Origin of the sequence: Winogradskyella pelagia (assembly GCF_017581965.1) — a bacterium.
Taxonomy (GTDB): domain Bacteria; phylum Bacteroidota; class Bacteroidia; order Flavobacteriales; family Flavobacteriaceae; genus Winogradskyella; species Winogradskyella pelagia.
Genome location: NZ_JAGEVF010000004.1, coordinates 230687 through 288357, shown reverse-complemented (window position 1 = coordinate 288357; position 57671 = coordinate 230687). Strand labels below are relative to the sequence as shown.

At 34.1% G+C, this 57671-nt stretch carries 53 protein-coding genes and 2 tRNA genes (2 of these 55 running past the window's edge); 30 read left to right on the top strand and 25 right to left on the bottom strand.

Going from position 1 to position 57671, the window contains the following annotated elements; genetic code table 11:
* The 4 genes in view from J4050_RS07340 to J4050_RS07325 are tightly spaced (at most 23 nt apart) and all read right to left on the bottom strand, a layout consistent with a single transcriptional unit that may run on beyond the window.
* Positions 1-17, bottom strand: partial view of an arsenate reductase/protein-tyrosine-phosphatase family protein gene (locus tag J4050_RS07340; RefSeq protein ID WP_208153817.1) — the beginning only. The gene continues 598 nt to the left of window position 1, outside the view; the window shows 17 of its 615 coding nt (coding positions 1-17); it begins with the start codon at positions 15-17; its stop codon lies beyond the left edge, outside the window.
* Between the two features lie 12 nt (positions 18-29).
* A complete protein-coding gene (arsB, locus tag J4050_RS07335; protein WP_208153815.1) occupies positions 30-1079 on the bottom strand; it encodes an ACR3 family arsenite efflux transporter in 1050 nt (349 codons plus the stop codon).
* Between the two features lie 23 nt (positions 1080-1102).
* Entirely contained in the window at positions 1103-1573 is a 471-nt protein-coding gene (locus tag J4050_RS07330) for a DUF6428 family protein (RefSeq protein ID WP_208153813.1), read from the bottom strand.
* Positions 1574-1591: 18 nt separating this feature from the next.
* Positions 1592-1921 carry an ArsR/SmtB family transcription factor gene (locus tag J4050_RS07325; RefSeq protein ID WP_208153811.1) on the bottom strand — a complete coding sequence of 110 codons (330 nt, stop codon included), beginning with the start codon at positions 1919-1921 and terminating at the stop codon, positions 1592-1594.
* A 160-nt stretch (positions 1922-2081) separates the two neighbouring features.
* Here J4050_RS07325 and J4050_RS07320 point away from each other — a divergent pair, with 160 nt between their 5' ends.
* Positions 2082-2927, top strand: a complete 846-nt coding sequence (locus tag J4050_RS07320) for a DUF2911 domain-containing protein (protein WP_208153809.1) — start codon at positions 2082-2084, stop codon at positions 2925-2927.
* A gap of 74 nt (positions 2928-3001) precedes the next feature.
* Here the strand turns inward: J4050_RS07320 and J4050_RS07315 are convergent, their stop codons facing one another.
* The 10 genes from J4050_RS07315 to J4050_RS07270 form a co-directional block, all read right to left on the bottom strand.
* Positions 3002-4807, bottom strand: coding sequence for a sodium:solute symporter family protein (locus J4050_RS07315; protein ID WP_208153808.1), 1806 nt, complete (start codon positions 4805-4807; stop codon positions 3002-3004).
* Between the two features lie 146 nt (positions 4808-4953).
* Entirely contained in the window at positions 4954-7461 is a 2508-nt protein-coding gene (locus tag J4050_RS07310; protein WP_208153806.1) for a PIG-L family deacetylase, read from the bottom strand.
* Positions 7462-7657: 196 nt separating this feature from the next.
* Complete coding sequence (gene corA, locus J4050_RS07305; protein WP_208153804.1) at positions 7658-8728, bottom strand: magnesium/cobalt transporter CorA; 1071 nt, start codon at positions 8726-8728, stop codon at positions 7658-7660.
* 14 nt (positions 8729-8742) lie between these two features.
* Positions 8743-9273: a mechanosensitive ion channel domain-containing protein gene (locus J4050_RS07300; protein WP_208153802.1), complete on the bottom strand. Its 531-nt coding sequence runs from the start codon at positions 9271-9273 to the stop codon at positions 8743-8745.
* 52 nt (positions 9274-9325) lie between these two features.
* Positions 9326-10273: a septum formation inhibitor Maf gene (locus tag J4050_RS07295; protein WP_208153800.1), complete on the bottom strand. Its 948-nt coding sequence runs from the start codon at positions 10271-10273 to the stop codon at positions 9326-9328.
* 27 nt (positions 10274-10300) lie between these two features.
* The gene (locus tag J4050_RS07290) at positions 10301-10894 is read right to left on the bottom strand and encodes a Maf family nucleotide pyrophosphatase (RefSeq protein WP_208153798.1); all 594 of its coding nucleotides are present in this window, start codon (positions 10892-10894) and stop codon (positions 10301-10303) included.
* A 5-nt stretch (positions 10895-10899) separates the two neighbouring features.
* A complete protein-coding gene (locus J4050_RS07285) occupies positions 10900-11826 on the bottom strand; it encodes a geranylgeranylglycerol-phosphate geranylgeranyltransferase (protein WP_208153796.1) in 927 nt (308 codons plus the stop codon).
* A 9-nt stretch (positions 11827-11835) separates the two neighbouring features.
* Positions 11836-12150 carry a hypothetical protein gene (locus tag J4050_RS07280; RefSeq protein ID WP_208153795.1) on the bottom strand — a complete coding sequence of 105 codons (315 nt, stop codon included), beginning with the start codon at positions 12148-12150 and terminating at the stop codon, positions 11836-11838.
* A gap of 8 nt (positions 12151-12158) precedes the next feature.
* Positions 12159-12692: a KdsC family phosphatase gene (locus J4050_RS07275; protein ID WP_208153793.1), complete on the bottom strand. Its 534-nt coding sequence runs from the start codon at positions 12690-12692 to the stop codon at positions 12159-12161.
* 8 nt (positions 12693-12700) lie between these two features.
* Positions 12701-13471: a Rossmann-like and DUF2520 domain-containing protein gene (locus J4050_RS07270; RefSeq protein ID WP_208153791.1), complete on the bottom strand. Its 771-nt coding sequence runs from the start codon at positions 13469-13471 to the stop codon at positions 12701-12703.
* Positions 13472-13589: 118 nt separating this feature from the next.
* Here J4050_RS07270 and mscL point away from each other — a divergent pair, with 118 nt between their 5' ends.
* The 7 genes from mscL to J4050_RS07235 all read left to right on the top strand — a co-directional run bounded on the left by mscL (position 13590) and on the right by J4050_RS07235 (position 21379).
* Entirely contained in the window at positions 13590-14039 is a 450-nt protein-coding gene (mscL, locus tag J4050_RS07265; RefSeq protein ID WP_208153789.1) for a large conductance mechanosensitive channel protein MscL, read from the top strand.
* Positions 14040-14141: 102 nt separating this feature from the next.
* Entirely contained in the window at positions 14142-17336 is a 3195-nt protein-coding gene (locus J4050_RS07260; RefSeq protein ID WP_208153787.1) for a cytochrome c biogenesis protein CcsA, read from the top strand.
* A gap of 787 nt (positions 17337-18123) precedes the next feature.
* Positions 18124-18600 (top strand): lipocalin-like domain-containing protein, encoded by a 477-nt coding sequence (locus tag J4050_RS07255; RefSeq protein WP_208153785.1) that lies wholly within the window; start codon positions 18124-18126, stop codon positions 18598-18600.
* A 71-nt stretch (positions 18601-18671) separates the two neighbouring features.
* Positions 18672-19055, top strand: a complete 384-nt coding sequence (locus J4050_RS07250; protein WP_208153783.1) for an alkyl hydroperoxide reductase — start codon at positions 18672-18674, stop codon at positions 19053-19055.
* Positions 19052-19423: a DoxX family protein gene (locus J4050_RS07245; protein WP_208153781.1), complete on the top strand. Its 372-nt coding sequence runs from the start codon at positions 19052-19054 to the stop codon at positions 19421-19423. The genes J4050_RS07250 and J4050_RS07245 overlap by 4 nt, the downstream gene beginning before the upstream one ends.
* A 1-nt stretch (position 19424) precedes the next feature.
* The gene (locus J4050_RS07240) at positions 19425-19841 is read left to right on the top strand and encodes a hypothetical protein (RefSeq protein WP_208153780.1); all 417 of its coding nucleotides are present in this window, start codon (positions 19425-19427) and stop codon (positions 19839-19841) included.
* Positions 19842-19972: 131 nt separating this feature from the next.
* The gene (locus tag J4050_RS07235; protein ID WP_208153778.1) at positions 19973-21379 is read left to right on the top strand and encodes an MATE family efflux transporter; all 1407 of its coding nucleotides are present in this window, start codon (positions 19973-19975) and stop codon (positions 21377-21379) included.
* 53 nt (positions 21380-21432) lie between these two features.
* Here J4050_RS07235 and J4050_RS07230 read toward each other — a convergent pair whose 3' ends face one another.
* Complete coding sequence (locus tag J4050_RS07230) at positions 21433-22179, bottom strand: bacteriorhodopsin-like (RefSeq protein WP_208153776.1); 747 nt, start codon at positions 22177-22179, stop codon at positions 21433-21435.
* Positions 22180-22286: 107 nt separating this feature from the next.
* On the opposite strand from J4050_RS07230, the gene J4050_RS07225 reads away from it, so the two are divergent.
* Entirely contained in the window at positions 22287-23159 is an 873-nt protein-coding gene (locus J4050_RS07225; RefSeq protein WP_208153774.1) for a Brp/Blh family beta-carotene 15,15'-dioxygenase, read from the top strand.
* A gap of 45 nt (positions 23160-23204) precedes the next feature.
* Positions 23205-24353 (top strand): trans-sulfuration enzyme family protein, encoded by a 1149-nt coding sequence (locus J4050_RS07220; RefSeq protein ID WP_208153772.1) that lies wholly within the window; start codon positions 23205-23207, stop codon positions 24351-24353.
* A 59-nt stretch (positions 24354-24412) separates the two neighbouring features.
* On the opposite strand, the gene pckA is transcribed toward J4050_RS07220, so the two are convergent.
* Entirely contained in the window at positions 24413-26023 is a 1611-nt protein-coding gene (gene pckA / locus J4050_RS07215; protein ID WP_243878574.1) for a phosphoenolpyruvate carboxykinase (ATP), read from the bottom strand.
* Positions 26024-26078: 55 nt separating this feature from the next.
* Positions 26079-27917: an SLC13 family permease gene (locus J4050_RS07210; RefSeq protein WP_208153769.1), complete on the bottom strand. Its 1839-nt coding sequence runs from the start codon at positions 27915-27917 to the stop codon at positions 26079-26081.
* 220 nt (positions 27918-28137) lie between these two features.
* Between J4050_RS07210 and bshB1 the strand changes: the two genes are divergently transcribed.
* Together bshB1 and J4050_RS07200 are read left to right on the top strand one after the other, a co-directional pair.
* Complete coding sequence (bshB1, locus tag J4050_RS07205; protein WP_208153767.1) at positions 28138-28860, top strand: bacillithiol biosynthesis deacetylase BshB1; 723 nt, start codon at positions 28138-28140, stop codon at positions 28858-28860.
* A gap of 60 nt (positions 28861-28920) precedes the next feature.
* Positions 28921-28996: transfer RNA gene (locus J4050_RS07200), tRNA-His, on the top strand.
* A gap of 106 nt (positions 28997-29102) precedes the next feature.
* Here J4050_RS07200 and J4050_RS07195 read toward each other — a convergent pair.
* From J4050_RS07195 to J4050_RS07180, 4 genes are all read right to left on the bottom strand, one after another.
* Positions 29103-30677, bottom strand: a complete 1575-nt coding sequence (locus J4050_RS07195; protein ID WP_208153765.1) for a M28 family peptidase — start codon at positions 30675-30677, stop codon at positions 29103-29105.
* A gap of 117 nt (positions 30678-30794) precedes the next feature.
* Complete coding sequence (locus tag J4050_RS07190) at positions 30795-31826, bottom strand: M28 family metallopeptidase (RefSeq protein ID WP_208153763.1); 1032 nt, start codon at positions 31824-31826, stop codon at positions 30795-30797.
* A 67-nt stretch (positions 31827-31893) separates the two neighbouring features.
* Positions 31894-32229 carry an FUSC family protein gene (locus J4050_RS07185; RefSeq protein WP_208153761.1) on the bottom strand — a complete coding sequence of 112 codons (336 nt, stop codon included), beginning with the start codon at positions 32227-32229 and terminating at the stop codon, positions 31894-31896.
* Positions 32230-32234: 5 nt separating this feature from the next.
* Positions 32235-33014, bottom strand: coding sequence for a DUF3108 domain-containing protein (locus J4050_RS07180; protein WP_208153759.1), 780 nt, complete (start codon positions 33012-33014; stop codon positions 32235-32237).
* A gap of 178 nt (positions 33015-33192) precedes the next feature.
* On the opposite strand from J4050_RS07180, the gene J4050_RS07175 reads away from it, so the two are divergent.
* The 11 genes from J4050_RS07175 (at position 33193) to J4050_RS07125 (ending at position 45742) form a co-directional block, all read left to right on the top strand.
* Positions 33193-33280: transfer RNA gene (locus J4050_RS07175), tRNA-Ser, on the top strand.
* 235 nt (positions 33281-33515) lie between these two features.
* Positions 33516-34766 (top strand): site-specific integrase, encoded by a 1251-nt coding sequence (locus J4050_RS07170; RefSeq protein ID WP_208153757.1) that lies wholly within the window; start codon positions 33516-33518, stop codon positions 34764-34766.
* Positions 34767-34940: 174 nt separating this feature from the next.
* Positions 34941-35204: a helix-turn-helix domain-containing protein gene (locus tag J4050_RS07165; RefSeq protein WP_115839029.1), complete on the top strand. Its 264-nt coding sequence runs from the start codon at positions 34941-34943 to the stop codon at positions 35202-35204.
* Positions 35205-35765: 561 nt separating this feature from the next.
* A complete protein-coding gene (locus J4050_RS07160) occupies positions 35766-36839 on the top strand; it encodes a hypothetical protein (protein ID WP_208153755.1) in 1074 nt (357 codons plus the stop codon).
* 133 nt (positions 36840-36972) lie between these two features.
* Entirely contained in the window at positions 36973-37161 is a 189-nt protein-coding gene (locus J4050_RS07155) for a helix-turn-helix domain-containing protein (protein WP_208153753.1), read from the top strand.
* Positions 37162-37176: 15 nt separating this feature from the next.
* The gene (locus J4050_RS07150; protein ID WP_208153751.1) at positions 37177-38724 is read left to right on the top strand and encodes a type I restriction-modification system subunit M; all 1548 of its coding nucleotides are present in this window, start codon (positions 37177-37179) and stop codon (positions 38722-38724) included.
* A complete protein-coding gene (locus tag J4050_RS07145) occupies positions 38721-39926 on the top strand; it encodes a restriction endonuclease subunit S (protein WP_208153749.1) in 1206 nt (401 codons plus the stop codon). The genes J4050_RS07150 and J4050_RS07145 overlap by 4 nt, the downstream gene beginning before the upstream one ends.
* A 4-nt stretch (positions 39927-39930) precedes the next feature.
* Positions 39931-41136, top strand: coding sequence for an AAA family ATPase (locus J4050_RS07140; RefSeq protein ID WP_208153747.1), 1206 nt, complete (start codon positions 39931-39933; stop codon positions 41134-41136).
* On the top strand, positions 41123-44230 hold the full coding sequence (locus tag J4050_RS07135) for a type I restriction endonuclease subunit R (protein WP_208153745.1): 3108 nt from the start codon (positions 41123-41125) through the stop codon (positions 44228-44230). The genes J4050_RS07140 and J4050_RS07135 overlap by 14 nt, the downstream gene beginning before the upstream one ends.
* Positions 44231-44244: 14 nt before the next feature.
* Entirely contained in the window at positions 44245-45150 is a 906-nt protein-coding gene (locus J4050_RS07130) for a DUF5655 domain-containing protein (protein ID WP_208153743.1), read from the top strand.
* Between the two features lie 13 nt (positions 45151-45163).
* On the top strand, positions 45164-45742 hold the full coding sequence (locus tag J4050_RS07125; protein WP_208153741.1) for a hypothetical protein: 579 nt from the start codon (positions 45164-45166) through the stop codon (positions 45740-45742).
* Positions 45743-46582: 840 nt separating this feature from the next.
* On the opposite strand, the gene J4050_RS07120 is transcribed toward J4050_RS07125, so the two are convergent.
* Complete coding sequence (locus J4050_RS07120; protein ID WP_208153739.1) at positions 46583-47332, bottom strand: hypothetical protein; 750 nt, start codon at positions 47330-47332, stop codon at positions 46583-46585.
* 209 nt (positions 47333-47541) lie between these two features.
* On the opposite strand from J4050_RS07120, the gene J4050_RS07115 reads away from it, so the two are divergent.
* The 7 genes from J4050_RS07115 to J4050_RS07085 all read left to right on the top strand — a co-directional run bounded on the left by J4050_RS07115 (position 47542) and on the right by J4050_RS07085 (position 54382).
* Positions 47542-47730, top strand: coding sequence for a hypothetical protein (locus tag J4050_RS07115; RefSeq protein ID WP_035325018.1), 189 nt, complete (start codon positions 47542-47544; stop codon positions 47728-47730).
* A 375-nt stretch (positions 47731-48105) separates the two neighbouring features.
* Positions 48106-48987, top strand: coding sequence for a UbiA prenyltransferase family protein (locus J4050_RS07110; protein WP_208153736.1), 882 nt, complete (start codon positions 48106-48108; stop codon positions 48985-48987).
* 12 nt (positions 48988-48999) lie between these two features.
* Entirely contained in the window at positions 49000-50154 is a 1155-nt protein-coding gene (locus J4050_RS07105) for a hypothetical protein (RefSeq protein ID WP_208153734.1), read from the top strand.
* Position 50155: 1 nt separating this feature from the next.
* The gene (locus tag J4050_RS07100) at positions 50156-50800 is read left to right on the top strand and encodes an HAD-IB family hydrolase (protein WP_208153732.1); all 645 of its coding nucleotides are present in this window, start codon (positions 50156-50158) and stop codon (positions 50798-50800) included.
* Between the two features lie 56 nt (positions 50801-50856).
* The gene (locus tag J4050_RS07095) at positions 50857-51486 is read left to right on the top strand and encodes an NAD(P)H-dependent oxidoreductase (RefSeq protein WP_208153730.1); all 630 of its coding nucleotides are present in this window, start codon (positions 50857-50859) and stop codon (positions 51484-51486) included.
* A 53-nt stretch (positions 51487-51539) separates the two neighbouring features.
* Positions 51540-52733, top strand: a complete 1194-nt coding sequence (locus J4050_RS07090; protein WP_208153727.1) for a DegT/DnrJ/EryC1/StrS family aminotransferase — start codon at positions 51540-51542, stop codon at positions 52731-52733.
* An 89-nt stretch (positions 52734-52822) separates the two neighbouring features.
* Complete coding sequence (locus J4050_RS07085) at positions 52823-54382, top strand: glycoside hydrolase family 16 protein (protein ID WP_243878573.1); 1560 nt, start codon at positions 52823-52825, stop codon at positions 54380-54382.
* On the opposite strand, the gene ribB is transcribed toward J4050_RS07085, so the two are convergent.
* The 3 genes in view from ribB to lolA1 are tightly spaced (at most 29 nt apart) and all read right to left on the bottom strand, a layout consistent with a single transcriptional unit that may run on beyond the window.
* Positions 54383-55531, bottom strand: coding sequence for a 3,4-dihydroxy-2-butanone-4-phosphate synthase (ribB, locus tag J4050_RS07080; protein WP_208153725.1), 1149 nt, complete (start codon positions 55529-55531; stop codon positions 54383-54385).
* Positions 55532-55560: 29 nt separating this feature from the next.
* Positions 55561-57540 carry an LptF/LptG family permease gene (locus J4050_RS07075; RefSeq protein WP_208153723.1) on the bottom strand — a complete coding sequence of 660 codons (1980 nt, stop codon included), beginning with the start codon at positions 57538-57540 and terminating at the stop codon, positions 55561-55563.
* Positions 57541-57557: 17 nt separating this feature from the next.
* A protein-coding gene (lolA1, locus tag J4050_RS07070; RefSeq protein ID WP_208153721.1) for an outer membrane lipoprotein periplasmic chaperone LolA1 crosses the window boundary here: on the bottom strand, positions 57558-57671 show its end. It continues 528 nt past the right edge of the window; only the last 114 of its 642 coding nucleotides appear in the window; its start codon lies off the right edge, out of view; it ends in the stop codon at positions 57558-57560.

Below are 57671 nucleotides of genomic sequence, written 5' to 3'. Positions count from 1 at the left end.
TTTAGGGATTGGTACATGTATTTAAGTTTTTAAGGGTTTGCCGAAACTGATTTTTTAAAATATTTATCCCTTAGCCAAAATGATACCCTAACCAATAAAATTAGTGCAGGTACTTCTACTAAGGGCCCTATGACTCCAGCAAAGGCTTGTCCAGAGTTAAGTCCAAAAACAGCTATTGCCACCGCTATGGCGAGTTCAAAGTTATTACCGGCAGCAGTAAAGGCAACAGCCGCAGTTTTATCATATGAACCGCCTGATGCTTTGGTAAAGAAAAATCCGATTATGAACATTACCGTAAAATAGATTAGTAATGGTATAGCAATAATAACCACATCTAATGGGATTTCTACAATAAGTTCACCTTTAAGCGAGAACATAACAATTATGGTAAATAATAAGGCAATTAATGTTAAAGGCGAGATTGCCGGTATGAAGGTTTTGGAATACCAAGACTCACCTTTAAGCTTCACAAGGATTAATCTACTTGCTATTCCTAGTAGGAATGGAATACCCAAATATATGGCTACGCTTTCGGCAATAGTAGCGATGGAAATATCAACTATTGCACCTTCAAATCCAAAATAGGGTGGTAGTATAGTTATGAAAATCCATGCATAGAAACTATAGGCAAAAACTTGAAAAATACTATTTAGTGCTACAAGACCAGCACCGTATTCGCTACTGCCTTCGGCCAGATCATTCCAAACCAATACCATGGCAATGCAGCGCGCCAGACCAATTAAAATCAGACCTACCATATATTCGGGATAGTCCTGAAGAAATAGGATTGCCAGTACAAACATTAAAATAGGACCGATGACCCAATTCAATATTAAGGAGATGCTAAGGATTTTTGTGTTTTTAAATACTTTTGGGAGTAGGGCATAATCTACCTTTGCCAATGGCGGATACATCATTACAATAAGTCCTATGGCAATGGGGATATTAGTGGTTCCTGAACTAAGGGAATCAATTATCTTTGGTAGGCCAGGGGCCAAATAGCCTAAGGCAACACCAAGAGCCATGGCAAGAAAAATCCAAAGTGTGAGATAGCGATCTAAAAAACTAAGCTTCTTCATATTTTAGGTGAACAGTATAAGTTTTAGCAACAACCGGAAGCGGGATTACAGGCTTCCTCCTTATTTTTAAGTTCAGATAAATTACTTTTCAGCTTCTCTTGTGGAATGCCACAATTATCCTTAGCCAAACAATCAGTTTGTTTAGAAGTTAACAGGAAGTCTTTGCCGTCAAAATCCAAGCCGTATTTACCAATGGTATCGCCTTGATATTCTACTTCAATTTCTAAATCGCCAATATTTAATTTATCCTGAGCTAATTCAACAATTCCGAGTAATTTGTTAGGATGTAATCTGTGGTCATAGTCATTAGCTTCCCAAAGCTGAAAATTGACTTTCTTTTCTTGACGAAGCACACCACCGCAATCAATAAAGTGTTTAGAAACTTTACCGACTTCGGTAACGTGAAAATGGCTCGGTACTAGATTTCCATTAGGGAGTTTAAATGCAATAGTGTTAAGCTTATTAAGTTTAGATTTTAATTCTGATAATAACATAGTCGTTTATTTTTGGATTTAACAACAGTTAGTTGGGTTTGGATGGTTATTTAAAAAGGCGCTCATTACAGACTTAATACGCTTCCAATTATCGGTATCGATGCAATAGCATACACTAGTACCCTCGATGGTTCCCTTGATAATACCGATAGATTTAAGTTCTCTTAAATGCTGGGAAATAGTGGCCTGCGCCAGACCAATCTCATTAACCAGGTCGCCACAAATACAAGTGTCCGACTTGAACAATTGATGCAAAATGGCCACACGTGCTGGATGCGCAAAGGCTTTGGCTAGAGTGGCTATTTCGTTTTGGGCATCCGTAAAGATTTCACTTTTTGTCAATCCCATAGTGCTAATTAATTTGTTTATTGCAATATTACGATAAATAAAATTTATAAACATACTTTTTATGCAATAATTTTGTCCCAACGGCTTTTAAGTATTAATTAACATATCTGATATTGTACAAGTTGTACCTTTAAAAATTGAAACACTAAACCTGAAAAAAATGAAACGATTATTACTTTTTACTTTCGCGTTGACCCTTTTATTTTCTGTCAATGCTCAAATTGAAACACCTCAACCAAGTCCTTTTTCAAAAACTGAGCAAAAAGTAGGCCTTACTGATGTTACTTTAGAGTACTCAAGACCTGGAATGAAGGGTAGAACAATTTTTGGAAATCTTGTACCTTACGGTAAAGTATGGCGCACAGGTGCTAACAAAAACACCACAATTACGTTCAGTACTGATGTAATGATTGGCGATCAGACTTTAAAAGCGGGTTCTTATGCCGTTTTTGTGATACCAACCGAAGGAAGTTGGGATGTAATGTTCTATTCAGATACTGAAAATTGGGGTGCACCACAGCAATGGGATGAGTCTAAGGTAGCTGCAAAGGCTACTGTAACAACCCAAGAATTGCCAATGGATATTGAAACGTGGACAATCATGTTTGGTAACTTAACGAGCGGTTCAGTAGAGCTTGGAATGATGTGGGAGAACACGTATGCAGGAGTAACTATAAATGTCCCTACAGATCAAATGGTGACTACATCTATAGAAAAGACTATGGCAGGTCCATCTGCAGGAGATTATTATAATGCCGCTGTATATTATTCAACTGAAGGAAAGGATTTAAAAAAGGCCGAAGAATGGATGAACAAAGCCATGTCAATGATTGAGAAGCCTGGCTATTGGCAATTAAGACAGCAATCTCTTATTTACGCTAAAATGGGCAAAAAAAAGAAAGCAATCGCCATAGCTAAAGAATCTTTGGCTGGAGCTAAGGAAGCTGGTAATGCGGATTATATAAAAATGAATACGGAGTCCTTAAAAGAATGGGGCGCAATGTAAGCCGTGAAGTTAGCATTCTACTTCGTTTATAGACGATAGAAATAAAAAAACGCAACTTAAAAAGTTGCGTTTTTTTAGCTTTGTACTGTTTTATTAAAGAAACTCTGAAAGATATTGGCGATTGTGATGACCAAAATACAGCCAAATAAATTCAACCATAAATACGGCATCCAATCAAACCACCATCCAATAACGACAATAACTTGTGTGATCAAAGCCGCATTAAAAACGGCATTGCCTTTAATATGCTTAAAGAAAAATGCTAATAAGAAAATACCTAAGACATTTCCATAAAAAATAGACCCAATAATGTTTACCAGTTGAATAAGATTTTCAGCTAAATTTGCAAAACACGCAATAATAATAGCTATAATTCCCCAAACTAAAGTGAACCATTTGGTTACCTTGACCATATGGCTTTCATCCTTTTCTTCTATTTTATTGCGCCCATATAAATCCATAGAGGTTATAGTGGCTAATGCGTTAATTTCTGATGCTGTAGAGGACATGGCAGCTGATAAAATAACGGCTAGGAGTAAACCTACTAAACCTGTTGGTAAATAATCTAGGATAAAGGAGATGAACATATAATCTCTATCATTGGTTTGCGTATCCTTGGCGGCTTCATAGTACAAAGTCTTAAGCTCGCTCTCTGCAATTTTGTAATCTTCAGATTCTGGTTTGAGATTTTTTAATTTTAATTGCAGATTTTTATAACTCGTCTCGTATTCTGAGTCAATGGCACTTTTTATTAAAAACTTTGACCTTAGCCGGTTTTCCTTTTCAATACTATCCATTTCTTGTAGCCGAGAAACAAGGCTGCTATTTTTGCCTTCGGCTAAAAGTAAACTAGCCGCTTTTTTTTGAGTAAATAAAATATCTTGTTCTCTTTGCAGTTCTTTGTAATCTTCTGCATATTCAGATGCGAGGACAGTTTCGGTTGAGGCATTAATAAAATTTAACGGTGCGCTATTAAATTGATAAAAAACAAACACCATAATTCCAACTAAAAGAATAAAGAATTGCATGGGTACCTTTAAAAGGCCATTAAATAATAATCCCATTTGCATCTCTTTTATAGATTTGCCAGATAAATATCGTTGAACTTGGCTTTGGTCTGTGCCGAAATAGGAGAGGGCTAAAAAGGTGCCGCCAATTAAACCAGACCAAATGGTGTATCGATTTTCTAAATCAAAAGAGAAGTCTAATATTTCCATTCGCCCTGTAGCTCCGGCAATATCAATGGCATCAATAAAAGATACTTTATCAGGAATTAAATCAATTACAATAAATAGAGCAGCAAGCATACCTGCAAAAATTACAAACATCTGCTGTTTCTGTGTTACTGTTACCGCCTTGGTTCCACCAGAAACAGTATAAATTATAACCAATGTCCCTATAATAATGTTGAGGGTTACAATATTCCATCCCAAAACAACAGAAAGAATAATGGCGGGAGCAAATATGGTAATGCCTGCAGCTAAGCCACGTTGAATCAAAAAGAGTATAGCAGTTAAGGTTCTCGTTTTAAGATCAAAGCGGTTTTCTAAGAATTCATAGGCTGTATAAACCTTTAACCTATGATAAATTGGAATAAATACCAAACATATAATTACCATGGCAATTGGTAAGCCAAAGTAAAACTGAACAAAGCCCATACCATCTGAATAGGCTTGACCTGTTGTAGATAAGAACGTGATAGCACTAGCTTGGGTTGCCATTACGGATAAGCCAATAGTCCACCACTTAGTGGTGTTGCCACCTTTAATGTAATCTTGTGCGCTTTTCTGGTTTCTGGTTTTCCAAGTTCCGTAGCCAACAATAAACAAAAGTGTCAGCGCCAGGACAGTCCAGTCAATCCAATTTAACGTTTGTGGCATATTAGGCAAACGAGGCAGTTATAAAGTAAAAGAGAACGATGTATACGGCGTTTGCTATTAATACCAGTGTATACATTTTGTTCCATTTTTCCTTAGGTTCTTTGTTGTTGTGCATATTAATCATGGTGTTGGTTAGTTTTTTTAATTTATGGTTGACTTTCGTTCCCTCCAGAAAGAAGATTGGCAAAAAGTCTAAAAGCACCAGACACACCTGCAGGGAATTCCCTGAAAAAGCTTAGTCCAGTATATATATAGTTTCCTTTGCCATATTGAGCGACCAAAAGACTTCCTTCCTTTGAAGTCTCCCCTTTATCGTTCATTGCCAAAAGCGGTGTAAATTCTTTACTCCAAGAATTAGGAAAATACAAGCCACGTTCCTGTACCCAGCCCTTAAAATCCTCTTGTGTTATTTTATTGGGAAAATTTAAAAGCGGATGCTCTGGGTTGAGAATAGTTACCTCGGCATTTTCATCTGTTACACGATCTCTGGAAACGTTTAATTCATAAGGTGCCAGTTCATCTGTTTTTATTCCTCTATTTGTATTATACTGAATGATTAGGTTCCCGCCATTTTTCACGTAGTCCAGTAAAAACCGTTGTTTAAATTTTAGTTCATCTTTGATGTTATAAGCTCTAATACCTATAACGATAGCGTCAAATTGCGCTAATTTTTGTGGTGCAATATCTTTTGGGTCTATAATAGTCACCGCATAACCTATTTGTCTCAAGCTTTCTGGCACTAAATCTCCAGCACCTTCTATGTATCCAATGTTGTTGCCGCGTTTTTCTATATCAAGCTTAACAATTTTACTAACACTAGGCATTAAAACCGTTTGAAAAGGAATGTGATCATAATCAATTTCAATGCGCTCGTCCGTATAATATTTCCCGTCAGCTTCAACAATTGGTGTGATTAGGCCTTCGCTTTGATTGTTTGGTGGAATTAAGGTAAAAATGACTTTTTGAACATCATCTTTATTAGCAATATTAATGGGATGAATTTCAGGGTGTACTTGCCAATCATTTGGATGAGCTAATTTTACAATCCCTTTAAGGTTGTTTTTACCAGCTTTTACAGTAACTGTGACATCCTTGGGTTTCGAGTCGTTGAAAATGATTACTTTATTTTCAATTTTAGATGAAGCAGCAGGAACAATTTCAAACGGTCTATATAATTCACCTTTGTCGGGTCTAGAATATCTGTGTACAATTGGTTTTATAAATGTGATGGGCGTTCCCTCAATGAGTAAATTAAATTCTACAAACAGGTTACGAGGTGTTTCGGGTAAGCCTATAAGCTCTTGCTTACCCACATGATACATGCCTAGCGTGCTCTTTTTGTTTAACCAATAAGGTGCTGTGTAAGATATAGATTCCGGGATTACAAAATCGTCTTGAAAATTGAATTTTTGATTATTTGTAAGAGTGATGTTCTTGGCGATTCCCTCTTTTGCTGTTGACCATTTATAGGATACCAATTGTATTTCGGCCTCGCTTCGATTCAAGACCTCTATATTAAGATTCACCTGAGATGTTGGCGACGAAATCGGAGAATTAGCAGAAGCTTCTAAATATAGACCTAAGCAGGCCTCTATAACAGAGCGTATCTCTTTCGTTTTTATGGTTTTCCAGTGGTCGTCCTCAATGTTTTGTATGAGTTTATATGCCTCAATAAGTTTTGGTAAATGATTGGAAGGGTTATTGAAATCGAAATTCGATTCAATTTTTTCTAAAATTGCAGCAATAGCTTTACCGCCTTTAATCCTGTTCCATGTAATATCTATTCCTGCAAAAGGATTTTCATTATTCACTAGGGCATCACCTTTAAGGAATTCAATATATTCTTCTTGGCTTCCACGTTGCGAAAGTCTACCAAATCCTTGGCACAAGTGCTGACTGCTTGCTAATGATGCCACCTCGTTGTTAGACAAGCCTTTAGAAGGGTAATACACACCAATATCAAAACTGAGAAGGTTGGTTTTATCTGCTTCTTTAAATTTTTCTCTACTTCCGTAAAACCACCAAGAGGTGTTAAAAAATAATCGCTTTGGTTGCCAAGGGTCCGTTAGATTGAGCTGTGACGAAAATTGATTAGGGTCGTTAGCCAAATCAAATGCTTCCATACTTAACATAGCTGAGCTCGTATGATGACCGTGTGTACGGCCCGGTGTTCTATGGTCGAAGCGATTGATTATTATGTCTGGTTTAAATTCTCTAATAGCCCAAACAACGTCAGAGAGGACTTCTTGTCTATTCCAAATGGCTAAAGTTTCATCGGGATGTTTGGAATAACCAAAATCGTTAGCACGAGTAAATCTTTGTTCGCCACCGTCTATTCTGCGAGCAGCTAATAATTCTTGTGTTCTAATGACACCTAGTAACTCCCTTAGTTCTGGACCAATTAGATTTTGTCCGCCATCACCTCTTGTTAGAGACAGATAGGCTGTTCTGGCCTTTATATTATTAGACATGTAGGAGATTAACCTCGTATTTTCATCATCTGGGTGGGCAGCAACGTAGAGTACTGATGCTAAAACATTCAGTTTTTGAACTGCTTCAAATATTTCTGAAGAATTAAGTCTTTTGGGTTGTTGCGCCTGTAAGGATAATACACAGCTTAATAACAGGAGAATTCCTAGTTTTAATCGATGCATTGAGTTGTTAGTTTGTTATCTCTCAAAGATAGAAAAGATAGACAGCGTGCTGTGGAATTTTAAATTTATTTAACGTTGACTTATCAACCAATTGTTGACAACGTTGGATTAGGAAAAATACAATCTAATTTTCTTTAGAATGAACTCAGTCAAAGTACTGCCTTTCTTTAAATAACTTTTTTTAAGACGGAAAGCATTAGAGCCACTTTTTACGTTTGAAATAGAATAACATAGCTACAAACAGAATTATCATAAGTCCCCATAAAATGTAATAGCTGTACTTATAATGCAACTCTGGCATGTGTTCAAAATTCATTCCGTAGATTCCAGCTATAAAGGTCAATGGAATAAAAATAGTGGCAATTATGGTTAGAACTTTCATAACCTCGTTCATTCGATTACTAATAGTTGTCATATACATATCCATTAAACTCCATATCATTTCGCGATATATATCTATGTTATCCGACACTTGAATTAAATGGTCATAAATATCTCTATAGTAAGTAATTGTACGCTTATAGATCAGTTTATTTTCGTTTTTTTCTATACGATTTATAATTTCCCTTAACGGAAAAATAGCTCTTCTAATTCTAAGAATTTCACGCTTAAGTTGTTGGACTTCGACATTGATATTCTCTCTGGCATTTCCTGCAAACAGTTCAGTTTCTAAATCTTCTATTTTATTCCCTAATGTTTCAATAATGCTAAAATAGTTATCAACTATAGCGTCTATTAAGGCATATAATAAATAATCTGATTTAAGACCTCTAATACGTCCTTTACATAATCGAAGACGTTCCCTAATCGTGCCAAACACATCTCCTTCGGATTCTTGGAAGGTGAGCACATAATTCTTGCCTAGAACAAAACTAACTTGTTCTACTATTAATTTTTCATTTGTATCGTAATAGAGCATTTTTAAAACTACAAATAGGTAGTCCTCGTATTCATCTATTTTTGGGCGTTGAGAAGTATTGACTATATCTTCAAGGACCAATGGATGTATGTTATACAGTCTGCCTATATCTTCAATTTTATCTGTATGTTTTAAACCGTCTATATTAATCCAGGTAACTGACTCTGTATCCTTGTAGTTTAAGGCATCATCTATATTTAATAATATGGACTCTTCTATTCTGTCTTTAGTGTAATCAAAACACTCGATATGAAAATCCTTATCAGATTTTTTACCTGTGTATATTAATGTTCCTGGTACTTGGCCAATGTGTTTTATATGTTCTGATAGGTTACGTTTCTTGGCCATGTTATTAGAATTAATTAGTCGGTTATATTGTCTAAGGCATCCTTTTGTACTAAAGTTACCGCCTTTTGTAAAATAAGATTATTGGGATAGGTTACCAAATCGCCATTATCTGCTCTAAGGTGAAGTTGAAATGCCCTAATATCTTCGATAACCGCAGCAATTGGAAAATCCTTATCATGAATCATAATTTTATCTCCTACTTTATAAGGAAAAGAGAAGAACATTATAACACCTGAAGTAAGATTGCTTAAAATTGACCAAATGGCAAAAAGTGCAATACCAATGACGGCAAAAACAGAAGAAAATACTAAAGTGATATCGCTAGTATCCGCACCAAGGATAAAAGCCTCGATAAGAAAAGCAATGCCAATTAGTGTTACGGTAATATATCGCCCAATAAGGACAGCCCTTGCCTCCGAAGTACCACTATTTTTGCCTATGCGCTTTACTGCTAATACAATGACCTTTCTTATCATAAATACTATAATGATAAGTATGGCAGTGTAAATTAATTCGGATTTATAGGTATTGAAGAAATTTATCATATCAAGACATTTATGCCTTAACAAATATACCTATATACCTAGAAAACTAAAACTATTTTAATTGAAGGGAATCTCTCAAAACAAGGTTCTTGTTTTTGTTTTTGGTCCAATAGGCAGACTTCATGGTTTTTAGTTTAGTAGCTTTTGTTGTTAATACTTCTGAATTGGCGCCATAACCACTTACCATAGTTTCTTCCCAACCCAATATCTCATATGGAAATTCACTTGAGAAGTTAATCTTTAAACTTCTATTTAAATTAGGGTAATTAACAGAATACAGCCCTTCACTTAATTGCGCATTGGCCTCATAAGATTTGATGCGCTTATGCTTTAATCTTGTAAATTCTAATGAAGGAATAATTTGTAGATTACCTGTTGGGAGGGAATTAGGATCTATTCGAAGTTTCGTCCATAGTTCGTTTTCAGTCCATGTTTTTTCAAGCTCATAACTTTTGTCTGCTTCTCCTTGAAAATAGGAATGAGACTTTATTTCGAAAGCCTTTCTGTTGTTGAGTTGCGCATAGACCTGCCCGCACCATTCTTGTATAGAGGTTGAAATTTTCAATGCGTGTCCAGTATTCACTACAGGATAAAACGTACTCTGCATTATGGAATATGGGTAAATGCCAGTATTGAAATTTTTGGTGGCGTTTAGTTTTAGAACAGGAATATTATCATCGCTGTAAGTATCTGCCTTGACTTGAGTGTCAGGTAAAAAATCTTCGGTCACAAATACAAGTACAGCATGTCCATTACGTATTTCACCATATCTGGCTTGTTCTAATTTATATGAGGATATTTCTGCTTCGCCATTGTACCAATACGCCTTAAAAGCTTTGGTCAATTTGGGTTTATAAGATGTTTTTTCGTTTAAATCTTTAGTGCTTGCATGTAATGACAATAAACTGTTTTGGCCTTCTTTACACGAAAAACTTGTCATAAGAAGAGCTAGTAATATGAGAAATAAAATGATTGGTTTTAAGGCATTATTCTTTTTCATCTATCAATTTTTGACAAAAATAATACCTTAAAAAGAGTTTGCAATGTTAATTAACGTTTCGTAAAATAGATGTGTAGGCAGTCCCACCACATTATTGTACGAGCCTTCTATTCGCGATATGCCAATTGCACCAATCCATTCTTGTATGCCATAGGCACCGGCTTTATCTAGTGGATTATAGGTGTTTATGTAAAACCAGATTTCCTCGTCTGTTAAGTCTCTAAAAATCACTTTGGTGGTGGTGTTTTTCACGATTTGAGATGTCGAGGTAGTGAAGCATATAGAAGTAATCACTTCATGAGTGTTATCACTTAAGCATTTTATCATTGTAAAGGCCTCTTCTTTATTTTTTGGCTTGCCAATGGCTTTAGTATTTTGCCAAACAATAGTATCTGAGGTAATTAATATATCTCTAGGTTTAAGACTCTCTATAAATGGTTCTGCTTTTAATTTTGAAAGATGATCAGTAATCTCCTCCCTTAGAAGATGTTTTGGATAGATTTCTTTGACGGGTTTTAATCTTATTTCAAATTCTAAATGAAGTTCTTTAAGAAAGTTTTGTCTTCTCGGTGAAGCCGATCCTAAGATAATATTAAATTGTTTTAAACGTTCACTTAGCATGTTTGCTATTTTAAAATTAAAGGGAATAATGCTATGGAGACCAAACCAGTAAGCATAACAAATTTAATGACAGAGCTTATATGCTTGTAATGTTTTTTATCTTGAGCCATAAACAATTTAATACTCACATAGATTAAAGGACCAATAACTAAAATCAAAAAATAGGAAACAACCTCTATTTGTTTAAATAAATAATTTGTTACATAGAAAGTAACGACAGCAATAGGAATTAGAGATAAGGCAAAAACAATCTTATTGGCTCTTTCCCTGCCTAATACAATAGGAACCGTTTGAGCACCAATTTTATAGTCGCCATCTACATCCTCGATGTCCTTAATGATTTCACGTACAAAATTTAGAATAAAGGCAAAAATAGAATAGTCTAGAATAATCTTAAAGAAGGTAATCTGAACATTTCGATTTGTTTGGTCAATTGCAGGCAATAGCTCAAAAATTCCAACTAGAATAATACTAAGAGATACCAGCAGGCACACTACAATGTTACCAACGAGCAATATGCGCTTTAGGTAAGATGCATACAAATAGAGTAGTATAGATACAGTTAAAAATATAGCAAAGAAACCAGATTTACCTATGCCGTTTGAGAGGTAAAACCCTAGACCAACTCCGATAATATTTAATACAGTGAAGAGGTTAAGGGCTTTCTTTTCAGAAATGTGTGTGTTTATGATGATATCATTTGGTCTATTGATTTTATCGGCTTCAACATCGTAGATATCGTTAATGATGTAGCCTGCAGCAGCTATACAAACGGTAGATATAACTAAAAGGTAAAACGCTAAGTCACTTAGAGAAGTCACTACGCCATGACTATCGTAAAACGGTAATAGTAATGCGTATTTAATTAATACTTGTACCAAAACAATGAGCCCGAGATTCTTCCAGCGAATGAGATTAAAAAAATGAATCATATAAAGTACTTAGCGGGAAATAATTTGATTAATAAGATAATAAGCTGTGTAAGCCACTCCAGCAAATACAATTACACTAATTATGGTAGTTCTAATAAAGAGTTTGCGTTCTTGTTTTCTTATTTTATCCTTAATCTTTTGCTTCTCGGATTTAGATAAATCCTTATGAAGGAATTCCATCTTGTAATGGAGGTGAGCTTCAAGGTCCAGTTTTTCCTTGTAAACAGAAAAAGGAACACTTGTTCTTTGATTAAAAGTTCTCTGATCGTTACCAAATCCTATATATCCAAAACCAGTACTATGTCTTCTACCTCGTCGCCCCATTTTGCTATTTAATCATATTTTGAGCTAAAGTCGCTGTTCCATTTGTTTTGAACTTTAAGCACCTGTTCAATTACATCTCTTACGGCACCTTTTCCACCGTTTTTGTGCGACACATATTTGCAAATATCTTTTATCTCTGGGGCCGCATCTTGCGGACAGCATGGCAATCCAACTATTTTCATTACAGGGTAATCAGGGATGTCGTCACCCATAAATAACACATTATTGGCGTCTATATTGTAAATATCCATGTATTCATCTAATTGTTCAGCTTTGTGATGTGTACCCAGATAAATATCCGTAATGCCCAAACCTTTAAGACGTTTACGCACGCCTTCGTTGGAGCCACCTGAAATGATACAAACATTAAAGCCGGCATCGACAGCGGTTTTTAAGGCATAACCGTCCTTAATATTCATTTTCCGTAATAGTTCGCCATTAGTGGTTACAGTAATTGTACCATCTGTAAGAACACCATCCACATCAAAAACAAATGTGGTTATTTCATTTAGATATTCTTTGTAGCTCCTATCGTTATCCATGTATTTTTTTACCTTTTATTTGTAACGCCATGTGTTTTTTGAATTGAGGCAGTAAGCATCTCATAAATAGCTTTGTGTTCTTCGTTTTCTAATTGCTTAAGATGGCGCTTAATGGTTTTTTTATCGTTTCGTTTCGCTGGTCCGGTTTGTGCCATGTAAGGCGATAACACTTCTACCTTCCTCGCGGTTTCTTGAATCAATGGCTTCAAGATATCAAAATTTATGCTTTTAGCGTCACTTATTTCATGAGCAATTCTATAAAGCTGGTTAGTAAAATTATTTACAAACACAGCAGACAAGTGTAAAGTTTGTCGTTGCTCTGTATTTATTTTATAGGTTTTGCAACCAAGAGCCGTACCAATGGCTTTAAAGATTTTTATATTAGCTTTCTCTAGAACTTCAATACAAATAGGAACTTTACTGAAATCTACATCTAAATTTTTAGAAAAACTCTGTAGCGGATAGAAAACAGCTCTTTGATTTTTTTGGTTTAAATCATGTATCGAGACACTTCCTGATGTATGTGCGACTAATCTGTTATTGAACGGAAGGCTTTTAGAGACTTCTGAAATAGCGTCGTCGCTAACCGCTAGGATATACAGGTCTGCTTCTACTAAATCTTTTATTTTGTCGGTTGTTGCTACCTCGTTTTTGTATGGGGCGAGAGAGGATAAAGTACGATTGTACCATTGTACAACTTCCAAGCTATCCGCAACTTTAATAGCTTTATAGATATGGGTGGCGATATTGCCAGCACCAAGTAAACACACTGTAATCATAACGTAAAAATAGTAAGATTTTTAAGGGAAAAACTAGTCTATTGCTTTTTTTAACGTATCGCTGCGTTGAGGCTTTTAACTTTTTTATTTTAGCCGTGTTAATAAAAATTTTAGAACAATGAAACTCATAAAAGAATTTAAAGAATTTGCGGTAAAAGGTAATATGATGGACATGGCCATTGGAATTATAATAGGGGCGGCATTTAACAAAGTGATTGACGTACTCGCAAAAGAGGTATTGCTACCACCACTATCACTTCTGTCCGATGGTGTTAATTTTGAGAACAAAAAACTAATTCTTCGAGAAGCGGTAGCAGACGCCTCAGGAAGTGTAATTATCTCCGAAGTGGCAATCGCTTACGGAACATTGATTAGTGTTTTCATTGATTTTGTGATTATAGGATTTACCGTCTTCATCATTGTTAAATTTATGAATCGCCTACGCACTAAAGCTCAAGATACTAGTGATAGTACGGTTGTCACTCCAAAGGATATTGAGTTACTTTCCGATTTGCGAAAATTAATGGAGGAGCAAAATAAAATACTGAAATCAAGTATTCCAAAATAAAAATAAAGGCTCATTCATTTTAACATCTTTTGAAGTTTAAAAAACTTTACCTAAATAAGCAAAAACCTTATCTTTGCACGAGCTTAAAATAAGCCCTCTGCTATGCAAAAGAAAATCGCAAATTTCCTTTTTTCAACCAAATTAACAGCTGTCCTTTTTATCCTCTTCGCTGTGGCTATGGCCGCGGGGACAATTTTGGACCGTAATATGGAAACATCACCTACACCGTATACACGTCAATTGATATACAATGCTTGGTGGTTTGAGACGATAATGGTCTTTTTTGTCATCAATTTTATAGGTAATATTGCGAGATATCGTCTTTGGCGTAAAGAAAAATGGGCAACACTTACGCTCCATTTATCGTGGATTTTAATTATTGTGGGTGCTGCAATCACGAGATATATAGGTTATGAGGGCGTAATGAGTATCAGGGAAGGAGCCACTGAAAGTCAATTCTTATCGCAGAAAACGTTTATAACAGCTTATGTTGTTGGTGATTTTAAGGTCAATGGCGTTTTACAGCGCTACAATTTTCAGCGTGAAGTCGATTTTTCTCCTCGATTGGAAAACGATTTTGACGAAACCATTGAGTACGATAATATCCCTGTAAATTTTAAACTTCAAAAATTTATTAAAGGCGCTGAAAAAGATATTGTACCCAACGAAGCGGGAGCGTCCTATCTCAAAATAGTTGAAGCTGGCGATGGAAGGCCACATAACCATTTTTTAAAGGAAGGTGAAATATCCAATTTACACAATGTTCTTATTTCTTTAAATAAGTTTCAAGAAGGAGCCGTAAATATTACAAACAACGAAAAGGGTTTGTTCATTCAGTCTCCATTTGAAGGCGAGTTTATGACCATGGCTACCGGAGCAACAGGCAAACTTATAAAAGATAGTATACAGCCTTTAAAATTAAGATCTAGATATATAATTGGAAACATGCAATTGGTGTTTCCAAAACCGGTTGTCAAAGGTGTTTTTGATATAGTTAAGAAACCTGTTATTCTCAAAAGCGATGAAGACGGTATAGTATTGAATATTACAGCTAATGGCGAAACTAAGGAAGTGGGTCTTTTAGGAGGCAAAGGCTCTTATAACGGTTTTGAGCGCGTTGAAGTGGGTGGCCTGAAGATAGATTTACAATATGGATCGAGGGTGGAAGAATTACCATTTAAAGTTAAGCTCAATGATTTTATTGCAGAAAAATACCCAGGTACCGAAAACGCTTATTCGTCTTATGAAAGTAAAGTAACGGTTCTAGACTCTGAAGAAGGGGATTTTGATTATCATATTTACATGAATCATATTTTGGATCATCGTGGCTATCGCTTTTTTCAGGCTAGTTTTGATCCAGACGAAAAAGGAACTGTTCTGTCTGTTAACCACGATAAATGGGGAACTTTGATAACCTACGCAGGGTATATTTTACTCTACTTTGGCTTAATGGCTATTTTATTTGCTAAACACACGCGATTTGACGAACTCCGTAAAATGCTCAATAAATTAAAGAAGAAAAAAGCCAAATTAGCCACAATGCTGTTGCTTTTTTTGAGTTTTTCGGCGGTTGGGCAAGAGCATTCAGCCAATGATGGACACAATCATACACCTCAAAAGCCTTTAAGGGAACAGATAGATTCTGTTTTGAGTGCAAATATTACACCGAAAGAGCATGCTGAGAAGTTTGCAGGTTTGGTAATTCAGGATTATAGTGGCCGTATGATGCCTATGCACACCTATGCATCTGAGATGTTAAGAAAAATCAGTAAAAGTGATGTGTATGGCGATTTTAATGCCACACAAATATTTATGTCCATTCAAGAATCTCCGATGCTTTGGTATAATGTTCCTATTATTTATTTAAAGCCAAGGAAAGCAGACTCTATAAGAAATATTATTGGTGTAGGTTACGACCAAAAGTATGTAAGTCTTCTAGACTTTTTTACACCTCAAGGGCGCAACAAATTAGGGCCTTACATAGAGGAAGCTTTCAAAGCTCAGGTACCAAATGGTTTTCAAAAAGAAGTGAAAGAAACCTATGGTCGACTGAATCTACTATCTGATGCTATAGAAGGCCGTTCCGTCAAAATATTTCCTGTCCCAGAGGATGAAAATAATAAGTGGATTTCTTCTTTCGAATATAGAAATGAGAGCTACAAGGATGTCATAAAAGATTCGCTTTACGCTAATTTTATTGATAAGGGCTTTAGTTTTTATTTGATGACTTTAGACAATGCAAAACGGACAGGAGATTTTACCAACGCCAACAGATTACTAGAAGACTTCAAGCGCACTCAACAGAAAATGGGAGCGGAGGTAATGCTGTCTGATGAAAAAGTAAAAACTGAAATCTTATATAATAAATACGATATTTTTAAACGTCTCTTTAGCTGGTATATGTATGCTGGGGCCTTATTATTTATATTATTAATAGTACAAATTTTTAAATCCCAAAATAAGGCTATAAACATTAGTGTTAAGGTTTTCAAGGGTATTGTAATTGCTCTATTTGTAGTACATACTGGCGGTCTTATAGTACGATGGTATTTATCTGGGCATGCGCCTTGGAGCGATGCTTATGAATCTATGATTTATGTCGCATGGGCAACCATGTTATTTGGGTTGCTATTTGGTAGAAAAAGTGACCTCACTCTAGCATCTACTGCCTTTGTAACCTCTATTATTCTAATGGTGGCACACTGGAACTGGATGGACCCGTCAATTGCTAATTTAGAACCTGTACTTCAAGGGTATTGGTTAATGATTCATGTTGCAGTAATTGTGGCAAGTTATGGTCCTTTTGCTCTAGGTTGGGTGCTTGGATTCGTAGCATTATTATTAATAATTTTTACGACGTCCAAAAATAAAGAGAAAATGAAGCTCAACTTAAAAGAGTTGACCATTATAAATGAAATGGCATTAACAGTTGGATTGGTAATGTTAACTATTGGTAATTTCCTTGGAGGCATGTGGGCAAATGAAAGTTGGGGTCGTTATTGGGGCTGGGATCCAAAAGAAACTTGGGCTTTAATTAGTATTATGATTTATGCCTTTGTTGTGCATATGCGTTTAATACCTGGTATGCGAAGTAAATGGTTATTTAATTTTATGGCTATACTCGCTTTCTGTAGTATTTTAATGACCTATTTCGGAGTTAATTTCTATTTATCCGGCTTACACGCCTATGCTAGCGGAGATCAAATTATAAGTTTTCAATTCATAGCGATTTATCTTATAGTTATTTTTATAATAGCCTTTATAGCCTTTAGAAAGTACAGATTATACCACAAATAATTGATTTCAATATGGCTGAACTTAAGTATTTTTATTAAATTGAACCCATAACTTACCGTTGAAAATGGAATACTTCAAAAAATTAGGTACTTCAAATTTACTAATGTTGCTTTTGTGCGCTGTAATAATACTTGTCGCAGAATACTTATTTTTAACCGGAGATTGGAAACATGGCATATTTGTTGGCCTGTGGGCGCCAACACTTTTAGGCGTTATGATCTACCTAAAACTTGTTGAAAATGACGGCAAATGATATCGTTCTTTGGTTTTCGGTAGTTGTTATTTTTTTAGTGGCGCTCTGGGCTATACTAATGATTAGAGCCTACAATAAGGCTACTAGAAATGATTAAAAACCCTTTTCTTATTTATACTCTTTTGCTACGTTAGAGCCTTATTGGCAAAAATTTCTATAGACTAGGTTGAATCTGAAATTAGCCAATTATCAGCCAAATAGGATTTTTCTGATTATTCGGCTGCTTAATGAATAGCGATTAATGTCTTTTGTTTTAAACCAAAAAAAAAGATAAATCAAGGTAATATTCACCTTCTATTGCCAATTAATTCCGCGTAAATGTTTTAAGGGATTTTAGGCTTTAATGCCTAAACCTCATAAACTTATACCTAGTTAAGTTGAGGTCTTTATATCGTATTAGGCTTCCATTATGTAGGCTATGCAACCAGCTCTAAATTCAGCATTTATAATTCGTGCAGAGTGATTAATAACATTGTCTGTTTTTGTAAGATTTGTTAATCTTATATCAATAATTAATGCTTAAATTCCTGAACCATGAAAAAGATTGTATTTGTTTTATTAGCAATGATTTTGGTTGCATGTTCGTCTGATGATCCAGTGCAACAAATAGATTCTATTATTGGTGTGTGGCAACCTGATTCCATGGAAATTGTATTCGCTGATGGCAGAACAACCAATGAATCTATATCGCCATGCGAAAGCAATAACCGATTTACTTTTGGTATTGACGGTACTTTTTTTAGAACAAGTTTCCCTGAAGGCGATGATATAAATTGTGAGGAACTTGTGGGTGATCCCTATCAGAGCGGTACATGGGAGAGAATATCTGAAACACGCTATTTAATTAGACTTATATGTAGTATCCCCAATTGTGATGATATTGAAGAAGAATATCCAGAGGAGATTATATTCCCTGACAATAATACAATGAGAGTTAAAATTGTGGAGTTAGATGACAGAGCGCCTAATCCAATTGATTATTTATACCTATTTTATAAAAGGGTTGAATGATACATGACGTTTATTAAAAGGGGCTTAAAACTTAAGCCCCTTTTTTTTTACCAAAGCCTTATCTTTGCGTCATGGAACTGACTTTAAAATTAGCTGGAATTTACAATATAATTTGGGGTGCTTGGGTCGTATTATTACCAAATCATTTTTTTAATCTTGTTGGCATGGAGCCATTAAATCATCCAATGGTATGGCAAGGTATGGGAATGGTTATTGGTGTTTATGGTTTAGGCTATTGGTGGGCATCCTATAACCCTATCCGTCACTGGCCAATAGTAGCTGTTGGTTTTTTAGGAAAGTTATTTGGCCCATTGGGTTTTCTTTTTAATTATCTCAAAGGCGATGTTCCTTTTGAATTTATTTATACCTTAATAACCAACGATTTCATTTGGTGGATACCTTTCTTTCTAATACTAAAAAAAGTTCATACAGAGCATAAATGGCGATTGTCATGATCAAATTACTTAGAGTTATCTTAATTGGCTTCTACCTTTTCGCTGGAAGTTATCATTTTATTAATCCGGAATTCTACTATGATTTAATCCCAGATTATTTGCCATTTCCTGAGTTTATTAATTATACTAGCGGTGTTTTGGAAATTATTTTGGCCTTAGGTGTGATTTTTTCAAAAACACGGTTTCTTGCTGTTAAGGGAATCATTATACTACTTATCTTGTTCATACCATCGCACGTTTACTTTATTCACTTAGGATCTTGTATCGAAGATGGTCTTTGTGTACCACAATGGTTGGGCTGGATACGGTTATTAATCATCCATCCGTTGTTATTGCTTTGGGCTTGGGCTGTAAGAAAAACCAAGTAACATGACTTTAGATATTATAAGATTACTTGTAGATACTGGTTTCCTTATTCTTATTTGGGCAGTACAGTTAGTAATTTATCCAAGTTTTAAATTTTATACGAGTAAGAATTTAATGATTTGGCATAAAGAATACACTTTTAGAGTTACATTCATTGTGTTACCTTTAATGTTTAGCCAACTTGTGCTATCTGTGTATCAGTTTTGGCATTTGCAAAATTGGTATACTATTTCCAGTATGGCCATTGTGACCATGCTCTGGTTACTCACATTTCTTATTTTTGTCCCGTTGCACCAAAGTATCGACAAAGCCAAGCCAGTTAATAATGTCTGCCAAAAATTGGTTTCTAAAAATTGGATGAGAACAGTTCTGTGGTCTGCACTTTTCATTATTTCCGTGATTAATGTTATTTCCAATTAGAAAATAATGTGCATATTTGTGCCATTATGATTGCATAACTCACTTTCGAAATTAAAATTACCGCTAACTAAGGCAATAATTGTAATGTTATTAGTTGAAGGTGGTTGTGATAAATTTTAAAAATTTCTTCAATGCAATCAAAAATAAATTCAACAAAAAAATTAGTTTCTAACCTAAAACTTGCAATATCTGGCAAGCAACAAGACTTTACTTCTGGCAGTATTAAGAAGGCTGTTTTTATGCTTTCCATTCCTATGATTCTGGAGATGTTAATGGAATCAATTTTTGCCATTGTAGATATATTTTATGTATCTCAGGTTAGTGTCAATGCAGTGGCTACAATCGGATTAACAGAGTCAGTAATTACTTTGGTTTATGCGGTTGCCATAGGGCTTAGTATGGTTGCGACAGCTATAGTTTCAAGGCGTATCGGTGAAAAAGATAATCAAGGAGCCTCACAAGCTGCCATACAAGTTATTTTTCTAGGGGTTATTGTAGCATCAGTAATTAGTGTTATTGGAATTTTATTTCCAAAGGAAATTTTAAGTCTAATGGGAGGTGAGGTGGACCTAATCAATGAAGGTTACGGATACACCCAAGTTTTAATGGGAGGGAACGTAACAATTATGCTTTTGTTTTTAATCAATGCTATTTTTAGAGGTGCTGGAGATGCGTCTATAGCTATGTGGGCATTGGTAGTCTCTAATGGTCTTAATATAATTTTAGATCCCTTATTTATTTTTGGTATTGGACCAATACCTGAATTTGGTGTAATGGGTGCAGCAATAGCTACTACGATAGGAAGAGGAACAGCTGTAATTTTCCAATTATTGGTCCTCTTTTACGGCTGGAGTAGGATAAAAATAGGAGTTAAGGATATTGTTTTTAGAATAGGAGTAATGCTAAACCTCATTAAAGTATCTGTTGGAGGTATTAGCCAGTTTTTAATTGGTACCTCATCATGGGTTTTTTTAATGCGAATTATGAGTGAATTCGGTAGTGAGGTCTTAGCAGGATATACTATTGCAATACGAGTTATTATGTTTACGTTAATGCCTGCATGGGGAATGAGCAACGCAGCGGCAACACTCGTTGGCCAAAACCTTGGAGCAAAAAAACCCGAAAGAGCTGAAAAATCGGTATGGAAAACAGGAAGATACAGTGCTTATTTCATGGCCTTTGTGTCAATTTTATATTTGGTTTTTGCACCAATAATAGTAGCATGGTTTTCAATTGAAAGAGAGGTGATTAAAAATGGCGCGCTTTGTTTACGGATAATTGCTTCTGGTTATATATTCTATGCTTATGGAATGGTAATTATAAATGCATTTAATGGAGCAGGAGATACCAAAACGCCAACATATATAAATTTCTTTTGCTTTTGGTTATTTCAGTTGCCACTGGCGTATGTCTTAGCAATAATGTTGGAATTTGGCCCGCTTGGTGTTTTTATAGCTATTACATGTGCAGAAGTATTATTAAGTATTGCCGGAATACTTTTGTTCAGGAAAGGGAAGTGGAAATCAGTTGTAGTATAAAAAAAAGCCTCCCATAATAGGGAGGCTCTCTTTTTCATATCAATTTTGTTGAATTATGCTTCAACTTCTTTAGATGTAGAAGCTACAGCAGCACTATAAACCACTAAGCCAAATCCAATTTTATTCACGGCATCACCAATATTATAGATAATGTCCATGTTAAGTCCTAATTCACCAACAAACGAATACCATCCCTCTGTACCGGCCATATACCCTATAGGATAGATTGCCCATCCTACCAATACAAACCAACATAGTGTTTTGTGTGCTGTTAATACCGCTCCTCCAGCTTGTTCTGCCAATTTCTTGGCTTCTCCAAACCATATGATGTATACAATAACAAAGTAAGCTACACCAGAAATGAATCCCCATAGTGCAGGACCAGCTCCAGTTGTTGCAATAGCTTCTCCAACATATCCCGTAACAAGCATTACAACAGACCAAAAGATCATTTGCCACATAAGGGATTTTTTAGCGCCTGCTACTTTTAAGATGAGATAAAACTCAACACACATTAAAGGCACTGTTAACACCCAGTCTACATATCTAAAGAATGTAGGAGACTCAGCGTAAGTTGCCCAATAATCTCTCATGTACCAGTAGTGTACAGCAGCAATAAATGTAATAAGTCCTGATACCAGGATTGAAGTTCTCCATTTTCTGTCAAAACTATTCATTGACAAAAAGAAAAATGCAGAAGCGGCCATCATGGCCATACATCCTACAAAAAATGTAAAGCCAACGTAATCGTCAGTGGCAATTTTGCTCACCTCAGCAAACATGCTAGTTAGTAAATTCATAATTATTAGTTTTATTTGTTTAATCAAAATTAAGAAATGTTAAACAATAAATGTTTAAAATTTTCACAAAAAAATTAAACAAAACTGAATTTTTGTACTTTTATAAAATGAAATTCCCAATTTTCAATTTAGTACTGACTGTTTTTTTGTTGTGGTTGACCATTCAATTAGACTCTAGTTTTGAAATTTATTTAGCTTATTTTTTCATTTTAACGGTTGGTATTGTTCATGGTGCAAATGATATCTCGCTAATTAAATATATAAGTAAAGACTCAGATGCATCACAAATAAAGTATTTAAGTTTTTATATAGGCGTAATTATTTTAATGTCTGTGGCGTTTTTTCAACTTCCGTTTTTAGCACTATGTGTCTTTATTGTCTTTAGTTGTTATCACTTTGGTGAGCAGCATTTTTATAGTCAGCTCAAGGATGCGCATTTTAAAACAATACTTCTCTACATTTCTTATGGAGCTTTAATTTTTGGATTACTTTTTTATTTAAATATTGAGGCCACGACTTCAATTATCACTGAATTAACCGGGATTGAAATACCAAAAATGTACTTTGTGATTTTTTTAATAATCTCTTCAATCATGACAGTGCTCATGGTTGCATCCAACTATAAAAATTTTAAAGAAGGTGTAGAATTCTTTAATGAGATTTTCTTAATTGCTTTATTCATCGTCCTATTTAAATTGGCATCTTTACTATGGGCTTTTGCTATCTACTTTATTATTTGGCATTCTATACCTTCATTAAAAGACCAAACATTGGCCTTATATGGGCAATTAGACAAAACCAGTTTTTTAAAGTATTTTAAATCATCTGTTATAAATTGGGTCATATCTATAGTTGGTCTGGGTCTAATTTACTACCTGTCCACATTGATGGATATTAGGTTTATTACACTGTTTTTCGCCTTCTTAGCCGCAATTACTATTCCTCATGTGGTAGTGATGTATTTTCTCAATAAGAAATAATGATTTCCAAGGTGTTGTAAGTCCTATTTTCAATATTTTTATGGTATGAAAAAACTTGGACAAAATACCATTTGTACACATATAGGAGAAGTACAAGACGAACAATTTAAAGGGGCTGTATCTCCGATGTATCTGAGTTCATCTTACGAGTTCTTGGATGTTGACGTAAAACGTTATCCTAGATATTTTAATACACCAAACCAAGAGTATCTGTCAAAAAAAATCGCTGCTTTGGAACATGCTGAGTCCGCGATGATTTTTGGCTCGGGTATGGCAGCTATAAGTCATATGTTTTTGGCATTTTTGAATAAAGGAGACCATTTGGTGGTACAGAATACTTTGTATGGTGGTACGGTTAACTTTATTAAGGAAGAATTCCCTAAGTATGGTATAGAGTATACGTTTACCAATGGATATACTGCTTCTGATTTTGAAAAAGCCATTAAATCAAACACTAAGTTAATACATATAGAAAGCCCATCTAATCCTCTTTTAACTATTACTGATATTAAAGCCATTGCGGCACTAGGAAAAACAAAGGGTATTTTAACTTCTATTGATAATACATTTGCCTCTCCGATAAATCAAAATCCTTTAGATTTAGGAATAGATATGGTTATGCATTCTGCTACGAAATATTTTGGCGGTCATAGCGATATTTGTGCAGGTGCAGTAGCGAGTTCTAACGAGAATATTGAAAAAATTTGGAATGTCTCTAAGAATTTAGGTGGTAGCTTAAGTGACATGACTGTTTGGATGCTAGAACGTAGTATGAAAACTTTAGGTCTTAGAGTAAAGGCGCAAACTAAAAACGCCATGAAATTGGCCAAATGGTTGAGTAAGCACCCTGAAATTTCGAAAGTGTATTATCCAGGATTAAAATCTCATCCTGAATATAAATTGGCAAAGGCACAGATGAAGGGGTTTGGTGCTATGCTGTCTTTTGAATTGAACAGTAATTTAGATTCTTATGCGTTTCAAAAATCTTTAAAACTTATTAAGTCCTCAATGAGTCTAGCAGGTGTAGAAAGCACTTTTATTTCTCCTCATTTAACATCACATTCACTGTTGAGTCAAGAAGAGCGTGATAAGGTTGGAATTAGCAATCAGTTGATTAGGTTTTCTGTAGGAATTGAAGATGTTAAGGATTTAAAAACTGATATAACTGAGGCCATAGCTCAAATAAAAAAATAACTTTATTCTATATCATAAAAAAAGAGCCCAGAAATGGGCTCTTTTTAATCATGGAATTATTAAACATGGTCACCTAAATGATGATGCTCATCAATTAATGGGCCGCCTTCTATAATTTGATCAGAAGCTTCACTTGCAAATTTTTCGAAATTCAAGTGGAACGAGTGTGCTAATTGAATCGCTTTACTCACATATGCCCCTTTTTGTAACCACGTATTCATTGGATCTAATATTTCTGTTGGAACATTAGGAATATACTTAGGCATATTCAACCCAAAAATTGGATGTTGTTCATAATCGACATTTTCTAAGTCTCCATTAAGGATTGCAGTAATCATTGCTCTAGTATATTTGAGTTTAATACGAGAACCTACACCGTAGGGTCCGCCACTCCAACCTGTATTGAGCAACCAAACGTTAACGCCAGCTTCTTGCATTTTTTTACTTAACATCTCAGCGTACTTCGTTGGATGTAATGGCATAAATGGTTCACCAAAACATGCGGAGAAAGAAGGTACAGGTTCTGTTATTCCTGCTTCAGTACCGGCAACTTTCGCCGTATAGCCAGAAATAAAGTGATAAGCTGCTTGTCCCGGTGTTAATTTAGATACCGGAGGTAATACACCAAAGGCGTCACAGGTAAGGAAGAATATGTTTTTAGGATTATCTGCATATGATGGTTGTTGAATATTATCTATATGATAAATTGGGTAACTCACACGAGTATTTTGTGTAATGCTACTATCCATATAATCGACTTCACCATTGTCCTTAAAAACTACATTCTCAAGAATAGCACCTGGTTTAATAGCTCTATAAATATCTGGTTCTTTTTCTTCAGTTAAGTCAATAACTTTGGCGTAACAACCACCTTCAAAATTGAAAATTCTGTTTTCTGCTGTCCAACCATGTTCATCATCACCAATGAGTTTTCTATTGGGATCGGCTGACAACGTTGTTTTACCGGTTCCAGATAGGCCAAAGAAAATTGCGGTATCGCCATCTTCGCCAACGTTAGCAGAGCAGTGCATTGGTAATACATTTTTATCAACAGGTAAAATCATATTTAAAGCAGAAAAAATACCTTTTTTCATTTCACCAGTATAAGCAGAACCTCCTACAAGAGCTATCTTTTTAGTGAAATTGAGGATAGAAAAATTGCCTTGTCTTAAACCGTGTTTTGCTGGTTCAGGACATTCGTATCCTGGAGCACAGAGTACTAACCATTCTTCTTCAAAATTCTCTAATTCAGATGCGTCAGGTCTTAAGAACATGTTGTAGATAAACATGTTGGACCAAGGATATTCAGTTACCGTTCTTACATTCATTTTGTATGCAGGATCGGCACAGACGTAGCCATCACGCACATAGATTTCTTTTCCGCTGAGGTACTTTTCTATTTCACCTTGAAGAAAATCAAAATTTTCAGGTGATATGCCCTTATTGGTTTTTCCCCACCATACACGGTCTTTGGTATAATCATCTTTTACTAAGAAACGGTCTTGAGGTGAACGACCAGTAAATTTTCCAGTATTGATGGCCAATGTGCCGTTTGCAGTTTCTTTTCCCATTCCTTTTTCAACGGTATGGGCTTGTAATTCTTCAGGCGATAAGTTCCAATGCGCTTTGGTATCCTTTAGGCCGTACTTCGTAAGGTCTTTTGTTTTCATAATTTTTGATTTTAATAATGTTTCCATGAGTTAAATTTTTAAATTGGTGTATGTGTTAAAATGGCCATATCAAAGGCACTAATAGTAACGTAGTTATTAAGAATAATAGGAGCAAAGGAGCGCCCACTTTAAGATAATCTTTGAATTTATAGCCTCCTGCAGACATTACCATGGCATTGGTTGTAGTTCCTACAGGTGTTAAAAATGCCGTTGAGGCACTGATGGCCACCCCAATCATTAAAGGAGCAGCAGATATACTTAAACTTTTTGCAGCAATTATTACAATTGGTGCCATAAGTACCGCGGTAGCTGAGTTATTGATGACCTGACTAAAGGTAGTTGTCAGTAAAAAAACACCAGCTAATAAAGCCACCGGATGTAAATTTCCCAAAGAGCTTACTAGACCATTTGCAATGAGTTCGGCCGTACCTGTTTTTTGTAAAGCAAGGCCCATAGGAATCATTGCAGCAATCATTACAACACTTATCCAGCTTATGCCTTTATATGCTTTTGAAATTGGTACACATCCTGTAATTAGAATAATACCTGCAGAAATTAATGCGGCAATAGCTCCAGGTACGACGTCTAATACTAGTAGTAAAATCATTAATATTAATGACGCTAGGGCAATGTAGGATTTAAAAGTAAGATTGGTTACTGTTTTCGCCATACCCTCAGGGCTACCGATAATAACTAAATTCTCATAATGGTCTTTAAGTTGTTCTATATCACTCCAGATACCTCTAATTAAAAAAGCGTCGCCAGCCTTTACCGTAATTTCTCTCTCTGTAAGAGGTGAGTTGTTTCTGGAGGCAGCCATGAGTTGAACACCAAAACGTTTAAAGAATCTTCCAATTCGCACTTTCCTGCCAACAAGCGCAGATTTAGGCGTGACAATGATTTCGGTCATACCAACCTCTTGATTAATGAGATTATTTCTTAATTCATCTGCAATAGGTTCTAGGGGTAATAACCCTAGTCTAAAATGTATCATTAGGGCATTAATAGCTTCCGTATCTCCCTTAACGGTTATGATGTCGTGATACATAAATTCTGTATCATCATTTGGAAATTCTATAAAAGGTTCGTTTCGTTTTAGTCGGCTAGGATGTCTTCGTTTTATTCTTAAAATAGAGACATGATGGTCAGTTTCAAAATTCCAATCTCCAATTTTGGTATTGAGAAGCGGGGAGACCGAACGAACTCTTAATCTGTAATAATCATCATCTACCTTATAAGCTTCAATCCACTTATGTAAGGTGGTGCTAATGTCAACAGGTTTATTGTTTGTTTTGTTATTTGGTAGTAGTCTATATCCAATATATTTAAAGTATACCAATGTTATTATAAGAAGAGGTAGGCCAATTAAGGCAAATTCAAAAAATGAAAACCCTTCCAAACCACTTTCCAACATCGTATTATTTACTATAATATTTGGTGGCGTTCCTGTTAAAGTTAATAATCCACCTGTGTTAGAACCAAAGGCAACAGGCATTAATAATTTAGAAGGTAAGGTGCCAATACTCCATGCCGATGAAATCGTTACAGGCATTAAGGTAGCAACAGTACCTGTATTACTTACAACACCAGATAATAGGCCTGAGCCCAAAGTGGTTATAAGCAATAAACGTGTTGTGCTTTTACCTGCCAGTTCCATAAACTTTTCTCCAGCTCTAGCCGTCCAACCTGTTTGAGATAAACCTTCTCCGATAATAAACAATGCCGCAATCATAATCACTGTAGGATTACTGAACCCACTCAAGGTTTCATTTAAATCCAAAATGCCAAAAGCGAAAAGGCTTAACATGGATAGTAATGCAATTATATCTGGTGTGAATTTTCCCCAAATGAAGAGTAAAATAGTAATGGACAAAATAGTGAGCATTAAGCTCATAGAAGGTTTTGTTTTTAATTCGATATAAAATTACTTCGCATGCAGACCAATTATTATGACGAATGTCATGCTTTATAGTAATTATGGATTTTTATATTTTTTGCTGTTATCATAGGCTTTTAACTCATTTTTTTTAAACGAAAGCGTTTGCGTATTTAAAAGAATGTGGTATTCTATTAGCTTTTTAATATTTTTGACAATCTCAAATTTTCGATAATTGATGAAACTAGATATTTTAGCTATTGGAGCACACCCAGATGATGTTGAATTAGGTTGCGGGGCAACGCTTGCCAAGGAAATCTCTAACGGAAAGAAAGTTGGTGTAATCGATTTAACACGTGGAGAATTAGGAACTCGAGGAAATGCTGAAACACGAGACAAGGAATCCGCTTCTTCTGCAGAAATTTTAGGCGTAAATGTTAGAACTAATATGGAATTTGCCGATGGTTTTTTTGTTAACGATAAAGAGCATCAGTTAGAGCTTATAAAGATGATTCGTCTTTATAGACCAGAGGTTGTTATCTGTAATGCGATAGAAGATCGCCACATAGACCATGCTAAGGGAAGCAAGCTAGTCAGTGATTCATGTTTTTTAAGTGGTTTACTGAAAATTGACACCAAGCATGAGGATAAAGATGAATGGCAAGAACCCTGGCGTCCGAAAGCTGTGTATCATTATATTCAATGGAAAGATATAGAGCCAGATATTGTAGTTGATGTTACAGGTTTTATGGATAAGAAAATGGATGCAGTGCTAGCTTATAAAACACAATTCTACAATCCAAAAAGTACCGCACCAGAAACACCTATATCCAGTAAAAATTTCACGGATAGTATTCGCTATAGGGCAAGAAATCTTGGGCGTTTAATTGGTGTGGACTATGGCGAAGGTTTTACAGTTGAGCGTTATCCTGCAGTAAACTCATTGTTTGACTTGAAATAAGTAGGCAAAACTCTTTGTAAAAAATAGTAAATAAATTACATTTGCAATCCTAATTAAAATGGTGGTTGTAGCTCAGTTGGTTAGAGCGTCGGTTTGTGGTACCGAAAGTCGCCGGTTCGAGCCCGGTCTTCCACCCAAAAGTCAAAGCCTTTCAGTAATGAAAGGCTTTTTTTGTTGAAATAAAAAAGTCTTTCTAGAATAAGAAAGACTTTAATTTATTTTTAATCGTATAGCCTTAAGAGCTATTTTGTTGCTTTATCCACCACAATTCTTTCTGCTCTGTTAGCAAGTTCCCAAGCAGTATGAAAGACTAACTTAGCTCTATTGGTCATAAGGTCATATTCTATTTTATCTGGTGTGTCAGATGCTTTGTGGTAATCTGCATGCGTACCATTAAAATAAAAAATTACAGGAATATTATTTTTTGCAAAATTGTAATGATCAGAACGGTAATAGAAACGATTTGGGTCATTCTCATCATTATAAGTATAATCTAAGTCAACGTTGCAATATGTTGCATTGACTTCTTCTGAAATATTGTGTAAATCCGTACTCAATTTATCGCTTCCAATGAGATAAATATAATTTCTATCACCTTCTTTACGCTCAGGGTCTGTTCTTCCTATCATATCTATATTGAGATTAGCTACTGTATTTTCTAAAGGGAAAATAGGATCGTTATCTGTATAATGTCTAGAGCCAAGTAGACCTCTTTCTTCGCCAGTAACATGCAAAAATACTACAGAGCGCTTAGGACTAAAACCATTTTTCACAGCTTCTTGGAACGCTTCTGCTATTTCAACGATGGCAACGGTACCCGAACCATCATCATCAGCACCGTTATAAACCTCGCCATTTTCAATACCCACATGGTCAAGGTGTGCTGAGATTACTATAATTTCATCTGGTTTTTCACTACCTTTAATATAAGCTACGACATTCTCTGATGACACCTTTTCCGAAGCATTTACAATGTTAATCGTTGTTTGGGTCGTAATAATTTTGGGCTTATCCTCAGTGAGGACATTGGGAAAAATAGCTTTGGCGAGTTCTTCATTAACCATTATTCTTAATAAGTCTGGCGAGTTACTTTTTAAGGATATTCTACCTGGAACATTAGATTCAGCACGTCTTTGATAAAATGGCGCATAGCGGGAAAACATAGCCTCATCTAAGTAAATTAGACCTTTTGCACCATTTTCTATTGCAGCATCCCTTTTACTTGATAGTGATGCTCTACCACTAGACCATTTGGTTTCTTCAGTAGTACCTGAGGTCACATAATTTCCATCTGCATCTTTTGGTTCTCCCGATTTAGCAAGAACAATTTTTCCTTTAACATTAACGGATTTATAATCTGAATAGTTATCGGTATCTATACCATAACCAACATACACCAAATTCGTAAGGTTTAAGTTTTCACTTTGTGAAGCCGTTAAAACCACAAGATGCTCAAAACTTTTAAAAGTTTTACCGTTAACTGTAATAGTGGCATCTCCAACCTTTTGCCTTTCTAAGGGGACTTCTTGAAAGTAATCATCGCCACCCAACGGAGAAGCTATTCCCATTTCTAAATATTGTTTTTTTAAATACTCCACAGCTAGCTTTTGCCCTTTTTCGCCGGTATCTCTGCCCTCAAACTCATCTGAAGCATAGGTGTAAAGCATAGTTTTTAATTCTTCTTGTGTAATTGTTGCCGCATAATCTGAAGGATTAGCGTCCTCAATTTTCGGAGCTGTTGAGCTAGTGGAAGTGGAAGATGTACCACAACCAATAATAGTAAGTGATATGAGGCTTAAATAAAGTAGTCTTTTCATTGTATAGATTGTCTAAAATTTATGTATTCACAGAGACCTTATCGTGAAAGTGAGCTAAAAATACTAAATAAGAGGCTCTATAGTTATAAACCTAAATTCCTTTTAACAATATTTAACTTAAATAATCTCGGGATTGAGTTTGTTTGGTGAGTTTGCCAAGTACCAACTAATGGAGAAGATAAGTTTAGTTCTTTTGGCTAAAAGCGGATAATTTATTTTATCGGCAGTATCAGTCGGTTTTGTATAATCTTCGTGTTCTCCGTTAAAAAAGAAAATAACAGGAATACCCTTTGAAGCAAAATTATATTGGTCTGATCGATAAAAATATCGATTCATATCATTTTCTTCATTGTATTTATAATCTAGTTCTAAATTAGTAAATTGACTATTGGCCTCTTGAGCGATATAATGTAATTCAGTACTCGCCCTATCTGCACCGATGAGATAAATGTAATTTTCATTGTCCTTATGGCGCTCGTCAACTCTTCCAATCATATCAATATTTAACATAGAGACAGTATTCTCCAAAGGAAAAACTGGGTTGTCAGTGTAATAACGCGAGCCAAGAAGACCTATTTCTTCTCCGGTAACATGAAGAAAAACTATAGAGCGTTTAGGTCCACGACCTTTAAGGACAGCCTCTTTATACGCTTCTGCCATTTCTAGAACGGCCGAAGTACCTGAGCCATTGTCGTCTGCACCATTATAAATTTCACCATCTATTACCCCTTCATGATCCGAGTGTGCAGAAATATAAATGTACTCATCTGGAAATTCAGATCCTTTGATATAAGCAATGACGTTTTGTGAATCGTTAAAGCCTTCTGGTAAAGCACTTTGTGGAACGGTTTGGTAATAATTAGGGTGTGATATTGGAGCGCTGATATTTAGGGTCTGATAATATTCTTTTAAATAATTGCAAACATCATCATGGCCTTTCTCTCCTGTTTTACGGCCTTTGTATTTCTCAGAAGAGACCTCTTGCAGATGCGCCCTTAATTCCTCTTCGGTTATTGTGTTTAAAAAGCTATTGATTTCATCTTCTTCGTGGAAAGTGATATTTTCCTTAAGATTTTCAATCTTTTCACTGTGTCTTAGGTTAGAACAAGACCCGACAAGAATTAAAGCAGAGGCAAAAAGTACTTTCATTGCAATAAATGAATTTGATTAAAAATAAGATTTAGAGTAGAATTTTAAATGAATAATGAATGCAAAGTTATAAATCTTCGTCAATTTCTAAACCTTCCAAAATTTCTTTGGAGTCTTCTAAATTTTCATCCTCTCTTTGTTCTAATTGTTCTATGTCCCCAACTTCATTAGAGACAAATAGCCCTTTATAAAGAGTTAAGGCTAAGGCAATTATTACAAGAAGGAATATGTATTGAATTGATTTTGTTTTGGTTTGTTCTTTTTTATTGAGGTAAATAATGATTAAACCAGATATGAACCCTAAAACTATTGGAATTATAGCCAGATTAGAGAGTGGTGTAACAGCAAGGAGTACTGCTATTATTGCTGATATGAAACCTAAAATGATAAATAATTTTTTCATGTTTGTTAATATTTTAAGCCTTTTGCAGAATTAATTTTAAGTTCTCCATTACCAACAGGTATTTTAAAGGTGGCATAAACAGGTATCTTATTTTCATCTGCCGTAAGCCAAAGTAGGTTGTCATTTTTACCTTTAAGAATATCATTGTTCTGCAAAGAAATGGCCAATTTGTAACACTCTTTTCTTCCTATATTGGTTGAAATAGTTTCTTTAGCTATATACGTTAAGGTGACTACATTTTCTTCATTATCAAATAAAACTGTAAAGCTTTGTTGGTCGCCAGGTTTCGCTTTGTTTATATCTAGTGTTCTAATATGATAAAAGGTACTAACTAGGTCTTTTGTTTTAGGGCCTACTTTCAAATTTTTATTTTCATCCCAAGTTTTACCATCCTTGCGTTTTTTGCGTTTAAGGCTCTGCACGGTGCCATCTTTAGGCTTAAATTTATACTGCATAAATTTATAATAGCCACCTTCACTAATATCTCTTTTGTATAAATAGGGTGTTAAGGTTTTTGGATTAACATAGCTCTCATATAAATCTCTTATTTTAAAAAAATTATCCCATTTCTTGTAAGTCGTTGCAGTACATTTCAAACGTAACAATGTACTTTTTGATGTTTTAACTTCGCTAGTTTCCATAGTTACTTGTGCAATATCCGTAAGGATACCAGACATATTGTAGGTAGCCGTATATACTAATTTTTCATCTGGTGATATCGTACTGTTCTGACTTATAAGTACAAGACTATAGAATAGAGAAAGAGCAATGATAATTTTCTTCATAAATTATTGTTTAAGACCTACAACGTGTGAGATATCATATATAGTGCCGAAAATACAATGCTTTTCATAATCTTACCAAATTTTGTTGTCAGTTGTTGTTAAATTTTAAATCGGTTAAAAAACAATAAAAATTCTTTTGGCTACAACAAAAAGGAGTTTATATTTGCAACCGCTAATTGGAGAAATGGCAGAGTGGTCGAATGCACCAGTCTTGAAAACTGGCGAGGGTCACACCTCCGGGGGTTCGAATCCCTCTTTCTCCGCCAAGATTTATTCAAAATCGACGAAAGTCCTGTAAACTCAATGTTTATGGGACTTTTTATTTTACCCAAAACATCAAAATATGTATTAAAAACCATTCTGTTGGTGACCTATTAGGTGACCTTTTTTAAACCTTAATTAGGTCACCTAATTGTTTATAACTGTTTATAAATCAGTACAATATACCAATTAAAAGACCTCGGAATTTTGTAAATTAATGTATAATTAAAGGTCACCAGAATGAACAAAACATTTGGATTATTATTCTACTTAAAAAAGAGTAAAGTAGATGCACAGGGCAAATGCCCTATTTACCTACGTATTACCATAGATGGTAAGCGTACAGAGATTAGTACAAAACGTACCATTGAGATTGAGAAATGGAGCGTTGAAGCCAATAAAGCTATTGGAAGAACAGAAGATATACGAGAACTAAATGCCTATTTAGATTCACTAACTACCAAAGTATATCAAAGCCAAAGAGACTTAATACAAGATAACAAAGAGGTTACAACCGAAACCCTAAAAAACAAGTTTTTAGGCGTTGAGGAAAAACAAAGAACACTTATAACCATCTTTAAAAATCACAACAAGCAAGTTGAAAAATTAGTTGGTAGAGAGTTTTCAGCAGGAACTTTAGAACGCTATAAAACAGTATGTAAGCATCTTAAAGAGTTTATGCAACATCAGTACAAGGTAAGTGATATTCCTGTGAATAGAATAGACCACAAGTATATTACAGATTTTGAGTTCTATTTAAAAACCGTTAGAAACTGCGGACATAACAGCACAATTAAGTATATCAAGAATTTTAAAAAGATAGTGCGTATTGCAATAGCCAACGATTGGATTAAAAAAGACCCATTTCTAAATTATAAGGTGCGTTTAAAAGAAGTGGAACGTCAATTCCTTTCAGAAGAAGAAATACAAACAATGCTCGAAAAAGAATTGCATACTAATAGATTAGAGCAAGTAAGAGATATTTTTATATTCTGTTGCTTTACAGGTTTGGCATATAGCGACGTTAAGAAGCTATCAAAGGACAATTTGGTATTTGGTATTGATGGCGATAAATGGATAAAGACAAAGCGTACTAAAACCGATACACGCAGTAATATTCCACTACTTCCAACCGCTTTAGAGATTATAAAGAAATACGAGAACCATCCAGAGGCAGTTACTAAAGGGGTTTTACTTCCTGTATTAAGCAATCAAAAGTCTAATGCCTATTTAAAAGAGATAGCAGATTTGTGTGGTATCAATAAAAACCTAACCACCCATTTAGCTCGTCATACGTTTGCAACTACGGTAACATTGTCTAATGGTGTACCAATGGAATCAGTAAGCAAAATGTTAGGGCATAAATCACTTAAAACGACACAACACTATGCTAAAATATTGGATAGAAAAGTAAGTGATGATATGGCAATTTTAAAACAAAAGTTTGCTGATAAAAGTAATGTTGACGCTTCCAAGAGAATTGCTAATTAACATATATAAACAAAGAACATAAGTATATGCTTAAACCCTTGATTATTCAAGGGTTTTTCTGTTAAAAGATAGTGCATAAATGTTAATAAGTTTGTTTTATGTAAAGGTCAAAATATCGTAAATTAACACAATATAAATCAGGTGTTTACACCTTTTAATACGTTTTAATATAGAATGACATTTGAAGTAATTACAAAGGATGATTTAAAGACTCTAAAACAGGAAATCATTACAGAACTGAAGACAATTTTAGGAAGCCAAAACGAGCAAAAAAAGTGGTTAAAATCAGCAGACGTGCGTGAGCTATTAAATATTTCACCAGGTACGTTGCAGAATTTACGAATCAATGGTACACTACCCTTTACCAAAATGGGTAAAACAATGTACTATGAGTATGACGATGTAGTTAGAATTTTAACCCAAAACAAAAGCGCATAATAATTGCCCAAATATTGTCTTGAACAAACAAAGGTGTTTTTAATGGTTAGACCTTAACTCAAACGACATACGAACTTACAGCATGAGGCGAGATGCAACTGCTGGTTTGTAGTACAGTACTCGAAGTTAGTGAAAGTGGGCAATGATTGCCGATGCTAATACACCTCAATTTTCGCAGAAGCAAAATTACGAGAGAGCATCCGCCACAAGAACCGTCAACCCACGCCAAAAAATGCATGTATTTACTCATTATGAGTTTTGTCGATAGCTAACACCGATGCATAGCGGAAAAACGAGTGCTAAAACGAGCGGTTTTTGCGACCCTCTTGCTTATTTGTGTTATATTTTTAGTAGAAAAAGTGATATTTATCTACTATAATAAATATATGCATAGGTATAAGGGTTCTTATGGGCATAAGTGGGCATAAGTCATCTGTACTAATATTCAGATGTATCAATTAGCTAGTGGACGTTGGTATATAATATATGCAAATTGCGGTAGCGTATTTAGAAATCATAATGTGAATAAACAGTAATAATAAATTTAATTCAGTAGGTCAGATGCAAAAATTAAAAAAGAAGGATAAGCATCCTTTAGCCATTAATATATTAAAACTAAACCGATACAATTATGACTTCTTCAATTGTGAAGAGGTTGTTTTTTTTGAGTATATAGTAGTTAAAGGAATGGCTTTTAAAAAACAAAAAGAGTTCTTTCATAGTTCAGAAACTATCAGACAAGAAACAGGAATTAAAAAACACTCTTTAAATTCTATAATTAGAAGATTCAAAGACCTTGGTATTATATCAACAGAAATTAAAGGGATGCCAAGAGTAAAGTTTTTTACTGTTCACTACCCTAAAATAGTTGATTTAATACCTAAAATATATCAGTTGTCTAATAACGGTCAACTATCTTCTGATTTTAGTAAGCATTTGTCTGATTTCTTTATCCCTTTAGTTGACAACTACCTACAAAAGAATAATATAAAGAATAATAAAGAAGAAATAAATAAAAAAGAAAAATATAACAGCGAATCTGAAGGGGAAGATGTTCTCTCTTTTTTTAATGATTATTTAGCTTCTCTTAAATATCAAAAAAATATTTCACCAACGGCGCTGAAATTTAATGATATTGATTTATTCCGTGCTTTAAAAAATTATGAAATAGAATTTCTTTGTGAATATCTTGAAAAGTATTTTGAAGAAGAACACAGACCGTCTTTAAACAAATTCTTTGCATTCGATTCAATAGCAGTTAATAAACTAAAATACATTGAACAAAAAATTGTTGATGAGAATGATTATGTTGAACAAATGGTTGATGAATTACAAAGGATTTACAACAAAAGAATTGAAATGTATAATAAAGATGATGATTATTCAAGAGCAAAAAGTAAAACTAAATTGGTAGTCACAAAAAGAATAAAACAGCAATTAAAAACAGCATTAAAGTATAGAAATGAATTACAAATCACGCATTCATTTACAGCTTATGCAGATGACTTATTAAAAGGCAATTTATCAATAAGTAAAATCCTTCCTTATTTTTTATCGTCAAAAGATGGTGAATACGAAATTATCGATACATATTTAGAACACTTTAACCTTCAATATGGTTACAGTAAAAACTAACCCAGTAAAACCTAAACAAACCATTGGGTTATTTGGGTTTATTAATTCGTTTTAGTCTTATTATAAAAATATAACGTAATACGATGTGTTAATACAAAGTAAATACTATATTTAACATTCAAAATAATTCCCTATGAACCGGATTAAAGAAGTCCTCGAAGAACGAGGAGTTAAGCAAGTATGGCTTGCAGAGCAATTAGGTAAGAGTTTCAATACAGTTAATGGCTACGTGCAAAATCGTAAGCAACCAAGTTTGGAAGTACTTTATCAAATAGCGGAAATATTAAATATAAAGGTAAGTGACCTTTTAATTGAAAATTAACAACAGCATATAAAAATGACAAGCACAAGCCAAAGAGCCGAATTACAAGCTCAAATATGGAAAATAGCTAACGAAGTACGTGGCTCTGTAGATGGGTGGGACTTTAAACACTTTGTATTAGGTACACTTTTCTACCGTTTTATCAGCGAGAATTTTACCAATTATATTGAAGCTGGTGATGAGAGCGTAAATTATGCTAACCTACAAGATGATGTAATTACACCTGAAATAAAAGATGATGCCATAAAAACTAAAGGATATTTTATTTATCCAAGTCAATTGTTTGTTAACATTGCTAAAAATGCTAACGATAACGAAAACCTAAATACAGATTTAGCTGCTATATTTTCAGCAATAGAAAGTTCTGCTAATGGTTATCCTTCAGAACAAGATATAAAAGGGTTATTTGCAGATTTTGATACCACAAGTAATCGACTAGGAAATACCGTTGAAAATAAAAATAGTCGTCTTGCATCAGTTTTAAAAGGTGTTGAAGGTTTAAATTTTGGAAATTTTGAGGATAACCAAATTGATTTGTTTGGTGATGCCTATGAGTTTCTTATCTCTAATTATGCAGCAAATGCAGGTAAGTCCGGTGGTGAATTTTTCACACCTCAAAAGGTGTCTAAGCTCATTGCACAATTAGCAATGCACAAACAGGAAAAGGTAAATAAAATTTATGACCCTGCTGCGGGTTCAGGTTCTTTACTCTTACAAGCTAAAAAACACTTTGATAGTCATATTATTGAGGAAGGGTTCTATGGGCAAGAAATAAACCATACGACTTACAACTTAGCACGTATGAATATGTTTTTGCATAACATCAACTACGATAAGTTTCATATAGTATTAGGTAATACATTGATTAACCCTCAATTAGGCGACGATAAACCATTTGATGCTATTGTTTCTAATCCGCCTTATTCTGTAAAATGGAAAGGGAGTGATGACCCAACATTGATTAATGATGACCGTTTTGCACCGGCAGGTGTATTAGCACCAAAATCTAAAGCAGATTTTGCATTTGTACTGCACGCATTAAGCTACTTGTCTAGCAAAGGTAGAGCAGCTTTGGTTTGTTTCCCTGGTGTTTTTTATCGTGGTGGTGCAGAACAAAAAATAAGAAAATATCTGGTAGATAATAATTACGTAGAAACTATTATTGCTTTAGCACCAAACCTCTTCTTTGGAACTTCTATTTCTGTAGATATTTTAGTGCTTTCAAAAAACAAAACAGTTAATACAACTCAGTTTATAAATGTAAGCGGTGAAGATTTCTTTAAAAAAGAAGGAAATATAAACATCCTTAAAGATGAACACATTGTCCAAATAATGGAAATGTTTGATAGTAAAGAGGATGTTAAATATATAGCAAAATCAGTAGACAATATTAAAATTGCCGAAAACGATTACAACCTTTCTGTAAGTTCTTATGTGGAACCTAAAGACACGAGTAAGAAAATAAATATTAAGGAGCTTAATCAAAAAATAGCTACAACAGTTAAGAAGATAGACAAACTACGTGCTGACATTGACAACATTGTAAAAGAAATTGAAGCATGAGTAAGTTAGATAAGCTTTTAAAAGATGTTCATGTAGAGTGGAAAACTTTAGGAGATGATGATTTTGTAGAGATAGCAAATAGCGGGCGAAAACCAGTAAAGGCATCATTACGAATAACTGGAGAAATACCTTATTATGGAGCAAACAATATTCAAGATTATGTTGAAGGTTTTACGCATGATGGGAAATATATTCTAATTGCTGAAGATGGTTCAAAAAGTCTTGAGAGTTACTCAATTCAATATGCTGTTGGAAAATTTTGGGCTAATAATCATATTCATGTAATTAGAGGAAAAAATGAGATAACAACTAAGTTTTTATATTACTATTTACAAATAGTAAATTTTATACCGTTTTTATCTGGTGGAGGTAGAGCAAAATTAACAAAAGGTAAATTACTAAATATCCCAATTCCAATCCCATGTCCAGAAACCCCTGAAAAGTCACTCAAAATACAAAAAGAAATAGTTAGTGTTCTAGATGCTTTTACAGAACTTACAACAGAGCTTACAACAGAACTTTCAGCACGTAATGAACAATACACCTATTATCGCGAGAAATTGTTCACTTTTGATGAGAAAGAAGTGGAACATTTACCTATGGGAGATGAAAATGTAGGTGAGTTTATAAGAGGTAAACGATTTGTAAAAACCGATATGTTTTCAGAAGGTGTCCCATGTATACACTATGGTGAAATGTACACACATTATGGTACATGGGCAGATAAAACAAAATCATTTGTCAGAAATGAACTTGTAGAAAGAAAGAATCTTAGGCGTGCCGAAAATGGTGATGTTGTAATTGTAGCAGCAGGTGAAACAATTGAAGATATAGGACAAGGAACGGCATGGTTAGGTGAAGAAGGTGTTGTTATTCACGATGCTTGCTTTTATTATAAGAGCACTTTAAACCCTAAATATGTGGCTTATTTTACTAGAACTAAGCAATTCCACGAACAGATTAGAAAACATATTCGTACTGGTAAAATTTCTGCAATTAATGCTAAAGGTTTAGGTAAAGCTATAATTCCTATTCCTTCTATTAAAGAACAAGAACGTATTGTAAATATCTTAGATAAATTCAATATTCTTACCAATTCAGTAAGTGAAGGTTTGCCAAAAGAAATTGAACTACGTAAACAACAATACGAGTATTATAGAAATAAGTTGCTAACGTTTAGAAAAGGTAAAATAGAAGCTTAAATGCATGGGACAAACATTATTACAAATAGCTGAAAATTTAAGGGATACAAATAAAAAAGTACAATTAATTTATGCGTTTAATGGTACTGGTAAAACACGTCTTTCTCGAGAGTTTAAAAAATTAATATCCCCTAAAGATTTAGATTCAGAAGAAGAATACCAATCTAAGGTTCTTTATTACAATGCTTTTACAGAGGACTTGTTTTATTGGGATAATGATTTAGATGCTGATGTGAATAGGAAAATTATTATACGTCCCAATGGTTTTACGAACTGGGTGCTTCAAAATCAAGGTCAGGAACCTAATATTATCACTCACTTTCAATATTACACCAACGATAAATTAACACCTCGTTTCAATCAGGAGTATATTACTAAAGATAAAGACAATAATGATGTTACAATAAAGGCTTTTTCTGAAATAACTTTCTCTTTAGAAAGAGGTAATGAAGAAAGTATTGAAAATTTGAAAATTTCTAAAGGTGAAGAAAGCAACTTAATTTGGTGCATATTTTACAGTTTATTAGAGCTAATTGTTGAGGTTTTAAATGTTCCTGAACCAGATGAAAGAGAAACTAATGATTTTGACCACTTAGAATATATATTTATTGACGACCCAGTAAGCTCATTAGATGACACGCACCTGATTGAGTTGGCTGTAAATATTGCAGAATTAATAAAAAGTAGTACTTCAGAACTAAAGTTTATTATCACGACACATAACCCTTTATTTTATAATGTGCTGTTCAATGAATTTAATAATGCAAAACCTAGTACAGGTTACAGAAGAAAAGATTCCGTAAGAAAACGCTTTGAAAAACTAGATGATGGTACATATTTATTAGTAAATCAGACAAATGATTCACCTTTTTCTTATCATCTTTATCTTTTGTCTGAACTAGAGAAAGCAATACAATTAAGTGATATTCAAAAGTATCACTTTAACTTTCTTCGTAATATTTTAGAAAAAACATCTACATTTTTAGGTTACAATAATTGGAGAGAATTGTTGCCAGAAGAATCTCGCGAAGCCTATTATAACCGCATTATAAATCTATCTAGTCATGGGAAACATTCAGGTGAAGAAGTTTCTGTAATAGAAGATAATGATAAGAGAGTGTTAAGTTTTCTTATCGGTGAAATTAAAAGAATTTATGGGTTTAAATCAAATGTTAACAGTATTGAAAGCGAAGTAAATGCAACAGTATAAAACCATAGCAGAATCAAACAATTTTATTGTTTTAGATAAATACAAAAAGTTTTCAGAACTTAACGAAGCACCTGCAACCTATCAAACAGAGGCAGATTTAGAAAAAGAACTCGTACAAGATTTGGTAAATCAAGGATATGAGTATGTAAAAAGCTTAACCACACCAACAGCAATGTTGGAGAATGCGCGTGTACAATTGCAACAATTAAATGATATGCAGTTTACAGATAAAGAGTGGCAACGTTTTATTGTAGAGTATTTAGACAAACCAAGTGATAATTTAGTAGATAAAACAAGAAAAATACACGATAATTATATTTATGATTTTGTTTTTGATGATGGTCATATTCAAAATATTTATTTAGTAGATAAAAAAAACATTGTACGCAATAAGGTACAGGTTATTTCTCAGTTCGAGCAAAAAGGTACAAATGCCAATCGTTATGATGTTACCATATTAGTAAACGGTTTACCTTTAGTCCAAATAGAATTAAAAAAACGTGGTGTAGCTATTCGTGAAGCATTTAATCAGGTGCATCGCTATACGAAAGAAAGTTTTAATACTTCAAACTCACTTTTTAAATACTTGCAAATATTTGTAATATCTAATGGTACAGATAGTCGTTATTTTGCAAATACAGTAGAACGAAATAAAAATAGCTTTGATTTTACTATGAATTGGGCAAAGGCTGATAATTCATTGATTAAAGATATTAAAGACTTTACAACTACATTTTTCGATAAGCGTACCCTTTTAAACGTATTGCTTACCTATTCTGTTTTTGATGTTAGTAATACGCTATTAGTAATGCGTCCATATCAAATTGCAGCAACAGAAAGAATTTTATGGAAGATAGAAAGTTCATACAACTCAAAAAGTTGGGCTACAACAGAAAGCGGTGGATTTATTTGGCATACTACAGGTTCTGGTAAAACATTAACAAGTTTTAAGGCAGCACGATTAGCAACAAAACTTGAATTTATAGATAAAGTATTTTTTGTGGTAGATAGAAAAGATTTAGATTTTCAAACCATGAAAGAATATCAACGCTTTTCACCAGATAGTGTAAACGGTTCAGATAGTACAGCAGGATTAAAAAGAAATATAGATAAAGAGGATAATAAGATAATTGTTACAACCATTCAAAAACTTAACAATCTTATTAAAAGTGAGAATGACCTATCTATTTACCAAAAGCAAGTCGTATTTATTTTTGATGAAGCACACCGCTCGCAATTTGGTGAAGCACAAAAGAACCTAAAAAAGAAATTCAAAAAATACTATCAATTTGGTTTTACAGGAACACCTATTTTTCCAGAAAATGCTTTAGGTTCAGAAACTACAGCAAGTGTTTTTGGTAGAGAACTACATTCTTATGTTATTACCGATGCTATTAGAGATGAAAAAGTACTAAAGTTTAAAGTGGATTATAATGATGTTCGTCCAAAGTTTAAAGGCATTGAAACTGAACAAGACTTAAAAAAGTTGTCAGCTGCTGAAAATAAAAAAGCTTTACTACATCCTGTCCGTATTAACGAAATCTCTCAATATGTTTTACAACATTTCAGACAAAAAACACACCGAACAAAAGGAAGCAATCGCGGTTTTAATGCCATGTTTGCAGTAAGTAGTGTTGATGCAGCAAAATGTTACTACGAGGCGTTAAATAAGCTTCAAATAGATAGTGATAAGCCCTTAAAAATAGCGACAATTTTTTCTTTTGCAGCCAATGAAGAACAGAGTGCTATTGGTGAAATTCCAGATGAAACTTTTGAGCCTACTGCAATGAACAGTAGCGCAAAGGAGTTTTTGTCGAAGGCTATTGATGATTATAATGCCGCCTTTAAGATGAATTATAGTATTGATAGTAAAGGCTTTCAAGACTATTATCGAGACCTTGCAAAACGTGTAAAAAGTAAAGAAGTTGATTTATTAATAGTGGTGGGTATGTTCTTAACTGGTTTTGATGCACCTACCCTAAATACTTTATTTGTAGATAAAAATTTACGTTATCACGGATTAATGCAAGCTTTTTCACGTACTAATCGTATTTATGATGCTACCAAAACTTTTGGAAATATTATTACGTTTAGAGATTTAGAAGAAGCTACCATAGATGCGATTACACTTTTTGGTGACAGTAGTACTAAAAATGTAGTCCTAGAAAAAAGCTATAAAGAATATTTAGAAGGGTTTACAGATATTGCAACGGGTAAAGCTCGTAGAGGTTATGTAGAAGTGATAAATGAGTTAAATGAAAGATTCCCTAACCCTGATGAAATTGAAACCGAAAAGGATAAAAAAGCATTTGCTAAACTATTTGGTGAGTATTTACGTGTAGAAAACATACTTCAAAATTATGACGAGTTTGTTCATTTAAAAGAATTGCAAAGCATCGATAAAACTGATACAGTTGCAATAGAAGAGTTTAAAGAAGATAACTTTTTGTCGGACGAAGATATTGCTAATATGCAAGGTATTGAAGTACCAGCGGAAAGAACAATTCAAGATTATCGCTCTACTTATAATGATATACGTGATTGGTTGAGGCGTGAGAAAAAAGGTAATGAAGCGGAAGAATCAGATATTGATTGGGATGATGTTGTTTTTGAAGTAGATTTATTAAAATCACAAGAAATAAACTTAGACTATATTCTTGAATTAATTTTTGATAGTCACAAGAAAACTAAAGACAAATCAGAATTAGTAGAAGAAATAAGACGTGTAATTCGTGCAAGTGTTGGGAATAGAGCAAAAGAGAGTTTAGTTGTAGATTTTATCAACGAAACAGATTTAGATGATATAAAGGAAAAAGCCAATATTATAGATGCTTTCTTTGGATATGCACAAGCTAAACAGAAAAAAGAAGCCTCAGAATTAATTACAGATGAAAATTTAAATGAAGAAGAAGCGAAGCGTTACATCACAACATCATTAAAACGTGAATATGCTAGTGAAAACGGTACAGAATTAAATTCAATTTTACCTAAAATGAGTCCTTTAAACCCTCAGTACTTAACTAAAAAACAAAGTGTTTTTCAGAAAATTTCTTCTTTTGTAGAGAAGTTTAAGGGTGTTGGTGGGCGTTTATAATAGAAATAAAATTTATGCACTTATATAATTTAAAATCAAAAGAATCTATTACTATCTTAAAGGAGAAACCTTTTAAGTTAGAAAAGGAAATACAATCACTTTTTGAAAACAATTTAGATGCTTTGATGAGTTTACAATTAGTAAAATCAGAGTTCTCTATTAAAAACAAACGTATAGATACGTTAGCTTATGATGCACAATCAAATGCATTTATAATTATTGAATATAAGCGAAGTAAAAATATTAGTGTTGTAGACCAGGGGTTTACGTATTTGAGTTTAATGCTCGAAAACAAAGCAGATTTTATTGTAGAGTATAATGAAACACTAAAACAAAATTTACAGCGTACAGATGTTGATTGGAGTCAAACAAGAGTTGTTTTTGTTTCAACAGGTTTTACAGAAAATCAAAAGACAGCAACAAACTTTAAAGATATTGCTATTGAGTTGTGGGAAGTAAAACGTTATGAGAACAATTTAATTAGTGTAAATCAAATAAAGAAAAGTAAATCGGCAGAAAGTATTAAACCAATTACATCAAGTAATACGCAGTTGGATAATATCACCAAAGAAATTAAAGTTTATTCAGAAGAAGACCATACATTAAATAAGTCTGATAGTGCAGTAGAATTGTATGAAACTTTTAGAGATTCTATATTAAATTTCAAAGAAGACATAGAAATAATACCTCGTAAGAAAAGAATTGCTTTTAAAGGCAACCGTATCATCTGTGATATTTTAATTCAAAAAAGCGGTATAAAGCTATGGGTAAACTTAAAAAGTGGTGAACTCGATGACCCTAAAAACTTAATGCGTGATGTTTCTAATATTGGTCATTGGGGAAATGGAGATTATGAATTGGTAATCAAAAATACAGATGATTTAGAATATATAATGAGTCTAATAAAGCAAGCTATTTAGCTATTAAACATCAATGAATCTTATCAATTTAGAATTTAATGAAGCAACTAACTTAAATAGTTTTATTTCAGCTTGGTCAAAGTTATATTCTTATTCAAATGAGGCCATTTACAATAAATCAATAGTTAAAGAGACACTTACCAATACAGATATTCAAAACTTATACAAGTGGAAGAATGGAATGAAATTGAGTGTATTAAAACAAAAGTCTTTAGACACTAAAATTATAAGTAAACTTTCAATTATTAATGCTTTAAAGAATGATGCTAATTTAGATATAGAGTATTTTAAAAATGAGTTTAGAAATATATCAGCAGTTTGGAAGATATTTTTATTGCATATTATAAAACCAAATCAATACCCTATTTACGACCAACATATTCATAGAGCATTTTTATTTATTCATAATAAGGATTGGTCTAATATTTCAAATACATCAATTAATAATAAAACTAAAGAGCAATTTTACTTCGAGAGATATTTACCATTTATAGAATCACATAGCATAAATGATTTAAAGAAATTGGATGAAGCATTCTTTGCTTTTGGTCAGTTTCTAAATACACGTAATTACGCTACATTATTGAGGTAAATTATTAGTCATAAGTCCCCACAACCCAAAACCCAGTTTTTTCGTACCTCAAAATCCTCTGTCTTTTGTGTTGTTCCGCTCACCTAACAAGTTTAGCGTTTTTTTGTCTTTAAGGTAATAGCATATTACAGCTTTGGTTTTCATAAAATCAAACTAAACTGCAATAAGCTATTCTGTTATTATTTTTTATCATAAAACCCTAAACTCACCCAAGCTATGTTACATAATACAAGTTATAGTAGCAAAAATCCTTTCAAGGGTTTGCTAACGCAGTATTCTTATATTTTCGTAGCTATAACTGGTATTATGTAAAATATCCGCTTATCCCTCGCTCACATTGGAACACACAACCACATTTGGAACTATAATGAAACAGTAGAAAGATAAAGTAGGTTAGAATATTAGTTATCTCATTCATCTGCACAAAATCATCGTTAAGTCCAAGTATTCCTTACCTCAAGTCTTTGTTTGTTTCATTTCGTTAACAAATATCAAGCAAAATAGTACTGTAATTGAAAGTCTTTAAATTGTGCTAAACTTGAAATTGAAGTACATAAAAAAATAAAAAAGAGAGCAAATATAGGTAGCTTCCATCAGCCAACTCTCAATACTGTAAAGGTCAAGCCCTACGGGTTTTGAATAAAACTTTTTTATAAAGCAATCGTTATAGGTTTCAAGATTTTAGAGTAAAAAACTTTTACCCAAAAACCTTGACAGCATCATCCACGCTACCTTTAACATTGGCTGTCTTTTTTCTTTTCTTCAAAAAAATTATGGCAAAAGAAAAAGCCCTACAATAAAAATTATAGGACTCTTTCAGCTTCAAAGGTCAGAATGAAACTATGCTACTTCAACGATATTTAAAACGTTATATGCGCCATTTTTAAGCGGATACTGAACACCGTTAATCTCTTGGAAGAACTCAACTAATAAAACGAATATATCGTTTCCTGTGCCTGTTGGAACACCTGCAGGCGTTAGTGTTTGCGTTGCAGACGTTGAATCAATCGGAATATTTACAGTCGGACTGTATTCGATTGAATTATCTGTAGTATCAAAATCAACTTTTAAAAATGCTGAACTTAAACTTACGTGTGTTGCGCCACTTGGATATGCTATATCATTTGCAGGTGTTAAATTTGGAATTGTAATTTCACCTGTTGCACCATCTACAGTAAATGGAGCGAATAAAACAGCACTTAAAATGGCTCTATTATTAAAATCCAAGCCTTTTAATGTGGCTTTACCTTCTGGTGTTGCTAATCCTGTAGCGACATTTCTTTGTCCTCTTACAGAGGTTGTATCAAAGTTTTTAATTTGTGTCATTTTTTGAGTAACACGACTTGAAACTCGATTATCTTTTGCTCTAATCATTAAGTTTCTTACTGCTGTTCTCAATAACTTACCAGATGATGCAGAACTTCCAAATTCTGAACCATTTTCACGAGTACGTTCAAACGCAGGGTCATTTTGAATACGCTCTTTGGAAACACCGCCTTTAGTTTTTACTAAATAACCCTCTTTTGCTTTGTAAAAAGTTAGATTATCTAACGTTCCCTCTAACTTAATAATGCCTTTCAACTTTGCCATAACTAATACATTTTTTGATGATGAATATCAAATATACGAGCTATTGACTGTCAATGTATTAGAGTGCTTCCGTAGTGTTTATAAGTTGCCAAAACTTCCGTTTTAGTTAGTTTTTTCAATGGGATATTAGTCGTATATTGTATATAAGTGCTTTATAGCAACGGTATAGATAAAGTATAGTTAGAGTATTAATTTTAAATTTAAAGTGAATGAGTAGAATCTGTATTTACCCTAAAGACGTGCAAGTGGTAACAGGAAAGAGTGAGCGTTATGGCAGAACAATAATCAAAGCGATTAAAGAACGCCTAAACAAAGAGGCTCATCAGTTAGTTACTATCGATGAATTTTGCGACTTTATGGGCTTTGAAATCAGTAAAGTACAAGGATTAATCAAGTAAATTCCTTATCTTTACTACAAGGTATAAAGGTGACCTATTAGGTGACCCAACAATGGTACAGGACTGAAACAGTAATAAATAAAGGCACTACGAAAGAGGTTCACTTACCTCTTTCTCCGCAAAAAGCTTCACGCTACCGTGAAGCTTTTTTTATCTTTTTGTTGTTACATGGAAGTCACTCACACATTATTACCTTAGACTTCAGTATGTTTATCCGTACATATAACCTACAAATATGCATTACAGCACTTTATGTCGAATATTAAGGCTATACAGCGAATATGATACTGCCGAAATCTGAATAATAATAATTTAGAACTGAATTAAAGTTATATTGCAATGCCCAAATCAATAACTACTTCAACCCAAAGAAGCATGTCTTCCATTCTATCTCAAACATTTAAATTAATTAGAGTGCACCATTGGATTAAGAATCTAGCGGTTTTTCTTCCTGTGTTTTTTGCTGGCCAAGCCTTAGATGTGTTAAATGACTACAGGATTTATGATTTAATAATCTTGTTTTTCTCATTTTGCCTTACCAGTTCAATCATTTATGTAATCAATGATTCAGTTGATATAGAAAAGGATAAACTGCACCCTACTAAAAGTAAAAGGCCATTAGCTAGTGGTTTCTTTTCTAAGCGAGACGGATTTTTTATAGCTTCACTTTTAGTTGTAGCGGACATTTTTTTGTTGGCTAATCTAGGTCTTTCTAAATGGTTTGTCTTGAGCTATTTTGTGCTCAATCTCGCATATTCTTTTAAACTAAAAAACATTGCTGTTATTGATGTAAGCTGCATTAGTCTCGGTTTTCTTTTGCGCATTTTAGCAGGAGGAGTTGCAACATCAATTATAGTTAGTCATTGGATGATTATTATTGTTTTCTTGTTAAGTATTAGCATTGCTTTTGCTAAAAGAAGGGACGATTTGATCATAAAAAAAGATGGTGAAATATTGCGAAAGGCTCAAGAAGGTTATAGCTTGGCTTTTATAGATGCTGCAAAAGGAATAAGTTTTAGCGTAACTTTAGTATGCTATATTATGTACTCTGTATCTCCAGAAGTTGTAGAGCGTATAGGCTCGGATTATGTTTACACTACTTCTTTGTTCGTATTTCTAGGTATTATAAGATATTTACAAATTTCAATTGTGAGACAAAATTCTGGTTCACCAATTAAAATCCTTACTAAAGATGTATTCATGCAGCTTATTGTTTTGGCATGGGTGGCACTTTTTTCATTCCTAATCTATTTCTAGAAACCTACAGTTATGTTTAAAAATGTATCTCTAAAAGGACTCATTTATGTATTTTTTATAAGTCTTTATGTTTGGATTGGCTATAGATTATGGTACTTCGATAATGCCGGAAACGGCTTCATTTTAGGTGATTGGTTTGTTAATTATCAAGATGGTGGCTTTAAACGCCGTGGATTAACAGGTAGTGTCTTATTCTGGGTTCAAGATATTACAGGTTTTGGTCTGGTTAATATGGTATATGCCATACAAATGCTGTTGCACTTTTCCCTTCTCTTTTTTATTTATAAAATGCTAGAAGTAAAAAGAGTGAGCCTGTTTTATTTCACCTTGGTGATATCACCGTTGACGTTTTTATTCTTTTTTAATGATTCGCCAATGGTAGGGCGCAAAGAGCTTATATTTTTAAATATTTTCGCTTATTATCTTTATCTGGTAATCAAGGATAAGTTAACTGTAAGAAAAGAGGTACTTATTTACGGTTTGTTATTTGTGGCTACATTTCTGCACGAGATTACAGTATTCTATATTCCATATTTTATTTTAGCCCATTTTCTTATTTTCAAGAAAATTGACCTTAAGCGTTATGCCTTATTCTTTTTGTCCGTAGGATTACCTGCTGTTGTCATTTTTTTATTTGGCGCTAAAACCAACGAAGGTCAAACCTTGGCAATTCTAGCCTCAAGAGGTGTTGAGCTGCAGTCTTACAGTATTTTCAGTTTTACAAATGATTTGTTTGTACAATTTGATAAGTATAGAAATAATGTTCTCGGGTACGGATTATATCTACCTTCTTTAATTATTGGGCTTTTGCATTTTGGATTCTATGTTAAACAAGAAACTAATTATAATTACAAGAGGATAATGCTTTACTTCTTTGCAATAATTGCCTATTCAATTCCTCTTTTTGTCTTGGCTTGTGATTGGGGACGCTGGCTGCAAATTCATTTTACCCTATTTCTTCTAATTCTTACATTTAGTTTACCGCCTTTATCCGCCGCTAAATTTAAAAGCAAACCCATTTTACCGTTTTTAGGAAGGAATTTGCAATATGGCCTTCTCATTTTATTTTTATCGATTTGGTCGGTAAAACATTTCAATTCAGGTTTGAGTTACGATGGATTGCTCACTAGATTTTTTCTAGATTTACAATATTATTTTACCCATTAATATGAGTGGAACATCTAGCTCTTTAGCGGTTTTTGATTTAGATGGCACAATTACCACCAAGGATACCTATCTCGAATTTATTAAATATGTAAAGGGTACTTTAAGATATTATATTGGTCTTGGTCTTTTGTCACCTTATATTATCGCGTTTTATTTAAAGGCACTGTCCAATGATCAATTAAAAGAGAAGTTTTTCAAGTATTACTTCGGAGGAATGAACCACTCTAAATTGCAAACATTAGGGGATAGATATTCAGAACATGAAATTCCAAGGATTACAAGAACTGGTGCTATTAAGGTTTTAAACTGGCATAAGGCTCAAGGACACACTATTCTCATTTTATCTGCCTCTGCTGATATTTGGCTCAAGAAGTGGTGCGATATCAATAAATTTCAACTTATCTGTACCAAGTTTAAAGTTGAGAATGACTTATATACCGGAAAATTGAATGGGAAAAACTGTTTTGGAGAAGAAAAGAAAATCTTATTGAACAACTTTTTAAATACTAATTATTTTCATTTTACCTATGGCTATGGTGATAGCTCGGCTGATAAGTTTTTTCTAGAAATAGTTGACGAGCCATACTTGATGGTGCTTAATGAAGATAATATCCATAAGTTTTGGAGTGCTCCCGATAATACTTAGTATCGTAAACTGTTTTTCTTTAGTATTCTTCCTTATTTTTGCACAAAAACTGTGCTATGTCAATTATTGAAAGTTTAAACTGGCGTTATGCAACTAAGAAGTTCGATGCTTCTAGAACGCTTCCTGATGCAAAAATTCAAGTATTAAAAGAGGCTTTTAACCTTACCGCTTTATCTTATGGCTTACAAACACTAAAGTTGGTTGTCATTGCAGATAGAACTGCAAGAGAGCGATTGGTAGAGGTGGCTTATGGTCAGCGACAAGTGGCCGATGCGTCTCATTTATTTGTGCTTTGTATTCAGTCCGAAATTGATGCAAATGATATTGACAGTCATTTCCAAACGGTTAAGCAAATACGTAATACACCAGATGAAATTTTGGAACCTTTTAAAGCCCAATTAAAATCAACTATTGATAGCATGCCCGAAATAAAAAAGTTGGATTGGGCGTCAAGACAAGCTTATATTGCTCTTGGTAATTTAATGACTGTCTGCGCTGTTGAGGAAATCGACAGTTGCCCTATGGAAGGTTTTATACCTGGGAAATTAGATGAAATTCTAAAATTAAATGAAAAAGGATTGAAGTCGGTATTGTTATTGCCAGTGGGTTATAGAGCTGAAGATGATATGTTTGCAGAACTTAAGAAAGTGCGAAAATCTCTTTCTGAGACTGTTATTGAGCTTTAGCAAGGATAGAAATTCCTTAGTATTCTTTTTATTTGTAAAAAATTTAATGTGTTATGCCTGGATTTGAGTTATTTGGTGACTTAGAACGAAATGAAGTAAACGATGTTTTAGACAATGGTGTTTTAATGCGTTACGGGTTTGATGCGATGCGAAAAGGCCATTGGAAAGCTAAAGAACTAGAAGCCCAATTAAGCGAATCATTTAATGTCAATTATGTGCAATTGGTCTCAAGTGGCACAGCAGCAGTATCTGTGGCTTTAGCTTCTGCAGGAATTGGTGCAGGGGATGAGGTAATTATGCCTTCATTTACGTTTGTAGCGAGTTTTGAAGCGATTATGATGCTTGGTGCCACACCAATTTTAGTAGATATTGACGAAACCCTTACGCTAGATCCATTGGCTGTCAAAGCCGCTATAACCTCCAAAACAAAAGCCGTAATGGTGGTTCAAATGTGTGGTAGTATGGGCCATATGGATAAACTTAGGGATATTTGTAATAATCATAATTTAATTTTTGTAGAGGACGCTTGTCAAGCCATTGGAGGGACCTATAATGGACAAGCACTTGGCAGTATTGCGGATGTAGGTTGTTTTTCTTTCGATTTTGTAAAGACCATTACATGTGGTGAGGGTGGAGCTATAATTACAAATAACAAGGATTACTATTTAAATGCCGATCACTACAGTGATCATGGACATGACCATGTAGGACAAGATCGTGGTGCAGAAACACATCCTTTTTTAGGGTATAATTTTAGAATTTCTGAATTGAATGCTGCTGTTGGTTTGGCACAAGTAAAGCGGTTACCAGAATTTATTTCTATTCAAAAAAAGAACTATTCCATCTTAAGAGCATCCTTAGCTCAAATTCCTGAAGTTACTTTTAGAACCGTCCCAGAAGGTGGAGAAGAAAGTTGTGCTTTTTTAAATTTCTTTCTTCCTAGTTTAGATATTACACGCAAAGTATCTGAATCGTTTAAGTTAAATGGTATAGATGCTTGTTTTCATTATTATGATAATAATTGGCATTATGTTAGAAAATGGGACCATCTCAAAGACTTAAAATCCTTATTCCCAATATCTAAAGAGGTGAAGGACGGACTGAGCTATCTCAAAACGAAGACTTTCGAGCAATCGGATGATATTATTGGCCGCAATTTATCGTGTCTCGTTAAATTATCTTGGACAGAAGAAGAAGCTCTTACACGAGCTAAAAAAATGGCAGAGCTTATTAAAACATGTATCTAATTCGGTTTTAATTTAATATGTATGGTTTTTGTATTGGAATTACGCTAGGTAAACTGTAGTTGTATTCCTATATTTAAAAAAATTGTTTTATGAAATTAAAATACACGTTCTCCGTTTTATTATGTTGTCTTATTTTTTTCTCGTTTGCCCAACAAATGCCGATTGACTTTGCCGATGGAGACGATAATTTTATACAATTTGGGGGTGGTAGTTTTGCTATTGCTGTTGATCCTCAAGATTCAAATAACGCAGTCGGTCAATTTACCAATAACGGAAACGATATATGGGAAGGCTTTTTCGTTGATTTAATTCAACCTATTAATCTTAGCGCAGAACAGCAAATTACTTTATCTTTTTATAAGGCTGACACTAGTCAACGGTCCATAATTTTAAAATTAGAAAATGGCAATGGGCCAGTGGTTGAGGTAGAACAGACCACGTCAACTTTGGGTTGGACTCATGGGATAACATTTGATTTTGCAAACGCAAGAATTAGTGGTACCAATAATAGTATAAATGCTACAGGGAGTTATTCGCGCTTAGTAATCTTTATTGATGGTGGGATTTCCTCTGCAGGAACCTTTTTAATCGATGATATTGACGACGGTACAGAACCAGTTGACCCCAATGAATTAGATGTGATATACGAGGATTTAGTATGGTCTGATGAATTTGATAGTACAACCCCTTCTCCCATAAATAATTCGTTATGGCATCATCAAACTATTGGCCCGAATGGAGGGCAATGGTTTAATGGCGAGCAGCAGCATTATACAGATCGAATAGATAATTCATTCGTAGAAAACGGATTTTTAAATATTGTAGCTAAAGCCGAAACCTTCAATCAAGACGGAGTAGAATTACCGTATACTTCAGCAAGATTAAACTCAAAATTTGCTTTCACCTATGGTAGAGTTGATGTTAGGGCTAAACTACCAGCAGGTAATGGAACTTGGCCTGCCATATGGACGTTAGGAAAAAATATAAACGAAACCGGAGCCTATTGGCAAACACAAGGTTTTGGCACTACATCATGGCCAGACTGTGGTGAGTTAGACATTATGGAACATGGTTTGCACGATCCAAATGAGGTGAGTTGTGCCATACATACACCTTCTAGCTTTGGAAATACTTTTAATACGGAGACACAATTATTAACTGATGTTGCTAACGACTTTCATGTATATTCAATGAACTGGTCTCCAAATCAAATTACATTTATGATTGACGGCGTTGGTTATTACACCTACAACCCAGTAGTAAAGGATGCAAGTACCTGGCCCTTTGATTTAGAACAGTATCTCATATTGAATGTTGCTTTGGGTGGATTTGCTGGTCCAGTAGATAATAATTTTACCCAAAGTAGCATGGTTATCGATTATGTGAGGGTTTACCAAAATATTTTGAATGTTGATGATAATACATTAGCCGCCATTTCTATTTATCCAAACCCAACTAAAGACGTTATTTTAATTCGTTCTGTTACCGAAATTGAAGGTGTTGAAGTATACAATCAATTGGGTCAATCCATCATTAAAAAGGAGGGGGATGTGGAGCGTATTGATTTAAGTGCCTTTAAACCTGGGCTTTATTTGCTCAAAATAAACAAAGGTGGGCAATCAGTAACCAAAAAAATCGTCCTAAAATAACTAATAGTTAACGTAATCCACTATTTCTAATCCGTAACCGATTATACCAACACGTTTGGTTTGCAGACTATTAGAAATTAATTTTAACTTACTGATTTTAAGGTCATGGAGAATTTGGGCTCCAATACCAAAATCTTTGGAGTCCATGCCAATTCTTGGCGCCTTTACCAATTGGCCTTCTATTTGTTCTTCCTTGAGAATTTGAAGTCTTGCCAATAAATTCATAGACTCTGCCTGCTGATTAATAAAGATAATAGCGCCTTTGCCTTCTTTATTAATAACGTTGAACATATCGTCCAATTTTTGGTCTGCATTATTGGTTAGAGTACCTAGGATGTCATTATTAACCAAAGTAGCATTAACTCTTGTTAAGATGGCCTCATCAGATGACCAAGACCCTTTACTCAGAGCGATATGAATCTGATCATTTGTGGTTTGCCTGTATGCTCTGAGACGAAATTTACCAAATCGGGTCTCAATATAAAAGTCTTCTTCTTTATCAATTAAAGAATCGAATTGCATACGGTATGCCACCAAGTCTTCTATAGAAACTATTTTTAAATTAAACCGCTTTGCAACTTCCATGAGTTGAGGTAGTCGCGCCATCGTGCCATCTTCATTCATTATTTCAACAATGACACCTGCTGGTTCAAAGCCTGCTAATCGTGCAAAATCTATTGCAGCTTCAGTATGCCCCGTACGCCTTAAAACACCACCTTCTTTAGCAACTAGCGGAAAAATATGACCAGGCCTTGCTAACTCAAAAGGTTTCGTTTGTTTGTCGATAAGCGCTTTAACGGTTTTGGACCGATCACTTGCAGAAATACCAGTACTAACACCATTTCCCCTAAGATCTACTGACACGGTGAAAGCCGTTTCCATTGGGTCGGTATTATTTCTAACCATCATGTTGAGATCTAGCTCTTTACATCGATGTTCCGTCAGTGGCGCACAAATAAGGCCACGACCGTGGGTGGCCATGAAATTAATCATTTCTGGAGTAACCTTTTCAGCAGCAGCTAGAAAATCGCCTTCATTTTCCCGATTTTCATCATCTACAACAATTATTACCTTTCCTTGGCGAATATCGTCAATAGCTTCTTCAATAGTGTTTAATTGAACTTTGGTACTAGCAGTGTTTGATGACATAACATAAAATTAATTCAGCAAAGATACGCTTATTTTATGTTTTGGAGACAGCTGTAATAGAAGTCTTGATCCACCTTATTTCTTAATACAATGAATTTTAGCGGATAAAAGGGCAAGGTTAATACTAGAAATAATGGATTAATTCGCCTTTGGGAAAGGTTGATTGTTTTATAGAATTTAGAATATACAACGGCATTTACAACTACATAAATCACAAAAAATATACAAGCTATTATACTTAAACTAAGGGATGCTTCCGCAAGTTCTAAAAACTTATTGTTCTTTAAAACAAAGTGCAAAATAAGGAGTATGCCACCTATACAATAGCTTACCAAGCTCGTTTTAGAATAGTCGTTATAGTCCTTAAATAAAGATTTAGCCTTAAATAGCATACTAGGAATATCTAGACCTTCTTTTTCTAAATTCTCAAGACTTATTTTTCGGTGCATCAGATTGTGTAGTGCAATTTCCTTTGGTTTTTTATCTAAATCGAAATCTTCTTGCTTCTTAACAATCTCAACAAGCTGCTCAACCGTATACTTTTTATAATAATTAAACTCCTTGGTTTCACTTTCAGATAGGTTGAGTTTGTTCTTGGGAGCGAATAAGCGTTTAAACGGCACAATTAGAGCATCTAATTGAAATACGCCTTTGTCATTAGTAGCCCTGGTCGTAAGATATATGCTTAACGGCAGCATTACAGCTGTGGATAACCAAGACCCTATTATTGGACTAAAGGTTCCTTTTTCGGCGCTATTCTTGGCAAAAATGCCAAAGAAGTGATACGTAAGAAAAAGGACAATGGCAATAACCATAGGTAATCCAAGACCACCTTTTCTAATTAAGGCACCGAGTGGAGCGCCGACAAAAAATAAAATTACACATGCAAAAGCAAGAACAAATTTATCATGTAGTGCTATAACATGTTTGTTAAGGGAAGAGCTTTTAAAGCTGAAATTACGTTTGTTAGACTCTATAATCTGTAACGTACTGTTGGAAGAGTTAATAGCTAAATTTATAATTTGAAGTCTGTTATGAATCTCAAACATTTCTAAAATATCGCCTCCATGTAATGAATCCTTTTTTTCTGAATTTATATCATTATTTAAATCATTGAAGGTTGAACGCGTTAAAAGGGTTAGCGCTAAAGAATTATAATCTTCTTTTTTATTAGTATTAAGGCTGTCAATGGTATAAATCAACTGATTTGTATTGAGCATGTTGTATTTATTTGTAACATCCTCTGACTCGTCAGTAGAATTTAGTATTTCTAAATCTACATTAATTGTGTAGGTGTTGAAATAGCTTTTGGCATGTGGCCTATTTTCGTTTTTTCTTCGATCTTTGCTTAAAATCTCTTCGTAATAATTACCATTGAATAGTTCTAACTGTAAAACATTAGAATCTTCACTACTTTTTAATTCGCCTTTTTCTGCGGTTATGACTTTAAAGTTTCCAGATCGAGAGGCATTTTTTTCGTGCATTATAACGCCGTCTAAAAACTGGCCTCTATCACCTGTCTTTGCATCGACTTTTATATTAATGTTTCCTATCTCATTAAATTGTCCTTCTGCAATAGCCAAAGCAGGTTTTACCTTAGCAATGTTTCGTCTTAATTTATAGAAATTATACTCGCCCCAAGGAATAACATTATTGGCAAAAAAGAAGCAGGCAACGCCAAGGACAACAATGAAAACACTTAAACTGCGCATAGCCCTTTGCAAGGAAATGCCTGTAGATTTCATTGCAGCGAACTCATAATTCTCTGCAAACTTGCCAAATACCATAATTGATACTAACAGTACTGTAAGCGGTACGACTAACGGTATCAACTTTGGCATATAATAAATAATAAATTTTGCGGTGACCGAAATATCTAAATCTTTACCGGCAAGTTCTGAGATGTAGAGCCAAACACCTTGTAGTACAAAAATGAACATGAAAATAACAAAGACACTAAAAAATGTCCTTAAAAAAGTAGTAAGGATATACCTGTCTAGTATTTTCACCTAGTTAAAATTAGAACTTAATCTATTCTATTAATAAAATAATCGCTGTATTTACTTTCGTTAAAAGTAAACAAGGTTTCCGACAACTGCTCATCGGTTTGAAATGAATTTACGGTAAGCGTTGTCTTTGT

Bases quoted from the DNA above. Each gene is read 5' to 3' on its own strand.
- arsB (WP_208153815.1), bottom strand. From the start codon at position 1,079: ATGAAGAAGCTTAGTTTTTTAGATCGCTATCTCACACTTTGGATTTTT.
- J4050_RS07330 (WP_208153813.1), bottom strand. From the start codon at position 1,573: ATGTTATTATCAGAATTAAAATCTAAACTTAATAAGCTTAACACTATT.
- J4050_RS07325 (WP_208153811.1), bottom strand. From the start codon at position 1,921: ATGGGATTGACAAAAAGTGAAATCTTTACGGATGCCCAAAACGAAATA.
- J4050_RS07320 (WP_208153809.1), top strand. From the start codon at position 2,082: ATGAAACGATTATTACTTTTTACTTTCGCGTTGACCCTTTTATTTTCT.
- J4050_RS07315 (WP_208153808.1), bottom strand. From the start codon at position 4,807: ATGCCACAAACGTTAAATTGGATTGACTGGACTGTCCTGGCGCTGACA.
- J4050_RS07310 (WP_208153806.1), bottom strand. From the start codon at position 7,461: ATGCATCGATTAAAACTAGGAATTCTCCTGTTATTAAGCTGTGTATTA.
- corA (WP_208153804.1), bottom strand. From the start codon at position 8,728: ATGGCCAAGAAACGTAACCTATCAGAACATATAAAACACATTGGCCAA.
- J4050_RS07300 (WP_208153802.1), bottom strand. From the start codon at position 9,273: ATGATAAATTTCTTCAATACCTATAAATCCGAATTAATTTACACTGCC.
- J4050_RS07295 (WP_208153800.1), bottom strand. From the start codon at position 10,273: ATGAAAAAGAATAATGCCTTAAAACCAATCATTTTATTTCTCATATTA.
- J4050_RS07290 (WP_208153798.1), bottom strand. From the start codon at position 10,894: ATGCTAAGTGAACGTTTAAAACAATTTAATATTATCTTAGGATCGGCT.
- J4050_RS07285 (WP_208153796.1), bottom strand. From the start codon at position 11,826: ATGATTCATTTTTTTAATCTCATTCGCTGGAAGAATCTCGGGCTCATT.
- J4050_RS07280 (WP_208153795.1), bottom strand. From the start codon at position 12,150: ATGGGGCGACGAGGTAGAAGACATAGTACTGGTTTTGGATATATAGGA.
- J4050_RS07275 (WP_208153793.1), bottom strand. From the start codon at position 12,692: ATGGATAACGATAGGAGCTACAAAGAATATCTAAATGAAATAACCACA.
- J4050_RS07270 (WP_208153791.1), bottom strand. From the start codon at position 13,471: ATGATTACAGTGTGTTTACTTGGTGCTGGCAATATCGCCACCCATATC.
- mscL (WP_208153789.1), top strand. From the start codon at position 13,590: ATGAAACTCATAAAAGAATTTAAAGAATTTGCGGTAAAAGGTAATATG.
- J4050_RS07260 (WP_208153787.1), top strand. From the start codon at position 14,142: ATGCAAAAGAAAATCGCAAATTTCCTTTTTTCAACCAAATTAACAGCT.
- J4050_RS07255 (WP_208153785.1), top strand. From the start codon at position 18,124: ATGAAAAAGATTGTATTTGTTTTATTAGCAATGATTTTGGTTGCATGT.
- J4050_RS07250 (WP_208153783.1), top strand. From the start codon at position 18,672: ATGGAACTGACTTTAAAATTAGCTGGAATTTACAATATAATTTGGGGT.
- J4050_RS07245 (WP_208153781.1), top strand. From the start codon at position 19,052: ATGATCAAATTACTTAGAGTTATCTTAATTGGCTTCTACCTTTTCGCT.
- J4050_RS07240 (WP_208153780.1), top strand. From the start codon at position 19,425: ATGACTTTAGATATTATAAGATTACTTGTAGATACTGGTTTCCTTATT.
- J4050_RS07235 (WP_208153778.1), top strand. From the start codon at position 19,973: ATGCAATCAAAAATAAATTCAACAAAAAAATTAGTTTCTAACCTAAAA.
- J4050_RS07230 (WP_208153776.1), bottom strand. From the start codon at position 22,179: ATGAATTTACTAACTAGCATGTTTGCTGAGGTGAGCAAAATTGCCACT.
- J4050_RS07225 (WP_208153774.1), top strand. From the start codon at position 22,287: ATGAAATTCCCAATTTTCAATTTAGTACTGACTGTTTTTTTGTTGTGG.
- J4050_RS07220 (WP_208153772.1), top strand. From the start codon at position 23,205: ATGAAAAAACTTGGACAAAATACCATTTGTACACATATAGGAGAAGTA.
- pckA (WP_243878574.1), bottom strand. From the start codon at position 26,023: ATGAAAACAAAAGACCTTACGAAGTACGGCCTAAAGGATACCAAAGCG.
- J4050_RS07210 (WP_208153769.1), bottom strand. From the start codon at position 27,917: ATGAGCTTAATGCTCACTATTTTGTCCATTACTATTTTACTCTTCATT.
- bshB1 (WP_208153767.1), top strand. From the start codon at position 28,138: ATGAAACTAGATATTTTAGCTATTGGAGCACACCCAGATGATGTTGAA.
- J4050_RS07195 (WP_208153765.1), bottom strand. From the start codon at position 30,677: ATGAAAAGACTACTTTATTTAAGCCTCATATCACTTACTATTATTGGT.
- J4050_RS07190 (WP_208153763.1), bottom strand. From the start codon at position 31,826: ATGAAAGTACTTTTTGCCTCTGCTTTAATTCTTGTCGGGTCTTGTTCT.
- J4050_RS07185 (WP_208153761.1), bottom strand. From the start codon at position 32,229: ATGAAAAAATTATTTATCATTTTAGGTTTCATATCAGCAATAATAGCA.
- J4050_RS07180 (WP_208153759.1), bottom strand. From the start codon at position 33,014: ATGAAGAAAATTATCATTGCTCTTTCTCTATTCTATAGTCTTGTACTT.
- J4050_RS07170 (WP_208153757.1), top strand. From the start codon at position 33,516: ATGAACAAAACATTTGGATTATTATTCTACTTAAAAAAGAGTAAAGTA.
- J4050_RS07165 (WP_115839029.1), top strand. From the start codon at position 34,941: ATGACATTTGAAGTAATTACAAAGGATGATTTAAAGACTCTAAAACAG.
- J4050_RS07160 (WP_208153755.1), top strand. From the start codon at position 35,766: ATGCAAAAATTAAAAAAGAAGGATAAGCATCCTTTAGCCATTAATATA.
- J4050_RS07155 (WP_208153753.1), top strand. From the start codon at position 36,973: ATGAACCGGATTAAAGAAGTCCTCGAAGAACGAGGAGTTAAGCAAGTA.
- J4050_RS07150 (WP_208153751.1), top strand. From the start codon at position 37,177: ATGACAAGCACAAGCCAAAGAGCCGAATTACAAGCTCAAATATGGAAA.
- J4050_RS07145 (WP_208153749.1), top strand. From the start codon at position 38,721: ATGAGTAAGTTAGATAAGCTTTTAAAAGATGTTCATGTAGAGTGGAAA.
- J4050_RS07140 (WP_208153747.1), top strand. From the start codon at position 39,931: ATGGGACAAACATTATTACAAATAGCTGAAAATTTAAGGGATACAAAT.
- J4050_RS07135 (WP_208153745.1), top strand. From the start codon at position 41,123: ATGCAACAGTATAAAACCATAGCAGAATCAAACAATTTTATTGTTTTA.
- J4050_RS07130 (WP_208153743.1), top strand. From the start codon at position 44,245: ATGCACTTATATAATTTAAAATCAAAAGAATCTATTACTATCTTAAAG.
- J4050_RS07125 (WP_208153741.1), top strand. From the start codon at position 45,164: ATGAATCTTATCAATTTAGAATTTAATGAAGCAACTAACTTAAATAGT.
- J4050_RS07120 (WP_208153739.1), bottom strand. From the start codon at position 47,332: ATGGCAAAGTTGAAAGGCATTATTAAGTTAGAGGGAACGTTAGATAAT.
- J4050_RS07115 (WP_035325018.1), top strand. From the start codon at position 47,542: ATGAGTAGAATCTGTATTTACCCTAAAGACGTGCAAGTGGTAACAGGA.
- J4050_RS07110 (WP_208153736.1), top strand. From the start codon at position 48,106: ATGTCTTCCATTCTATCTCAAACATTTAAATTAATTAGAGTGCACCAT.
- J4050_RS07105 (WP_208153734.1), top strand. From the start codon at position 49,000: ATGTTTAAAAATGTATCTCTAAAAGGACTCATTTATGTATTTTTTATA.
- J4050_RS07100 (WP_208153732.1), top strand. From the start codon at position 50,156: ATGAGTGGAACATCTAGCTCTTTAGCGGTTTTTGATTTAGATGGCACA.
- J4050_RS07095 (WP_208153730.1), top strand. From the start codon at position 50,857: ATGTCAATTATTGAAAGTTTAAACTGGCGTTATGCAACTAAGAAGTTC.
- J4050_RS07090 (WP_208153727.1), top strand. From the start codon at position 51,540: ATGCCTGGATTTGAGTTATTTGGTGACTTAGAACGAAATGAAGTAAAC.
- J4050_RS07085 (WP_243878573.1), top strand. From the start codon at position 52,823: ATGAAATTAAAATACACGTTCTCCGTTTTATTATGTTGTCTTATTTTT.
- ribB (WP_208153725.1), bottom strand. From the start codon at position 55,531: ATGTCATCAAACACTGCTAGTACCAAAGTTCAATTAAACACTATTGAA.